This is a genomic window from Geomicrobium sediminis, assembly GCF_016908595.1.
GTDB lineage: Bacteria > Bacillota > Bacilli > Bacillales > Marinococcaceae > Geomicrobium_A > Geomicrobium_A sediminis.
The window spans coordinates 1-42,149 of sequence record NZ_JAFBEC010000019.1; the positions used below are offsets into that span (position 1 = coordinate 1).

Sequence of the window (42,149 nt, forward strand, 5' to 3'; positions counted from 1 at the left end):
TTTCCGTTCTTTTCTCTATTATAACAAAGCGTGGTTATGATTCGGCGTCTATAAATAAGAAAAAGCTGTTGAGAAATGACTTTCTCAACAGCCTGGCGACCTACGTTGTAGGTCGTCCTTTTTTACGAAACTTTGACATTTTTTGTAATAAAAGGAGTAAATCCCTTACAAACGCTTTGTTTTTCCAGGCAAATTGTTTGCCTCAGATTGTCATCAATAAAAAAGCCGACAGAAAACACTTAGAATTTCACCACGCCTCTCAACAATTGTAGTATCATTCAGAAAGCGTCTGTCGACTTGTTTTATGATCACTTACTGCATCATTTCGTTTTTCGATGAATTCTACGGCCATCGTACGTAAATACGGTTATTTTCCCAGCACAAACCGTTTCTAAATGAACCGGCCTTCCCCATAAGTGATACATGTACGGAATCGTTTTCTCAAGTTCCTTCACATCAAGCTCAATCCCCTCGAACTGATGCGTAACGTAAAGTTCCCCCGCGCGTAAATAATTCCCATCTGTCACCGTTAAATAAGGAAAACCACCATTGACCCTAGAAGCAACTAATTCATCACGAACGTGTTCCCACGACTTATCGGTAATTTCATATTGATTGCCCTTTTTTCCGAATAGGTAAAGATCTTCTCGTTCCACTAAATCTTTCGTCAAATAATTTCTAAGAAACGATGCATCCGACTCTAATTCTCTCACTTCAAAAATTTTTTCACGGCCACTTCCTTGCTTAATTCCCAATTGTCTCAGTTCGTCATTCGGATTGTCGTACCTTTCCTCAATATCTTCAAAAATCTTTAAACCTAAATAATACGGGTTAATTGTCGTTTTTGATGGTACAACGACACTTGCGTTTAACTTCGCGAATTCAATCGTCTCTGCAAATGATAAGTCCACTTCTCTCATAATTCTCGCATGCCAAAACGAAGCCCAGCCTTCGTTCATAATTTTCGTTTCCATTTGTGGCCAAAAGTAAAGCATCTCTTCTCGCATCATCGTTAAAATATCCCGCTGCCAATCTTCAAGCTCCGTACTATGTTCTTCTATAAACAAAAGTAAATCTTTTTCAGGTTTCTCTGGAAACTTCTTCTTCACTTTTTTCGCAGGCTCTTTCGTTTCGGTTTCCCACAAATCTTCGTACGGTTCGGATTTCTTTTGCATCGGTTTTAAGACTTTCTCTCTCTCTTCACCTTTTGGTAAACGATAAGGGTCGACATGTTCTTGAATGGCAAGAACCGCATCAAGAAATGTTTCCACTTCTTCTTTGCCATGAATTTGCTCATAATGAAAAATTCGCTCAGCGGTCGCGCTCATGCTTTCGACCATATCTTTTCTCGTGTTTATAAATCGACAATTGTTCTTAAAGAAATCGCAATGTGCAAGAACGTGAGCAACAATTAACTCATTTTGAATCAACGAATTATTATTTAACAAAAATGCATAACAAGGATTCGAATTAATCACTAGTTCATAAATCTTGCTTAATCCTAAATCATATTGAACTTTCATTTTATGGAACTGCTTACCGAAACTCCAATGACTAAATCGAGTAGGCATCCCATAAGCACCAAACGTATAAATTATATCGGCCGGGCAAATTTCATATCTCATCGGATAAAAATCTAATCCGAACCCTTCAGCAATCTCTGTGATCTCTGCAATTTTGAATTGAAGTTCACGGTGTTCTTGTACGATCATCCATCTTCCCCCTTAAACTTCTGCTACTTCTATTTATATGTTTTAACTTGGTGTAAATGAATCAACATGTTTTAACATTTCAAGATGTAGGTATAAGTCTGTATAGAGGAGGGGTTTTCCCATGCGTTACCATATTGTTGTTCATGGCGCTGTGCAAGGAGTAGGTTTTAGACAATTCACATTACAAACCGCAAAAAAACACCATCTGAGCGGTTGGGTTCGAAACCGTTCGGATGGTGCTGTAGAAATGAATGTACAAGGCGATCATTCAAGTATGGATTCCTTTCTAGAAGAGATTAGAAAAGGAAATGATTTATCAAACGTAGAAGATGTCATTACGACGAAAAAAGAAAATGAAAACGATGATTCAACGTTTAAGATTGTATATTAGCAGACTTCTTAATTAGAAAATGTCCACGCGCTTCTAATTGTTCAACAGCTTCAAGCACCGGAAGTTTTGGGAGGTGAAAGGTGTCTTGTAGGACGGCCTTCATCTCTTCTAATGATTTTATTGATCTCTCTGTTTTACTTCCTCCGCCTCGCATCGTCAATACAGTATTTTTCAAAGACAGCATACGTTGCTTGTACTCACACCATTTGTCGATGCGAATGCAGCTCATATAAGGACCATTTTCCAGAAACGATTGTTGGATCGGTTGCATTAAATCATCTAACGTATAACGCTGATCACTACGGAATGCCCACTTTTTACTAACTTGCCTGCCTCCAATCGTTCGAACATACGTGAACGTATGTGGCTCTTCACCTTTTCTCAGGTGTACCTTCTCCCCAGCGAAAATCGGTGTTTGTCGCTCAATCCCAAGCGGTAACGGAGCCAGAATCGGCGCCGTTGTACCCACATCTACGTACCACACCTTCTTTGAATCAGCTAATCCTACTAACAACGCTAAATGCTCGTTGCCAGGACGAATATACGACACCACATACCCGAGCTCCCTCAAAAGCCTGGCAAATTGAATGTTCAACGTATAGCACGTCCCACCCATATCATAGTTTTTGCGCCGATTTAAAAACTCTTCAACTGTAATGATTTGGTTTTTTTCGTACTGATCAATTAAGAGCTTACTGACGTTTTCAAATGGAAAAACGAGTCGATGGCGCTTCATTAATTTTTTTAGAAACGGAAGTGACGGCTGCTTTTGCTCAACGTTCAACAACCTTAAATACTCCAAAACCCACATTTTATACACCACCTATAACACAAACAGCTTTACAATCGATTCGTTAGTTCGTTCATTACGTTTTCGGAAACGTCAGCGAGTCTTTCATGAGCACCTTCACTCGTTTCACTGCGAACACCAAAATAAACTTTCAGTTTCGGTTCCGTGCCCGAAGGGCGTACACAAATCCACGTTTCATCAGAGAGGAAATACTTAATAACATTTGATTTAGGCAAATGCAGTGCTACTTTGGAATTCGTCGTCACTTCTACTCTTTCCTGCAACTGATAGTCTTCAATTGTCTTAACTGGAATTCCGTTAATAGCTTCAAACGGCTCTTTTCTTAACGATTGAATCAATTGTTCGATTTGCTTTGCGCCACGCTCGCCTTTTAGTTCCATGCTATTCGTTTGCTCTTTAAAATAACCGAACTGATCATAAATATGGTGCAGTTGATCCAATAACGTTTCTCCATTCGCTTTAGCTAACAATGCAGCTTCACAGATAATCATACCCGCTTGAATGGCATCTTTATCACGAACGAAAGAGCCTAATAAATAACCGTAAGATTCCTCATAACCGAACAAAAACTCGCGATTATCGCTAGAAAACTCTTCAATTTTCTCAGCAATAAATTTAAAACCCGTTAATGTATCAACACAACTTGCACCAAAGTGTTCTGCGATGACACGACCTGATTCCGATGTAACAATCGTTTTTAAAACGTGATCGTTGTTCGTTACGCCAACACCCTCTGATTTCTTTTGAAGCATTTGATGCAATAACAGTAGTCCTGTTTCATTTCCGTTTAATAAACGATATCCTGCAGCTGAGTTCTCATCAGGAACCGCAACTCCGATTCGGTCTGCGTCTGGGTCAGTGGCAATTAAGACGTCTGCTCCCATTTCATTGCCTTTTTTCATCGCCAATGAAAATGCCGCTGGATCTTCTGGATTCGGCAATCTCACCGTTGAAAACTGTGGGTCAGGAAGCTCTTGTTCTGAAACGAGTGTCACATTAGTAAACCCATTTTCAGTAAGCGCTCGTCGTAAAGGCTCTCTCGCTGTTCCGTGTAATGGACTAAAAACGATCGATAGGTCTGCTCCGTGAGCCTTTACTTGTTCCTGATCTTGTACGATAGAGATTAGCGCTTCTTGATACGCATCATCCACATCCTCGGGTACAAACGTAAACTGATGATTGTTTATCGCTTCCGTATAATCCGCAACAGCAATCGTTAATTCATCTTCTACAGCATTTACATAGCTAATGAGTTCATCTGATTGCGCTAAAGGTAGTTGTGCACCTTGCTCGTTATATACTTTCACCCCATTGTATTCAGGGGGGTTGTGGCTCGCAGTAATCATAATACCTGCCACTGCTTTGGTGTGACGTACGGCAAATGACAACATCGGTGTCGGCTTTAACTCTTTAAATACAAGAGCTTTATAGCCATTTTCAATTAACGTAAGAGCACATTGATTAGCAAACTCTTGTGATTGGTGCCTAGAATCGTAAGCAATGACGACTTTACCGCCATGTTGATTATTATTCGTTAAGTAATGAGCAAGTCCTAATGCTGCCTTTCGTACGGTGTAGATGTTCAACCGGTTTGGTCCAACACCTAATTCGCCCCTCATTCCCCCGGTACCAAATGCAAGGTTTCTATAAAAGCAATCACGTAAGACTACCTCATCGCCTTTTTGCAATGATTCAAGGTCTTGACGTAGCGCTTCATCTTGAACGTTTTCTTTCCAATGATCAATACGTTGTTGTATCATGAATCCTCCCCCTTGGGCTAACCAAATATCATGCTAGCGCAATCACTGATTGTATTATACCATCTCATAAGGTAGGTTCGTACTAGTAGGCGTTCTTTGGTAAAATTGGATTAAGGAAGGTGTGATTTTAATGGCAACTGAACGAGCCATTTTTGCAGGTGGTTGTTTTTGGTGTATGGTGCAACCATTTGAAGAACAAGCAGGCATTCAAGCTGTAACATCAGGTTATATAGGTGGAGAGATTTCAGACCCTACATATGAGCAAGTGAAACGAGGGACGAGCGGACACTACGAAGCCGTAGAAATTCTCTTTGATCCGACCCTTTATAAGTACACTCAACTATTGGATTTATTTTGGCCACAAATTGATCCAACCGACCCTGATGGGCAGTTTCACGATCGTGGCAGTCAATACCGTACCGCGATCTTCTACGTGAATGATGAACAAAAAGAGCTTGCAACGAAGTCAAAAATTGAACTCGAATCAAGCGGTCGTTTTAAGCAACCGATCGTCACAGAGATTAAGCCAGCAACGACTTTTTATCCGGCAGAAGCCGAGCATCAGCAGTTTTATAAAACGAATCCTGCATACTACAAAACAGACCGCAAAGCGTCCGGTCGAGATGAATTTATCCGTCATCACTGGGAGTAAAATTGACTTAGTGTCAGCTAAGATAATCGTAGCCCAATTATGAGTAAGTTTAATTCTCAATCTTTTAACTAAAAAAAGATCGGCACATGAAACACGCCGATCTTTTGAGTGTTTATACGTTTTTTGCGTGACTCTCTTCATTACTGAAAAACCACTGCAATGCATTAAAGACATGTTTCTTTTCTTTTAATATGAAGTGCCTGAACCTTGGATCTTTAATGTTTTGGTAGACGTTCATTAGCGTACTGTGACGACTATATGCGTTTACTTCGCCATAACCAAACATGTTCGACTTATCCATAATCTGCTCAATCAGTTTGAGGCATTTTTTGTTATCCGATGTTAAGTTATCGCCATCTGAGAAGTGGAATGGGTAAATATTGTACACTTTCGGATCGTAATGATCTTCTATACGCTGTAAGCAAAGTTCATAAGCGGATGAACAAATCGTTCCCCCACTCTCACCTTTCGTGAAAAAGTGTTCTTCATCAACGACTTTTGCTTCTGTGTGGTGCGCAATGAACTCAATCTCTACACTTTCATATTTCGTACGTAAAAAGCGTGTCATCCAAAAGAAAAAGCTTCTCGCCATATACTTTTCCCATTTCCCCATTGAACCAGACGTATCGAGCATCGCAATGATAATCGCTTTTGATTCGTGTCTTATCTCTTCATTCCACGTTTTAAATCGTAAATCATCTCGATAGATCGGATTGATTCCCGGTCTTCCTTCCATGGCGTTTCGTTTTAATGCGGTTAAAATCGTCCGTCGTTTGTCGATATTTCCAATCAGACCTTTTTTACGTACGTCGTTAAAGATAATGTCTTCTACGACGAGATCCTCATCATCTTTCTTTTGAAGATTCGGTAACTCTAAATGTTGGAACAGTGCTTCTTCTAATTCGGCAATTGAGATTTCTGCTTCATAATAATCTTCACCCGCTGTATCCCCAGGTTTGTTTCCTTTACCAGGACCGTTTGCTTTATCTTTGCCGGGTGCTCTGGCAACGACATCCCCAACCTGACTATCGCCATCCCCTTGCCCTACATGTTGCTTCTTATCATCGTTGTAACGAATTTTGTATTCATCTAAGGAACGAATTGGTACGTGAACGACATCACGCCCATTGGACATCACAATGCTTTCATCTGTAATTAAATCTGGCAAATTTTGATGTATGGCATCTTTTACTTTTTCTTCATGACGTCTTTGATCGAGATAGCCTTTGCGATGGAGGGACCAATTCTCTTCTGATATGACAAAGGGTGGCAGTTGCTTTTCATCCATCTAAAAACCCTCCTAAAGAACAAACAGCTCTCCCCAAGAAACCGAATGTTCAATAATTTTAATCGTCATCGTATTTCGGACACGTCGTACTACTCCCATCGTATGCAGCAGAAAACAAGAATTGTCATTTGATTTGCAAAAGAGTCGTCCAGATTTCAAGCAAACAAAAAAGCCTCTCAGTGATGAGAAGCAGCAGAGTGACAATTGAATAAGCCATTGTAACGACTAATTAATAATTGAAAAGTCGCTTACTGGCCAATAGCGGATGTTCGCTTTTCCTACGATGCTATCGTATTCTACATAACCGATCTGTCTGCTATCAAGACTATTTCTACGGTTATCGCCTAATACGAACAAGTGACCGTCTGGAACGATCTGACTTTCAAGATCTAAATCTTCTAATGTAAAGTTTCTCGTAAATGGACCTCCTGTCGTCTCTGCTATTGACGGTTGTAAGTAATCTTCGAGTAACGGTTCATCGTTTACATAGAGCACGTCATCAATGTAGGCGATTGAATCTCCAGGTAAGCCAATTACTCGTTTAATGTAGTCACTTTCATCGGTAGCATGAAAAACGATTAAGTCAAAACGCTCAGGTTCTGAAATGTGGTAGCCAATCTTATTTATGATTAGGCGCTCTCCACTTTCAATCGTCGGCATCATTGATTCACCGTGTACCATGTAGTTTGCAAAGAAAAACGTCCTTACGATTACGACGATGCAAATGACGATAATAAATGTTTTTACCCAATCCCAAATTTCTTTTGATAGACTTGTCAATGCCGTAACCCCCAAACTGAATATGTTGCGTTTCATTTGAATTGCTCTACGACTTTTTACATATTTTTTTATGTTTTACTTGCTTTTTACGTTATTTTTGTGAAAAATACGTATAGGTATGTAACTTCATCGTACAAGAACTCGTCTATTACTAGGACTCGGAACGAGCAGAGGTGACTTTATGAGTTTTATTTCAACAATCCTTGTGAGTATCATAATGATTGTTTCCCCGTTCCTTTATCATACCACACATTCTTTGGAACCAACTGAAGACGCACCACCGACCATTCAGCTAAACAGAGATGGTGAATATGTTGAATTAGTATGGGGACCACATCCGAATACAGGATATCGAATTGAAATTGTTGATAGCTATGAACAAGATGGTGAGTGGCAAATCATTTACTCATTAACAACACCTGAACGAAATGAACCTGGATTACTTGAAACCACTGCATTTCCAAAAACAACGACAATGGTACCGAGTGAATATCAAGACATTCAATTAATTGAAGAGCGCGATAGCAGTTTTTATCATCATTTCCCTCTTCTTACGGTTTCCGAAACACATTCTTTTGAGTTGCAGTTTAGTGAGCCATTTGATGAAGAAACAATTAGCAATGAGTCCTTATTCGTTACAGATCACGAAGGTAACGTCATTCACAACTTTATTTTCATTTACACACCGACGCAAATCCAAGTAAGACCCCCTTCAGACGGTTACGATCATGGTGGTCTTTATTATCTGTACGTCAATGATTCAATCGAGAATCAAAGTGATCAGTCACTTTCTAAAAGCTATAAACAGCCGTTTTACATTGACGAAGATGTTGAGCAGCGTGATATGCCACCATCTACATGGTTAGAGTACCAAGAAATGGAATTTGATGGTGAACAACCGATTGAAGCTGAGGATGATTCTGATCATTTATTTAGCATTCACCTCAGTGAGAACGAAGATGGCTCCTATATCATTTTGCACAACGACGAACAATCGTCCAGTGAGTCCTTATTGCCTCCTGTAAGCATTCCATCTTCATTTCTACCGCTACATCCAACGCTTCCATTTCCACATCAATACGGCTTAACAAAATCGTAAAATAAACCCAGCAGTGTTTAACTGCTGGGTTCTTTTTGTCTGATTAGCGATTTAATAAGCTTCCAACGTATTTCAACAGTTCATTCGCTGAAGTCGTATTGTAGCCGTGCTCATCCACGAGCCTTGCAATGACTTCATTGATCTTTTTCAGCTGAGATTCATCTGGTGTACTTACCGACGTCGTGATTTTAACGACATCTTTCAGGTCAGCAAATAGTTTCTTTTGAATCGCTTCTCGTAAACGTTCATGAGAGTTGTAATCGAATTTATGACCTTTTCTTGCATACGCAGAGATTCGAATTAAAATCTCTTCTCGGAACGCTTTTTTCGCATTCTCGGAGATGCCAATCTGCTCCTCAATCGAACGCATTAGCTTTTCATCTGCACTTAATTCATCACCTGTAATCGGGTCATACAGCTTCTGGTTGTTGCAAAACGCTTCGACGTTATCCAAGTAGTTGTTCAACATCGTTTTAGCCGACTCTTCGTATGAATACACGAAAGCTTTTTGAACTTCTTGTTTTGCGATTTCATCGTACTCTTTTCTTGCAACAGAAATAAAATCTTGATACCGTTCACGGTCGTCTTTTGAGATTGAAGCATGTTGGCTAAGACCATCTTTTAATGCTCGAAGCACGTCGAGTGCGTTAATTGATTTTGAGTTTTTGCGAATAATTGCCGAAGAGATCCGGTTAATGACATAACGAGGGTCAATTCCTGTCATCCCTTCATCTTGATGTTCTTTACGAAGCTCAATGACGTCTTGTTCTTTAAAGCCTTCAACGACCTGACCATCGTACAATTTCATCTTCTTAACGAGGTCAATTCCTTGATGCTTCGAATCTTTTAAACGGGTTAAAACCGTAAAAATGGCAGCTGTTTTTAACGCATGAGGTGCGATGTGAACATGGGCCATATCACTTTCACGAATCATCTTCTCGTAGATTCTCTCTTCTTCCGTCACTTTCAAGTTATACGGAACGTTCATAACGATAATTCTCGAATGTAATGCTTCATTTTTCTTGTTGTTAATAAACGTACGATACTCCGCTTCGTTCGTATGGGCGACAATGAGCTCATCGGCAGAGATTAACGCAAAACGCCCCGCTTTAAAATTCCCCTCTTGCGTGAGCGACAATAGGTGCCATAAGAACTTCTCGTCACATTTTAACATCTCTTGAAACTCCATAAGCCCACGGTTGGCTTTATTTAGTTCTCCATCAAAACGATACGCACGAGGATCGGACTCTGAACCGTATTCTGCAATAGTTGAGAAGTCAATGCTTCCTGTTAAATCCGCAATGTCTTGTGATTTTGGATCAGAAGGACTAAATGTACCAATTCCAGTACGCTTATCTTCAGAGAAGAAAATCCGTTCTACCATAACATCTTCTACTCGATTACCATATTCTTCCTCTAGCCTCATCGTATTGAGTGGGGACAACGCCCCTTCAATGCGAATGCCATATTCGCTAAAAAAATCTTCTCGCAAATGGTGAGGAATTAAGTGTAACGGGTCTTCTTGCATCGGGCAGCCTTTAATCGCATAGACCGCCCCTTCATCGGAATACGAAAACTGCTCCAACCCGCGTTTTAACATATTCACTAATGTTGATTTACCGCCACTAACAGGTCCCATCAGAAGTAGAATCCGCTTTCTAACATCTAACCTTCTAGCTGCAGAATGAAAATACTCTTCTACGAGACGCTCAATAGAGTCTTCAACACCAAAAATTGAATTGTTAAAGAACTTATACGCTTTCGAGCCATCCTCATTTTCTTCAATGCCATGACTTTTAATCATATTGTACATTCTCGAATGTGCTGTTTGCGCAACTTCTGGTCGCTCTTTAAGGATCTCCAAATATTCCCTGAACGTTCCTTCCCACTTTAACTTTTCATGTTCATGACGGTAGTCCTTCATTTTAGATAGTATATCCACCGAATGGCCTCCCTTTTTCGGATCGTTATATGTTCTGACTCACCCCGACAGCCTGTTTAGGAATAACAACAATGAAAAAGAAGCGCAAACCGCCTTTCGGCTCCGCTCATCCCCATGTGTTTTTTATTCTATGCAGCCACCTAGATGAAGATAACCTTTGGAAAGGAAACAATCCGTCCCTAAAAAAAGACCACCGTCTAAGACGGTGACCTCTTGATTTTACGTATGAAAAACAACGTCAAACGAACGTAAGTTGTTCGCGGTTGTTGGAGGTTTCTCTTGGCTTTGCGATTGTTGCCCACGATGTGCATGCTTAAACGCATCACTGTTTAGCCAGTTTTCATAATCTGACTTTGCTTCCCATTTCGTAAAAACGATAAAGCTTACATCTTCTTTTTCACTTTCTAAGAAAAGGAATTCTAAGCAACCCGGTACATCATTCATACGATCTTTACTCTTCTCAAAACGTGCTTTCACGTGTTCATGTTGATCTTCATTTACATTTAATTCATTCATTACAACGTACATTGCATAACTCCTCCTTTTTAATCACCATTCCTTTTTAGTATAGGGGAATGGCGATTCACTGACAAACATGTACATAAAAACAATTATTCGCTATAATAATACTATCTAGTATGTGTCCAAAGTGATGCTAGGTCTCATCTACTTTGAATCGAATGACTGTTAAGGGAGGCAACTACTTAGATGCGCTTATTTTTACTATTAACTGTCTGCGCGGCGTTCATCACTGCTATTATGACAGCTGGCAAAAACTCAAAACCTCATCAACAATAAGACAACAACAAACCCCTGTGGATCTTCCACAGGGGTTTGTTCATTAGTTAACTGCTGGAAAGCCTCGTTGACGTAGTGCCTCATAAATAATAATCGCTGCAGCATTTGAAAGGTTCAACGAACGAATAAGGTCATTTTGTGGTAAACGAATGCATTGATTAGGATACTCCGTTGCCACCCATTCAGGTAGCCCTTTCGTTTCTTTTCCAAAGACGAAATAAACATCCTCTGAAACATCACTATAATCAAAGTTCGTATACAAATCGCTGCCGGTCGTCTCTACGAAGAATACACGATCATTCTTTCTTAAGGCTAAAAACGCTTCTAGAGAATCGTGATACGTAATATTAACACTCGGCCAATAATCACAGCCTGCTCGCTTTAACATTCGGTCTTCTGTCGAAAAACCTAGCGGGTGAATTAAGTGTAGAGCTGTTCCCGTACCTGCACACGTTCGTGCAATATTCCCTGTGTTTGCTGGAATTTCTGGTTCATGTAATACAATATGCAAAGCCATCTTGTTGACTCCTCTTCGATAATGTTCCATCACACAGTATAGCACAAACTTACGTTACGAAAACTGATCATGGATCGCAAAAAACTTATACTTAATGTTCTCTGTCCAGGCTGTAGAATCTTCGTACTTCCAAAACCGATTGCGACTATTCGCGGTTTGAGCATTAACGAGGGGTTGGCGTTCATTATCTTTTCGAACGACAATTGCATTATGATCCCATCTTCCACTGCCATCAAAGTCATAACAAATAATGTCACCAGGTCGTAACTCTTCTGCCCGTTCAACTTCTTTAGCCGTTAAGCCTTTTGTTGAGCCACTTAAATACCACCGTAATGAATGAGCAACCGCCCACGAGTAACTCCAGTTTTCTCCTCTCCACCACCACCCTTGGTCACGAACCGGGACCCCATGCATCGGCGCTCCACCCGCATGTAAACATTGGGAGATGAAATTCGTGCAGTTGTCTGTAAACTCAGGATAATCAGGGTTATAGTCATTCCACCAACGTTCAGCGTATTGTACAGCTTTTAGGCGGTTGTAAGTACCGGTACGATTAAGAGTTTGGCGTTTATGTGCGCTTCGTCCTTGCTTTCTAACATCAACTGTGATATTTCGTTGTTTTTCTTGATCGCTCATTATTTTGTTATGCTTTAGAGTGATTTGTCGGATTTCATTCATTTCTTCTAAATAAAAATCCTCACCGAAACGAAACAATTTACTCACGTTTAATGAATAATCAATGTGAGAATCGGGACCTGTCGTAATAATTTTATAAGGAGTGGCATCAACATGTACTTTCACGAGCTTTGCTTTGCGCGTTTGTTTTTTGATTCGTTGCGTTACTTTTTTTTCTTCTGGAGTCAGTAGTTTCACATCAACTCCTTTTGCTTTCCACTCTGCCAACTGCTGAAAATGCGCCGCAAGTCGCTTTTTTACTAACTTATTCATCCTGACCGCTCCTTCCTCGTTACTTGTAATGTATGCGAACAATTTGCAGTTCAAGATAAAAAAACCTCCGAAAAGTCCGTTGCCCTAATTGAACATCTCACTCGGTTCATCAGGCAACGACCTTAACGGAAGTTTCACGTTAATGCTTCTTCAATTTCTTTGATTACGTCTTCATCTTCTTCTTTTTGTAAAGCTTGTTGCATCGCAAGTTCATTATCGTCGCCACCAATTTCACCAAGTGCCCATGCTGCAGTACCACGAATGACCGGTCTTGCGTCATCGGTTAGTAATTGCCTTAGCGTCTCACTCGCTGATTCTTCTTTAAAATGGCCAAGTGCTAAAATGGCGTTACGCTGAATTGGTTTCTTCCCTCTCCATGAACCGGCCATTTCCCCATACTTCTCTTTAAATTGTCGATTGGAAAGCGATAATAAAGGTAACAACTCTGGTTTAACTTTCTCAGGGTCTGGTTCAAACTCCGGTTGATACTCCTCACCTTTGCCTTTGTTAATTGGACAAACGACTTGGCACGTATCACAACCGTATAAGCGATTACCGATTTTCTTACGATATTGTTTTGGAATGAAGTCCTTTTTCTGCGTTAAAAATGCAATGCATTTTTGTGCATCAAGTTGTCCACCTTGAATGAGCGCACCTGTAGGACAGCTTTCTACACATTTGTTGCACGTTCCACAACCTTCTTCAATTGGTGTGTCAGGCTCAAACGGAATCGTCGTAATCATTTCCCCGAGATAAACGTATGAACCATATTCAGGCGTGATAATCATACAATTCTTTCCACTAAATCCTATACCCGCTCGTTCTGCTACAGCTCGGTCAGATAACGCTCCGGTATCGACCATCGACGCGGTTTTCGCATCAGGTACCTTGCTTTCAATGAATTCTTGTAGTTTTTGCAAACGATCATTGAGAACATGATGATAATCAGCACCCCAAGAAGCACGACAGAATAACCCTCTGCGCTTTCCTTTAACGCCTTTGGGTGGGTTTTTCAACTTGGATGGGTAACTTAGTGCAATGGCTATAATTGATTTCGCATAAGGCAGCAACCGTTCAGGTTCAGTTCGTAAATCAATGTCGGATTCTTCAAACCCAGACGCATAGCCTAGTCGTTGCTGTTCCCTTAAGCGTTCTTTTAATGTTAAGAAAGGATCCGCACTAGCAAAACCGATTTTATCAATTCCGATCGTTTTGCTATATGCGATAATCTCTTGTTTTAATTCCTCATTCATTTCGAGCGTTCCTTTCAATTATGCTAAAATGAACGTGAGAGGGAGGTTACGATGAACTTTCATTTATCTGAACAACTCATTCAACACGTTCCATCGTTTAAAGTCGGTCTCATTCAATATAAGAATATTGTCGTTAGTAACATTCCTGATCAACTTGCGAGTCGAATTGAACTTCATCGTCACACCGTTGAGTTGGACTTGTTAGATCAACCTGTTACATATTATGAAGGCGTTCGAGAGTGGAGGCAAGTGTTTAAAGCGATTGGTGTCGATCCTGGGAAATATCGACCGTCACACGAAGCTCTATTTCGAAGAATTAAAGCGAAAAAGCCGCTTCCTGAAATTTCCTCAGCGGTAAGTCTAAACAACTTTTTCTCTTTGCAATATGAACTTCCACTCGGGCTTTATGACATGGAAAATATTCATGGAGATGTTACGGTTACCCTCGGTACATCTAATGAATCGTTTGAAGGGCTAAATGACAGAGTAAATTCTGCAGAACGTAAGCTCATCACAAAAGATACAAACGGTCCATTCGGTAGCCCCGTTGTCGATAGTGTCCGAACGGCTATAAATCATGAAACGACAAACGGACTACACGTGTTATACATTCCCCCGAGCAAAAGCGAAGATGAAGCGATTACGTTTACGAAGCATATCGGTGACTTGTTTACACAAGTTCATGGTGGACAAGTTAAAACGGCTGTTCTACATCGTGAACAACCGCTAGCACAATTCATTTAGTTTCGGTTCGAATAACCAAGTTCCTTAAAAATCGAAAAGACACCATAACCAATGCCTAGTACACCGACTAAAATTGCTACAACAAAGATCGTTAAATTCAAAGCTCACACCCCTTTGACTTTATTATTTGATAAGAAAGGATTTTTTACACGCAATGTCTTTAAAAACATTTGAGAACATCACGATGGGAATTATGATCGTATTGCTCATCCTTGCGATGACCGGTGCGGTGACAGGAACAATCATTTACGTTTTAATCGGAGTGGCCATTGTCATTATAATGATCAACCTCGTCTGGAGAGTAAAAGATTACAAAAAACGCCGGGCGAAGTTAGTGAAAGAATTAGAAGAAGAAGAAGCAAGTCGACAAAAAAGAAACAGCCCTGATTCCAACTAACATGGATCCGGGCTGTTATCCCTATATAATGCTTTACACGATAAAATTTAATATTGATATAAAATAAGGCTTGTCAAATGCGTTAAAAGCGTGCTATTATATAACTTGTCAGAACGAACAAATCAATACATAATCATGGCGATGTGGCGGAATTGGCAGACGCGCGCGACTCAAAATCGCGTTTCTTCGGAAGTGTGGGTTCGACTCCCACCATCGCCACCAAAATACGTTGATTTGTCGGTAGTTTGAGCGTTAAATCACTCGGAAAATCATACGGAATAGTCGCATGTTACATAGACGACTAAATCTTTGCAAAACACCTCGTTAAATACTAACGAAGAGGTGTTATTTTTTATGTCTCCAAAAAGACGTAGCAATCAAATATCTATTCCCCAAAAGCAACGCTTCTCCCCTACTGACTTTGGTCCGAAATCATTAGACGAAGCTATCCACCTTTTCTTGCGTGAGTGCAAAATACGAAATTTGCGTCAAGATACCCTCATTTATTACAAAAAGGAGCTCGACTTCTCTGCCAAGCTATTGCGCAATAATGACGCTCCTGAAGACCCTAACAAAATTACTGCAAGCGATATTAACGATTCAATCATCTTATTTATGATGGATCAGAAGTTAAAAGAAACTACAATCAACACTCGACTGCGTGCTGTCCGTACATTGTTCAATTTCTTAGACAGAAAAGGATTTCTTGAAAACAATCCAATGAAAGAAGTTAAATTACTTCGCAATACAAAAAGGATCGTCGAGACCTTTACCCGCGATCAAATTCGCACCCTATTTGCGCAACCCGACCAAGAAACTTTTACTGGTATGCGTGACTACACTTTAATGATGCTTTTTCTTGAAACTGGTGTGCGTTTAAACGAGATGGCAAATATCAAAGTTGATGATATTAAATGGCAAGATGGTGTTATTTATATTCGTCATCCAAAAACCCAATCTCATCGTTCCGTCCCTATTCAATTAATCATGAAAAAACAACTGTCTAAGTACGTGCAGCTTAGAGGCCAACTAAATCATGACTTTTTATTCGTAAATATAGATAACGAGCCTATGTTGAGACAGAATATGCAACAATCTGTACGCAAATATGGGCGTATGGCTTGTATCCTAAATGTTCGGTGTTCCCCACATACTTTTCGCCATACCTTTGCAAAGATGTGTGTTCAGAATGGCGCAGATGTGTTTACGCTTCAAACGATACTAGGACATTCGACAATGGACATGGTGCGTCACTATGTAAATCTATATTCAAATGATCTAACAGAGCGTCATCGTAAGTTTTCGCCTATTCAAGACATCTATTGAACAATAAAAAAGTGCCCGAACGCAATTAAGCGCCGAACACTGTCTCTGGTAAATTCAGTGTATTTCAAAAAGCGGCGATTGTCAAATTGGATACGTATATCTTTTTGACAGAACGTGCGTTCGGTTATCGAGGAGGAACCGGACAATGAACGCTTTAAGCAACGCTGACCTAGCCGCTATCGGTCGCTATCTAATTTCCGTAGCCTAGACGAACTAAACGCTACAACGACGTCACTCTTACGCCAACATGCCGCAGAGCTTACGCCATCTACGGTCGAAATATTCAAGCTAATTGCGCGTTATTCCGTGAAGGTGCTGGGCGTCTCCTTTCTTAAATACAGCTCGATCTCTGACGCACTAGGCGTATCCACTTCGACGGTCAAGCGCGCCATTAAACAGCTAAAGGAGCGTGGTCTGATCGCTGTTCACCGTACCTTGCGCAAGGTTGGTAAGTTACGCGGTGGCTTCGGACATAGCGTTTTCGTCATTCTGTCCCCTGCCCCATCGCGTGAACCATCGGAAATGAACCATCGTCAAGAAGTCGCAAAGTCAGCACGGACAAGCAATACGCCTGCGCCAGTGACGACCGAAGCTATGTCTTTTAAGCTACCGCCAAGCAAAAGTAATAAAGAATCGATAGGACACGCTAAATTAGATGCTACATTTGCGCACGTTCCGGCTACCTTCGCTACCGTGTGCCGTCCGTTCTTTGACGCTGACATGACGCAACAGTTATATCGCCGTGTACGCCTTGCCTACGAAAAGCATCAGCTAGATTACGGCATTGACGCTTATTTGCCGGAAGTAATAACGACCGTGAAGCGCTGTATTTACGTATGGAAGCGCGGTCGGTTACGTAAAGGCTTCGCTGGCTACTGTTATGCTGCGCTAATGCGTACGTTTCAGGATGCGTTCAATGACGAGCTGGCTGCGTTGTATGTAAAAATGTAAAGTCAGGCAGTTAAGTATGAAGAAACCCGGATATTTTGCGCCAATGCTTTCCGAAACTGAAACGGTGAATGTCTGCATTTATATATGTAGGAAGCCGTCTTTTGTAGCGCTGTGTTTCCGTTTGAGTACCATAGTACACTCCGCAATATTATAGTAAATAGTCGGATATTCTTTCGCAAAAGTGTACTAATAGTGTCCGATTGCCCAATTGTTATTTTGATTAAAAACGTAGGCAACGACTCGGTTTCAGCGTTTATATGACTGTGCAAAATCGGACATTTAGTTGCGAAGCCGTTCATGAGGCGGACAGCCGGAAAACATCGACCCGACTCGCATCACCTACCGATCGCTAAAATGATGGCGCAATTATATATGTAGGAAGGCGTCTATATTGGCATAGGATGGTCGGTAGTAGTCGGTAGTAGGTGCGACTATGGGCTGCACTATACTACACCGTGGGCGTTACGTAGTGTGACATATGGTGCGTCCGTGTGTGACCGTTATCGTGCGTATAGCTGCGTGTTATCCTGCGACAACCTGCTGGCGCGCGACCCTTCCGAACACTTTGGACGGCTATGTATGTACGGTAAATTAGACGTTCGTTTATGCAGTATTTTATACAGGTGCGTAGAATTTCCAATTAATTACCACGTTGATACGGCGCGCGTTTCACGATGCATATTTCATTGCGCTGACCGTCCGATAGTTGTACGCGGTTGAACGCTAGTGTATCAACAGTTACGCTGTCGGTTAAATGTATCGCTAGTTAGAAACGTTACATTTTAGTTGTATAAATATTGTATTAATATACATCGTTGATTACGTCGGTATGGGGACGTGGAAGGGAGGGGCCGCCCCCCCAAGCCCCCCACCTTATATATCGTCCGGCTGGCGCTCTCACATTGCGCACAATATTTTTTCACTTTACTTTATTGTACTAAAGTAAAATTGACGCTTGCATAATTTTTCGTATTCATATACACTAACGATCAAATAAACGTAATGTTCGATTAATAACAATACATTTAGGAGGCGTTAGTATGACGACAGGTGTAGGCGCTATTTCCGTGAAAGCTGACCGCGACAAGATGAAGCAGGCATTAACCGGGCGAAACAAAGCGATGTTCATTATCGGTGTATCAGTCGGACTCCGTATTTCCGATTTACTACAGCTACGTATCGGTGATTTGCGCAACAAAGATAACGTGACCATCACGGAACAAAAGACCGGCAAGCAGCGCACAATTACGCTCAGTCAAACGGTAAAAGACGAAGTTGCTAAGATGGAAGGTGCGGACGACGAATTTATGTTCAAATCTCAAAAAGGCGCTAACCAGCCGATCAGTCGCGTGCAGGCATATCGCATTCTGAATGATGCAGCACAAAAAGCCGGCATTGCTGCGAAAATTGGACGCATTGGCACACATACTTTGCGCAAAACTTTCGGCGCAATAGCCTATAAGAACGGCACAGACATTACGGAACTTATGTACATTTTCGGTCATAGCACGCCACGTATGACGTTGAATTATATCGGCATCACTAGCGAAAAGGTGGCGGACGTATACAAGGCGATCGAAGTTTAAAAAATTTTCGGCAGAAATTTAGAAACGGAGGTCTTATTATGACGATACAGAAGTTACATCCGACTAAGCGCAAGGTGACCGGCATTGAGCTGGCATGGCGCGTCCCTGTCGGCATCCTCGGCGGTATTGGTCTGATTATTGCGATAACGTTGATATTCTCGCTGGTGGGCGCTATATTCGGCTTTATGGTGCTAATACCGGCGGGCATGTTATTGATGCTTGCGCTAATGGTGCCGGCGGACGTAAATTGCCCACATTGCGCGAGTAAGAATACGATTAATGATTTCCAACACACGAAGAATTTTAAATGTACGTCGTGCGAACAATTGACGATCGTTAGCTGGAAAAAGCCCAAGGCGTAAATGCCCGGGCTTCTTTTTTATGTATTACGCCTCGATGTTAAACAACTTATTCATATCCTCAATTTCTAATACGTCTACAATACTTTCTAACACATCTAAAGGTATTCTCTTAATTTCATTTTTGCACATAGCACTTACAGTTGCTTCTCTAATATCTGCCTTTTTAGCAAATTCCTTTTGATTCATACCTTTTTCCTCAATCAATCTCTTTAAATTATTAGTAACTCGCGCCATTACGCCACCTCTTTCGATTTTTATATATCATAGCAAAATAATTACGTAAAAAGTAATTGACAATTACGCTAAACGTAATTTATACTTTAATTACGCTAAACGTAATCGAGGAGGTTTCAAAATGATTAAAGCTAAAACAACGCAAGTAGGTTTCGAATACGTACCGCCAGTCTCGCAATTAGGAATCGGCTTTTACCGTGTCACGGTTATCGCTACAGGCGAAAGGCTACATATAGCTGCGCCAAACTGGACGAACTATGTCGTCGCTGCTGGTTATGTAGATCGTCGCGCAATTATGGGTGGTTGCGAATTAGATTTAAACGCTATAAATAAAGGAGTTGTTGCGGTATGACAGTCGCTTATTTACCAATTAAGAAGCCGCAAATTGAGCTTGTTAAGACGAAATGTACCGTTCGTTATGACGACGTTTCTCCGCCTGATTATAGCGTTGATTACGGCGAGGGTATCCTCGTAGACGGTCGTTATTTAGTTAATATTACCGATCAAAAGAGCGGCCCTTGTCTCGATGTCCTGAAATTAAAACACCGTCATTTGTCGCCGGAACGTGTAGAATACGACCTTGATGACGATATTGACGGCTTTAATTGGGTAGCTGATGGCGGCTTACAAGTAACTGCGCAAGAGTTGCTACAAATGAGCGCGGTCGATTTGCTGCTACACATGCGGGAAACGGAGACCGGCGGATGTTGAGCGATATCAATTTAAGGAGGTGGATTACGTAAAGGAACGATTAGTGCGCCAACACTAGGGGTAATATGCCGATCGTAGCGCCAACTGCGAACGGTATTGGGGTGAACGTGAAAATGATGACGGGTAGCAAGCGTCTGCCAGCGCTACACTACCAAAATAGAAATGATCTTAATAGGGTGACGTCTGCCAGCGTTGCTCTACTTTTTTTAATATTAATACAATGGTCGTTAGAAAACAAGAACAAACGTTCGTTTTTATTAAAAATACTTACTCAAGTTTTTTACGCCTAACCTTTTCAAAGCTTGTTTTAACTTCTCTTCGGTGGAAAGTTTTGCGCGATACTCAGCATCCGTCATTAAACTTGAAATCGTCGCCTGACTAACACCGGATTCATCCGAAAGTTTTTGCTGTGTAATTCCCTCGTTTTCCATCATCTTGCCGAAATCAGTCCGCGGTCTCCCTAATCCGAACACTGCGCAATCACTCCTTCTTTAATCATAAAAGTGTCCAAATTAATTTTATGCTACGGCGTTAATACTAAGACGTTAAATTCATTGTCCAACTTTTAATCGGGTGGTGTAAGTAATAGTAAGCGAAGTTGTCCCAATTAATTTGCGGTCAGGGTTTAATAATTTGAGTAGAAGCGTCGAACTTTCGTTTGGCAAATGTCGTAAATAGTAAGGGGTATTTTCTAAAATAGTGTCCAATTTTCGTTTTGGTGGCGTAAGTAATAGTAGAAGTTTCAAAAATTTATTGGAATGTGTCCCAAATCAAATGAAAAAATCGGTATCTATAAGTAGGGGAAGTAAATTTTTCATGAATTTCGCAATTAAAAGTGTCTAACTTTTATTCGGCGAGTGTCTTTAGTAATTAGAGGTTGTCCCATATTCAGGAGCATAGGTAGTTAATAAATTAAGGAGGTGATCGCCAGTTTAGGCGGCCATATATTTTTTGCGCAAGTTGTACGTCACTTCGGACACCAAAACAAATTACGAAAAAGGAGCGATCTTTTATGACAAAAATTAACGAGAAATTTGCGGCTGGATTCGAAAATTTAGTTAGTGAGGCTGCGGTTTTCTTTGACCGCCGCGGAGAACTCAAAAGTAATAATGAACTAAGTCTCATGACAGATGAAGAACTAAGGGATTATTCGGTGAGATTAATTTTTAAGAAGTTTGAAGTTCAACGATACGAGGCGTTAGCTTCACGAAAACGCTCGTTAATCGGTGCAGGTTACGCAGATAAAGCGATTAACATGCCGAGTGAAGGCGCGGGGTTATTCGGCTCTGTGTTTTCGGTTGATTACCTATCTCCGGAGGCTCTTGATGAAATCGAAGGTTCCACATACGTTTACGGAGAAGACGAGGATTATCTGAGAGTTGCTTATGCTTGGGCGAACAATAGAGAACATGCTGAGGAACTATTGTCCGGATATTTAGGTTTTGTTGGCGAAGTTTCGTCTGATGGAACGGTCGAGGTTGACGAATTCTAGAATAATAAATTCAATTAAAAATATTGGAGGCGATCTTTTATGACGAAGAACCACCAGTTAGAAACGGTATCTATTGACGCGCTCACAACCGCACATTACCAAGTATGGTCGGACATGCCTTCGGAAACTTTCGCCAAGTTAAAGGAAGACATCGCGCAACATGGCATTATTTATCCGATCATTGTCGATGAAAATTACGTTATCTTAGACGGTCATCATCGTTACAAAGCCAGCCAAGAAGTTGGACTAACTGAGCTACTCGTTAAATTGTACTTTGACTTAACGGAAGACGAAAAATTAGAAATTGCGCACAAGATGAATACGACCACACGCGAATTGAGCCGAAAAGAAAAAATCGAACGCGCTCGTAAGTTACGTTCTGAGAATCGCTCCTATCGTCAAATCGCGCAATGGCTAGGTGTCGGCAAGAGTACGGTCGAAAGGTGGATAAATGACGAAGGTGTCCCACGCGGGACAAAGACCGCGAAGAGTAGCGATACTAAGCAACAAAGAGAATCGGAAGATCACTTACGACTTATTAGGGAGAATGAACGTTTAAAACGCGAGCTTGACACAGTTACTCGCAGCTATAACGAACAAAAATCAAAACTTCGTAGCCTAGAAGATGAGCGTGAGTTCTACCGAAAATATAGTATGTTTGGAAGTCACGACAAAGGGATTAAAATTTTCGCTCACTTCGTAGGCTTGGACGAGACTGCTAACGTTGAACAAGTTGATAAAGCGTTTCGCAAAGCTAAAGGTCGTGCTCATCCCGACGCAGGCGGAAGTACATGGGCATCTGCTCGTTACAACAGCGGACACGACTTATTCAAACGCATTTATAAAGGAGGCGCTGCCTAATGCTAACCAATCGCGGCTTTCGTTATCTCCGCTTCCGTGAACGCCTCACACAGCGACAATTCGGCGCAAGAATAGGTGTTTCCGTAGCGTTAGTCGACAAGATCGAATGCGGCAAGCGACCGATTAGCGCCCGTACGCATCGCTTAGTGCGGGCAGCGTTCGGCTTAACTGACGCTAAAATTAACGAATTGGAGGAACGCGGCGCATGAAAATTACCGGCAGCCAATCCGTATTTAACAAAAAGGAACGCTACGAGGACGAATATTTCATAAAATTACCGTCAGACATCGCGCATTATATGTATGTACCGGGCATCTCAGCGCGACATACCTTCTTATACGCGATGATCGTTGACTATTACAATCCCGATTATGGCTACGCTTGGCCGTCGCATATAAAGTTAGCTACGGATTTAAACCGATCGACGCAGACCGTTAGCCAAGACTTACGCAAATTAAGAGATGCCGGTTTAATTGCGATTATTACGGTGCCATCGAAAGACTTCAACCGTTATGTGCCATATAAACCGTTGACGCAAGAAGAATTATGGCTCGCTTGTCCGGAAGCCGGCGAGAGATACCGCGCTAAAATCAAGCAGTTGGATGACGAGAAACGGCGTGACCATGAGAAGCTACGACAGCTTAGAGAAGCGTACCCTTAAAAAACTATAGGTACCGTACCCTTAGAAAATCATATTGCGTACCCTTAGTTTTCTATGGGTTAACTATATTTATTTAACTATATTTAACTAGATTTAAGAAACTAGATTTAAAAAGATTGCAGCCATTCGCTTACGCTCATAACTGCTAACGGTTTTGTAAATACCTTACCTTGCGCATAGGTTCAAAAGAATAAGTTCGAAAGAACAAGCGTGCGTGGTAATCTCAGCGCCGCAAGCTGTCCCGGATGGGACGCACTATATTATATTGGAGGCGATCTTATCGCAGTAGCAGCCGAAAAGTTTAAAACGAAACTCGATGAAGCATTCGAATATTGTAACGCAGAATTAGCCGACCACTGGCGTAAGTACGAGCGCCGCCCTTCCGTCGAATGGCTTGACGAGCTTTCTACTCACCTACTACTTGCGGACGAATCAATGCGCCGTGAAGCTATTAAAGCAAAATTTGAAACGTATACGCCTGAACAGTGGGCAGAATTAGAACGCGAACATACGCCAGCACCACCCGAACCTGACGAATTGGAAGACGACGAAGCCGTATGTCATGCATGGAATTGCATTCGTATATTTCGGAAAAAGGGCATTAAGCGTTATTGCAGTAAGAAGTGTGGAATCAATCAAAATAGTGCCGTCCGACGTAAAAAGAAAACGGGTACTTACCTACCGCGCAAGTTGTACATGCCAGTTTGGTCGGATTACGCAAACAAAAGATTTGAGCGAAAGGAAATTCGTTATGCCGTTGATGATGTCTTCGAACGTCGTGCACGCAAACAATACGAAAAAAGAGTCTTAGGTTATAAGAAGACACCGAAATACGAAGTTCATACCGAAAAGGATAACAACCACCATGTCGCTGTGAGGTTCGTTAAGCACCTTAGATTAGTAGAGCCTGTTAAAGAACGCACGATCAGACCGGAAGTAATGAAAAGATATTTGCGCATGAAGTACTCAAACGAGAAAAAACCGCAGTAATTTTGCATATATGCGAGAACGATTCAGAATGTTCAGTATATAAGTGTGTTGCTTCACATCGTTTTTAAAATCTATTAAGTAAGTTATTATGACTTACTTTTAAAGGAGGTGAACCTTATGCTGACAGCCACTCAAGTTAAGATGGTACGCGAGTTTTATTCATTAACCCAAAAGCAACTAGCTAAAGAAATCGGTGTATCAGACACATTGATCGTCTTAGTAGAAAAAGGCGACCGTAAATTGACTCGTCGTCTTGCAGAAAAGATCGTGGATTTCCTAAAACTAACGGAACAAAAAATTACAGCGATTGAAAAGTGCTTTATTTACGTAGAAGATCAGCGCCAACAAATACTAGCCTATTAAGGAGGTGACTTAGATTAATAAGAGAGAAACTGACCGTCTGCAACGTAAGCTACACCGGCATGCCAAGTCTAGTTGCGCAAATCATACCGGACAAGACGGATGCCTAGCGACAGCACACGGAAAATGCGTACTTTCTTTCGCGGCTGACCGCCCCACTGCTAACGTGTGCCCGTATTACATGCGCGCTGTCGGACCGAGCGATCCGCCGTTATTTGACGAGTATCTGCAACATTTCCCGGCTGACTATCCGTTGAAACCGGCTACCAAAAGTTCTAACACAGTTAATTGCGCCGTCTGTAAAAAGCGATTTATTCGCGCCAGCAACCGGCAGAAATACTGTTCATCGTGCAAAGAACACGTCATACGCACGCAAAAGAATGAAAGTGACGTTAGACGTCGAGCAATTGCCGAACGTTAGACGTATTGAAACTACTGATATATAAAGCTTTTACGATGCCAATTTCAAGGGGTGCGGTAGATTCATCCTAAAGTGCGATTTTTGCATGTCTAACATTCGGAAATGAGGAGGCTTCTTAATGGCGCAAACATACGGAATTAACCGCACCGAAAATACTTACGCACAAAATCAGCATGTCGGTAAACGAGTAATTACATATTGGCAAGACGGTTCACATACATATCCGGCTGCCTCCCCTACTCGACCGCCCACGCGCGGAGAACACTGGGCGGTCGTCGAACATAGCGTAAAGGCGGAGCCGCAGCCCGGCACATTTAGCGTAACAACACGCGTATACGACGCTGTGACGCCGGACGAGCTGCACACTACCTTTACGCAGGAATATAAAACTACGAAAGAGCAAGCGTCGCAGCGCGCCAATGCTGACGTTACAGGCGCTTTATATGCGAAGGGGTGGGCGCGTGTGATCGAAAGGAGTGACGTAGATTGGTAAACGGTTGTGTTGTGAAATATGACATTCAAATCATGCCGAGTGGTTGTATCGCTAACGCCGTCATTATGGACGCTGAGACTGGTGAAATAATTCACCGTATTTCGAGAGACTGGGACAGTTTTCCGATAAGTTTCGCTAAAAAATATATTATCGACGAAGCATCCTTAATTGCGCAAGAACATGGTTACGAAGTACAGAAGGCGGTGCAAAAATGACATTGAAAAGTTGCCGGCTAATCGAAAATACGGAGAAGATAGTCGGACGTACGACCGTTGAAATCGCTATCTATGACGACAACACTGGTGATTTGCGCAAAAGATTGGTCCGGGTAAGCGAAGGACTCCCCCGCCGGTTGGCTCGGCAAAATGCAATAGAGGAAGCGTTGCGCGAAGCTGAACAATTAGGCTATGAGCATGTATCGAACAGAAAACTATATTAAAGAAAAGGATGATTATTTTATGACTATTGAGCAAAGCAAGGCATTCTTAAAATCTATTCAATCAACAAATCAAGGTGGTCTATATAAGGCACCCACTCCGAAAATTGAAAAAGCAGTCGAGGCTTATCAAAAAACACGTGAAATCAAAGACACAAGTATGGGAAAAACGAGAATTCTTCTTGATATGTACAAAGAATCCGAGGGTAAAATTAACGCAAATGGTGATTTAAGTGAAGAAGGTAGACGTAAGAAAATTAGTGAGCTAAAACAAGAACTTTCAGGCCAATTCCTCAAGCAAGCTCGAAAAGATAAAAAAGAAGTTATGGCGAAACATGCTGAAATTCATGATCTATCACGTCAAATTCTAGTTCAAAAACCTTCCAAACCGGATGACACTACCCTAGAACTACACAATCAAAAACTAGAAAAAATAAAAAGAGACGCAAAGTTCAGTAGTGCTCAAGCTGTAATTCAACGTTTAAAAGAGTTTTCAAGAGACATTACTGACCCTTACCTTGCGCAAGACGCACTCGAGCAAGCCGATGCTGTCGTGTCGTCAATTAACCTTGATCCAGCAAATAGAGTCGAGGTAGGTAAAATCTATCATGGCCTAGAGAGCATTTCGCATACAGAAGACAAACAAAAAGCAGAAGAATTACTCCAGTTTATCGGTAGTCCGGGCAACAATCCTAGAATGTACGGCTCGATTGAGGAAAATGCTTTAACACAACAATTTGGACATGGGCTTGTAGCAGAGCTTAATAAACCAGTTTCACACGAAGGAGATCAATAAAATGACAAAGTTAAATAAGACAGTTTCAGAAGCAATTAAAAATTTAAAGGCGGAAAAAAGCAGAATACAAGAATCTATTGCTACCCAACAAGCAAAGGTAGACCACACCAGCGCTGAACTTTCCGAAGCTAAGGCAGAGCTTCCGCTTCTAATGGACGCTACTGTCGCAGACCCTAGCGCTGCCAACGAGCAGGCCGAAATAGAATGTCGACAGCGTATTGAACAGCTTGAATTTGCGCTTACTGGTACGCAGGAACGGCTGGAATTAGCCCGAAACAGCTACGGCAAAAAGCTCACGCCTTTATCTACAGAGGCGGTTGCTTCCGCCAAAAAACAAGCCGACGATTATTTCGATAAAGAAATTGATAAGAAAATGGATAATATCGCAAAAGCAAAAACAGCTTACTTACAATCGCTTGCGGATTACAAACTACTACAAAAAGAGTGTCAGTCTATTAAGCGCGAGGCGTGCGAAGAAATGGAAATGAAGCCAGCAGATGCATCAGAAAAATCTTATGATGTAAAAGCTCTTCGTCATCAAGTTAATTGGAGTCACCTTGGTGGCGCGACTTCCGACGGATGTAAATATACAGTATCGGAGCACGAAATGAACGACGCATTAAAGTACGGAACTTTTAAGCAGAACGGCCAACGAGTATAAAACTACATACGCACACTAGGCGCCCTTTCACGGGGCGTCTTTTTTGCGGATAAGGAGGCGAACATACATGCGTAATTTTAAAATTGGAGGTCTTAGTCAGCTACAAAGCGCGCTCAAGCAATCGCCCGAAGCCGCACATCGTGGCGCAGTTAAAGGCCTGCATCAGTCTATGACGATGTGGCAACGCGGATCACGCGAAAGAGCGCCGGTCGATACAGCTGTCTTGCGCCGCAACATATTAACGGAAGTTGACACGGTTGACCTAAAAGGAACGATCAGCTCAAACGCTTACCGGCGCGGTTTCAACTACGCGTACTACCAGCACGAAGTCAACGGCAAGCAATACTTAACGGACGAAATTGAGGCGTCAAAAGAGCGCTACAAAGCGACAATCGAGCGCAATGTAGCGGATGAACTTAAAAAGGCAGGGTGGCAATGATGAAGGAAATTAACGAACTAGCGACGTTTATAGAAGAAACGCAGGCGGTGATGCAAGAGTTTGCGCTAAGGAAGATGCAAGAAAAGACGCCGTATGTCACGCGTCCAATGGTGCGCAGAATTACAGCATATCAAAAGTTAGCTGCAAAAATGCAGGCGCATCCTGACGCAGAAAGACGCAAAATGGGCGCACTTATGACGAAGATTATCGAGCAGTTTCGCTTATTGTACCGTGCTGAAACAGACGCGGATTTAGAAGCGATTCGCACGGTGCTGCCCGGACTAACGTATAAACTTGGCGACGTGATACAACGAATGGCAGGCGTCCAACAATGCTAGACTTAACCGCGTCCTTACAATTACAAGACAATTTCTCAAAAGACATGCAGAAAATCATCGGTACTATGGACGACTTTACGAGTATGACAGATGAAATAACTTCTGCTGCGGATAGCGTGCAAAGAGTAACTGGCGACATGATCGATAATAGCGTGAGCAAAGACTTCAGCGACGCATCTAAATCGCTTAATGACTTCGCAGGTGCCAGTGATAACGTTACAGGATCGGCGGGCGGAATCGCTGGTATGATCGACACTGCGCGGGATAGTGTTAATAAGTTAAGCGACGCCATCCGTAACATACCGAAAATTAACGATCAGATCGGCTCTTTCGGAATGGAGGCTACGAAATCCTTTGCGCCAGTTACCGGCTTCTTCGGTGCGGCTCTCGGAGGCGGGTTGAACCGTATGTCCCAAATGGAGGATGCTCAACGGATGATCGAGCAAATGGTTGGCGGTGGCGCTGCGTTCGATCGCGTAATGAAAGGCGTTACCGACTTAGCCGATGACACCTCTTACTTGTACTCGGAAGTCGCCAGTATGATCGGTGGTTCACTTGGGCGTGAGATGTCCGAGGCTGATGCGCAAATGTTAGCTAACGTGTCGATGGAACTCGGTGCCTTTAAAGGCGATAAGCAAATTGGACTGCGCCTCAACGAAATGTTCGGACAAGCGTTTTCGCGAGGTACTATTGACGGTGATTTAACAAATCGACTATCAGAGATCGGAGGTATCCAAGTATGGGACGTGCTCGGTGAGGCGCTCGGTACTAGTGCGGATCAAGCCGCGAAAATGGTCAATGAGGGCGCAATACCGATGGAAGAAGCGTTACGGCACCTTTCCGATGATATAATGGAAAACTTCGAGGGCAGTATGATCAAGTATGCCGAATCCTTGCCGGGACTAATTTCTAATACCTGGGCCGCGCTAGGCTCTCTTGGACAGTCTATGATTGGGGAAGACGGATTTGAGCGTTTAAAGGAAGGTATTCAGGGCGTAATCGATACGTTGTACGAGTTAGCACCTGTATTTGAGCCTATCGGTAATCAGATCATGAACGTCATGGCAGACTTAGCAGACGTCGCGTCTAACGTCGTGAAGTGGGTGTTAGATTTGCCGGGACCTGTAAAGTCAGTATTAGCCTACTTCTCGCTATTTTTAGGCGTAATCGGTCCAATAGCGTTAGGATTCCACGCATTAGTTAAAGCAGGCTTGCTAGTCGGTAAAATGTTTATGATGGTAGGCAAGTCAGTTTTATGGTTTGGCAAAGCATTTTTAGGGTTATCTAAGTTCTTATTACTTAATCCGTTTGGGTTAATACTTACTGGCGTCACTTTACTTGGTGTCGGGATTTATCAGCTCGTAAAGCATTGGGACACTGTAACGGAAAAGATAACTGAATTTTGGGATAAATTACAAAGTACATTATCTGTCTTACGCGAAGGTGAAGGCGCGATAGCCACGTTCGCGGGTGTGATTCAAGAATACCTTAACTATGCCGTTACTCAGGCGGTCACTTTATGGGAGTACTTACAAGACGTCTTTCAAATGGGCGCTGACTTCTTCCGCGCATTATTCAGCGGTGATTTCGCGCAAGCCTTCGAAATACTAGGCGACATATGGGAACGCACAAAAGAGCTCGCTGCCGAGTTATGGGACAACATGCTCGAAGCTGCGCAAGAAATTCTCGATATATTAGTGCCGTGGGTCGAAGAAAAATTCGAAGAAATGAAAGACGCAGTCGTCGAATGGCTCGCTAAATTAGCCGTTGACGGTATCGCTAAATTTATCGAGTTTAAAGACGGCGCAATCGAAAAGGTCGAAGAATTTTGGAACGATTTAGTCGAGTGGTTTAAAGGGCTTCCGGAAATGATCGGCTTTTGGATTGGTTACGCAGTTACTACTGCCGTTACGTTTTTCCAAGAGTTGCCGGGAAGAATCGGTGAAATACTCGATCAGCTACGCGAGTGGGCGACGGATAAATTAACTACATTTGCGGAAAACGTAGCCGAATGGTTTACGAAGACGCGCGACGATGCAACGACTACAATGTCAGAGCTACCCGGCAGAATATACGATTTCTTCTACGACATGGGCGAGCGTGCAGTCGGTAAAATGAAGGAATTTGCATCGGATATGAAGGAATGGTTTAAGCAAGCGTACGACAATTCGATCGAGTGGATACAGCAACTACCGGACAAAATTGCGAGCTTTTTGGAGTCTATACCGGGCAAAGTACGTGGCGCAATCAGTAACATTAAATCCGCGTTTCGTAATTTAGGATCGCAGATGATTGAAGGTATCAAAAGCGGCATTACTACTGCCGTTTCGAAGCTAACTGGCGCCGTAAAATGGGTCTTTGAAACCGCGTCTAACGGTTGGAGCGCCTTAACCGACTTTGGCGGCAACATGGTAAATAACGTGACGCGAGGTTTCGGGCGTGGTTCAGCGGAGGCGACTAGCGCTTATCACGGCGAGGCTTATGTTCCTCGTAACAATGCGCCTTACATGCTCCACAAAGGCGAACGTGTCCTTACCCGTGATGAGAACAAAGCCTATTCGAACGGTATGCAAGGCGCGACTGTTAACTTCCCGAACGCAGTATTCCATGTACGTGAGGATGCGGACATAGATAAAATCGGTAATGCTGTTGCGCAAAAACTTATGAAAGCGAGTAATGGCGGCGTTGGTGCGCACGCCTGATTAATGACGAACTGACGGCACTGGCTAAAAAGGTTAGTGCCGTTATTTATTATCTCGCCTTTCAATAGAAGCTAGTGCTCTTGCCGGTAACTTGTTATACAAAGAATCAATTCTTTTATTTCTAGTAATTAAATCCTCAGTCATATGATTAATTAAGTAGAATAGAAAACTTACAGTCTCTACTTCCTCGTTTAAATTAATTTCCCCAGCGTGGACCCCATTATTACCATTTACTCTTATCAAGTCTAGTCCCTTTTGTATATGTTCCGGAATATTCTGCTCAACCAATGAAGCAATCATTGAATTTAAATTCCCGTTCTTTACCTTATAGTCTTCAAGCTCAGGGATCATAGTCTCAATAGCTAAGCGTAGTAATGCTGCTGTTGCTCTTGGAGAGTGCTTATATACCATTGAAGCTTCTTCATATATTTTTCTAACGTCCTCAGGCATATCCACATGAGGCGCAGGTGCTTCTTGTGTTAATGGATAAATAATTTTCTGACTCTCCCAAATCGTATAATCATTACAATATGTACAAAGTGAAAGATCTAGGTACCAAGTATATTCTTCTGAATTAGTATAACCCCTCTTACCTTCAAATGCCTCGATAGTTGTTATTCCGAATTTATTTATCTTTCTTACCATGTACCATTTTTGAGGGGTTAATCTACCGCACCTCAAACAATTAAAAGAATCTTGTCCATAAGAAGGGACTATATTTTCTACCATTAAATATCACCTCTCTCTATATATAATACTAAAATATACCCACTAAATAAAATAAATGATTCATTATTTAGGAATTTGTAAAAATGCTTGAATTAAATAATTGGAAGTGTCTCTAACGAGGGATGCCGCCTTTTTTTTGTGCCCAAAACGTCCATATGGCGCAATTAGTTTAGTTTGCGCGGAGGGTTGGCGGCTAAGTTGCGATACATACTTGACAATTAGTCGTATTACGTCCATAATCTGCCTAACGAAGTGTTTTAGTCCGTTATACGCAAATTTGTGGTAATTTGGCGTGGTCGTATGTAAAGTTTTACGTCTAAATCACCGTAAAATCAGCGTTTTGTTTTTCGAGAGTAATTTCTACCGACTCAAAATCGCGTTTCTTCGGAAGTGTGGGTTCGACTCCCACCATCGCCACCAATTATTATAGTAACTAAACGATAAGTTCGACTAGTCAGCACTCGTACAGTTCGATCGTTTTTCAAGAAACGAATCGCTAGACGAGTTTTTTTATGTCTAAATAATCGAGATCTAAAGGTAGGAATCAGACGATGACCTTAACATTTTCTTTTGAAATCGATGAACAGAATAACCGCTATATCGCGGTTTATAACAGTGGAGAACTCGTTAGTAAGCTTAGTATGACTCTTATTGGTCCCAATGGAATGTATCGTTCACTAAACCATTTCATTTCTCAACAACGAGCGTTGTTTTTAGAACAAGCAGAAGGAATTCCTCACAAGATCTTTATTGAAGAACCTGTCCAACATGAATTAGATCATGAACAGGAGTAGATGAAAAAAAGCGCGGTTGGTGGCCCAATGCCCCTCCGCGCTTTTTCTCAATCTGCTTCATATTCTGCTAATCGAATGGCAATGTCGTTTTCAACCGCTGTTGGCGAACTTCCGATATAATTATTCATAATAATCGAGAAGATCCACTCTTCACCATCAGCGTCCGTCACATAGCCAGACAACGATGATTTACTCGTAAGACTCCCTGTTTTTGCTGCCACGTTGCTTGCCGCTGCTGTATCAGCCATTCGTGTACGAAGTGTTCCCCCTACATAATGATCACTTTCTGCTGCAACCGGTAATGAGCCGTAAAAGATGTCAAACCACTCTTCATCTTGAGCATGTAAAAGAAATTGTGTCATTTCTTCTGTTGGAATCGCATTTAAGTGTGACATTCCCGATCCGTCTCGCAGTTGAACGACGTTCGTATTCACACCTGCTGAATCTAAATACTCTTCGACAACGTCCAAACCTTTATCCCAACTTCCCTCTCCATAGACTTCTTGACCGAGCGCCTTTGTTAAATGCTCAGAGTGACTGTTTTGACTAAATTTCATATACGGAATCATCAGTTCTTCAAGAGTCATCGATTCGTGAATAAATAACGCTTCTGCATCTTCTGGGGTTTCACCTAAGACAACATCGCCATTGACTCGAACTCGGGCATCTTTAAGACCTTCTGCAAACAGGTCAACCGCTAGGTTGGTTGGCTCCCAAATTGAAACGTATTGATTAAATGAGTTACCACCTACTGGAATGGTCCCTTCAAAGAAAATATCGTTCGTTCCATGATCTCTTCCCCAACCGGCTAACTGTCGATCTCCGTCTTCTTCAACTGTGATCATCTGATTATCAATTGAATAATAGTCAGATTCTGGAGTTACCTTGATTTCTGCCTCATCACCAGGCTCTTCACCTGGGTGTACTTCAACATAAACCGAGGCAGTATTATAACGATCTAATGCGACGTCTGAAATAAGCGCGGCATCAGGGGCAAAGCTTAAAGCGGACACTTGAGCCCCGACTTGTCCTCGTTGATTCGCCCAAGAGAGGTCTAAAGATAGCCTTGTATCATCAAAGTAAGTATCGTCTGCGATAATGTCTCCTTGGACCATGCGAATACCTTGATTATGTAATTCTTTAGCTAATTGATCAAAGTCAGAAGCGAGTAACGTCGGATCGCCTCCGCCTTTTAAGTAGATATTACCGTGTAGTATGCTGCCGCGTGTATAGCCGTCCGTGTAAACCCCTGTCTCAAATGTAAACTCCGGACCTAAAACGTCTAACGCTGTGGCACCAACAAGAAGCTTTTGACCGGAAGCTGGCGCGAGGCTAATATCGCTATTATAACTAAATAGCTCTTCACCCGTTTCACTATGACGAACATGGACACCCGGCAAAGCACTTTGCAATTGTTCTGTATCCAAAATCTCCAATAAATCATTCCGAAGTTCTATTTTCGCAGACGCCTCTTCTTCCCCTTGCAGTTCCGATGATAGACCTAGTTGCAACGTCCCGCCAACAATTAACGTTAATAATCCTACTTTTGTTATGTGTGAAGTTCTCATACATGACCTCCATTGCAGTTTTTATTAGTATATCATCGTTTTCTGAATAATTAATATTCAATGTCTTTTTCACTACCATTGTCTATAAAAGCAGATCGATTAGTCCTATAAATAAAGTTACGCTTTTCATAATGTTCACGCCTGCTGTTTAGCATCTCATTGTTGGCGTATTGTCTAGTTTACATTTGCTCCATGACTTTGATATAATTCGACCTTAAAAATGAAAAAAACAGCCACAAGACAGATGGCTGTTTCGGTACTTATTCCTGACTCAATGTACTTACTGCTTCAAATAAGACATTCACACCTGCGATACAATCTTTAGGCGAAGTATACTCGTCTTCAGAATGGCTTTTGCCGCGTAAACTCGGAACAAAAATCATCGCAGTAGGCATCATCGACGCAATAAACTGTGCGTCATGTCCAGCTCCACTTACCATTCTTCGATGCGTTGTGCCCAATTGTTTACTCGCTTCTTCAACTACTTTAACGACCGCTGAATCAAACCAGACCGTATCTCGCTGCCACAACCGCTTCGGTTCAATACGATTACGTTCTTTGAAAGAGTGAATGATCTGCTCCACTTTATCAATGATTTCTTCGTCTTGGTGCCTTGCTTCAAGACTAAATACGATGCGGTTCGGTATCACTGTATGGATATTCGGTGATGCTTCAATACGGCCAATTGTATAGACGAGACGTTCATCTAACTGATCCAATCGATTTCTTAGCGATTGGATCGTATCGACTGCAGTAAACAATGCGTCATCCCGCATCGCCATCGGCGTTGTTCCTGCGTGATTGGAATCCCCTAGCACTTCAATCTCATAACAGACCATGCCGACAACACATTCTACCGCACCGATTGTTATTTCTTCTTGCTCTAGAACCGGACCTTGCTCGATGTGCAGTTCTAAAAATGCTTTGCCGTTCGTTAAGCGCTCGTCTGCCTTACCTTCATAACCACTTTCCTTTAACGCTTCCAGAAAGGTAACTCCATTTTGATCACGTTTCTCGTTCATTTCTTCCTGATTGAACTTACCCGATAAGACCCCTGAACTCATCATCGAAGGTTCGAAGCGAGCTCCTTCTTCATTTGTAAAGTTCACGAGAATAATCGGTCGCTTCGGTTGAATCGAATAGTCAATCATCGTACGGATGACCTCAAGCGCAGCGATTACACCGAGCGCTCCATCATACCTACCTCCTTTTTTGACGCTATCTAAATGAGAACCAACATACACGGGATCTGCCTTTGGGTCACTCCCTTCGAATCGTGCATACTGGTTGCCTAAATCATCTTTGGTTACGTGTAGCCCTAACGCCTCGCAACACTCGACCAAATAATTACGCGAACCAACATCTTCATCACTTAATGCTAGACGAGTCACTCCGTTATTGTCGGTTCTGCCAAAATCCGCAAACCTCTCGATTGTTTCTTCAAGCCTTTTGCCGTTAATTGCTATTTTTTGATTTTGCATAGAATGCTCCTTAAGAGATCATCTTTGTCGAAAAGTACTTCCTTGCATTGGCATTTAGAAAATTAACGACTTCTGTTACTTCCCCTAAACGAAACGTCACGAATGCACCATCAAGATTCTCTTCTACGTGCTCAATCGTATAGCCACGATCAAATAGCTCGTCAATTCGACGCTTTTCTTTCACATAATCTTCATGTTCATTCATCACTTTCACTCCTTTTATAAGGAACTATCGTTGCGCGACTTTCGATTCTAACTGATGACCATACTTCGCTCGCTTAATGTACTCTCCTTGGCCTTTGTGACCGACATATTGATCGTTTTCAACAATAACCTGTCCACGTAAGAGAACCGTCTCCGCTTTCCCACTTACTTCTAATCCTTCAAACGCATTATAATCAACCGCTAAATGATGCGTTTTTTGAGACAGCGTTCGCATCACATCCGGATTAAAAATAACAAGATCAGCATCTGCACCGGCTGCAATCGTTCCTTTTTTCGGATGCAATCCGAATAACTTGGCAGCGCGAGTTGATGTTAACTCAACAAACTGATTGAGTGTAATTCGACCTTTACACACTCCTTCTGAATAAAGAATCGACATACGATCTTCAATCGTTGGGCCTCCGTTTGGAATCTTTGTGAAATCGTCTTTCCCTAAATCTTTTTGACCGTTAAAGTCAAATGAACATTGATCCGATCCAAGCGTTTGCAAAGAGCCAGTTCTTAATGCATTCCAGAGCGACTCTTGATGTTTCTTTTCACGAAGCGGTGGTGACCAGACGTATTTTGCGCCTTCAAAATCTGGTTGGTCCATAATGCTTTGGTCGAGCACTAAATATTGAGGACACGTTTCGCCCCATACGTCAGCACCACGTTTTCTAGCTTCTTCAATTTGTTTGACTGCATCTTCACAAGTCACGTGAACGACGTACAGTTGTGAATCGGCTAATGCTGTTAATTGACTAGCTCTACCTGTTGCTTCTCCTTCTGCTTCCGGGGGTCTTGTGAGTGCATGATAGATCGGTGCGGTTTGATCGTTTTGAAGTGCTTTTTTCGTTAAATAATCAATCACATCTCCGTTTTCTGCATGAACCATCACAAGTGAGCCAAGTTCCTTTGCCTTAATTAACGTTTGGAACAAGGTAGCATCGTCTGCTTGGAAGACATTTTTGTATGCCATGAATACTTTAAATGACGTAATTCCTTCTTGCTCAATGACTTGCGGTAGTTCCTTAAGAACATGATCGTTCATCTCACCGATCATTAAATGAAAACTATAATCGATTGCTGCTTTATCTTTGGATTTGTTATGCCATACTTCAATCGCATCCGACAACGGTTTGCTTTTTTCAGTCAAACAAAAATCAATGATTGTCGTCGTCCCACCAAAAGCAGCCGCCACTGTTCCTGTTTCGAAATCATCCTTTGTGACTGTACCGCCAAACGGCATATCAAGGTGAGTATGAGGGTCAATCCCTCCTGGGAAGATATAACGTCCAGAAGCATCGATCACCTCTGCTCCTTCTGTACTTAATCCGAGTCCGACTGCTTCAATCTTGTCATCAACAATTTTTATGTCTGCTTGAAATGTATCAGAAGCTGTGACAACAATTCCGTTTTTTATAATTTTCATATCCGAATTCCTTTCTGGTTATGACGATTTTGAAACAGTTAATGATTGAATCACACGTTCACGCTCATTCCAACTCATCGGCGGACGGTCATTTAGTTTCTCAACCATATTAATTGCACCATCAACAGGACAGACGATCGAGCAAAGATTACAGCCGACGCACTCTTCTTCGCGGACACGTAAAATTGGATTGCCATCTTCGTCATTTAACATATCAATACATTGGTGAGCAGTATCTTCACAAGCAATGTGGCATTTGTTGCAATTGATGCAAACGTCGTTGTTAATCTCAGCAACTATTTGGTGATTTAAATTCAAATCGCCCCAATTTGAATATTTTTTAACCGATTGGCCCGTTAGCTCGCTAACTGAAGATAAGCCTTTTTCATCCAAATAAAGGTTAAGCCCTTCAATCATGTCCTCAACGATGCGAAATCCGTGGTGCATCGCTTGTGTACACACTTGGACACCTGAGGCCCCCATCAGCATAAACTCGACAGCGTCTTGCCAATTTGAAATACCGCCAATACCAGATATGGGTACATTCACATTTTCATTGCGAGCACATTCTGCAACCATATTCAACGCGATTGGTTTGACTGCTGGACCACAATATCCACCATGAGCCCCTTTGCCATCAACATTCGGGATCGTGTTCCACGTATGAATATCAACACCTGCAAGACTATTAATTGTATTGATTAGACTAATTGAATCAGCGCCTCCACGGACTGCGGCTTCTGCTGTCGCCGTAATGTCTGTGATGTTCGGTGTTAACTTCACAATCACTGGTGTAGTTGCTACTTCTTTCACCCAATACGTTTGCTTTTCAACAAGTTCAGGCACTTGTCCTGATGCTGAACCCATCCCACGTTCTGCCATACCGTGCGGACAACCGAAGTTTAACTCTAGACCATCAACACCTACTTGCTCCACACGTTTAACAAGTTCATGCCATCGCTCACGTTTTGGCTCCATCATTAACGAAGCGATTATTGCATGATCTGGAAAGCGTTTCTTCGTTTCATAAATTTCTTTCAAGTTCACTTCTAGAGGGCGATCAGTGATCAGTTCAATGTTATTAAACCCTGCCACTCGTTGCCCGTTGTATGAAACTGCCGCAAATCGTGACGTCGTATTAATAATTGGGTCGCCTAGTGTTTTCCAGACAGCACCTCCCCATCCAGCTTCAAACGCACGCTGTACTTGATAACCTGAGTTTGTCGGAGGTGCACTTGCAAGCCAAAATGGATTCGGTGACGTAATCCCACCTACATTCGTCATTAAATCTGCCATCGTAAACCTCCTCTATGCAAAAGTACGAGCTTGACCTTGTAAGTGTTCATGAATGCGATAGGCAGTTTGTTTCCCTTGCTCTGCTGCCGTTACAACCATCGCCTCACCATGACCTTCTCCAAATGTGACATCACCACACGCGTATACATTTTCTAATGAAGTACTAAATCGCCCTTCTTCCACACGAACAACACCATTAACGTGATCAATACCAATCTCATTTAACAAGTCTATATAACGATTTTGGCCAATTGCTTTAATCACAAAGTCAACTTCAATCGTAAAATTAGACCCTTCAATGGGTTGAACCCGCCTTCTACCGTCTTCACCAGGTTCTTGCAATGCCATTTTCACACATTCAATGCTAGTGACTTTTCCTTGATCGTTTCCATGAATGCGTGTAGGCATCGTTAACCAACGGAACTCTACACCATCTTGTTTTGCAAACTCATATTCAAAGTCATAAGCTGTCATCTCTTCACTCGTACGTCGATACAAAATTTGAACTTGTTCGGCTCCTAGCCTTATAGCACACGTCGCTCCATCAATTGCTGTGTTCCCTGCTCCGATAACAACCCCTCGTTTACCTACTAGCGGTTCAGGAAGATCATCCTTCTTCGTTGATTTTACGAGTTGAATTGCATCATGTACGCCTTCTAACGTTTCGCCATGAAGATGAAGATTTGGAACTTCGCCCATACCAATCGCTAATACGATTGAATCATGCTTGGACTGAATTTCATTAAACGAGACATCCTCACCAACTTTGCAATTCGTCTGAATGTCTACACCAAGCTGTTCGACTTGTTCCACTTCCCAACGAGAAACAGCTTTTGGAAGTCGGAACGAAACGATACCATACGTATCAAGCCCACCAGCTTCTTCATTCGCTTCATAGATGGTTACTTCGTACCCTTGCACTGCTAACTCTCTTGCACAAGATAAACCAGCAGGGCCACCACCGATAATACCTATAGAGCGGTCAATCGGTCTTCCTCGTTTAAACAATACTTTTTCATTGTGTTTCGCCCAGTCAGTCGCATATCGTTGTAATTTGCCAATCATAATAGGTGTTGTTGAATGATTAAGAACACAAGCACCCTCACACAATTCTTCGGTAGGACATACTCTTGCACAGCTTGCTCCTACTGGATTTGCTTCCATAATTGTTCGTGCGGAACCGTACACATTGTCAGATGAGATCTTTTGAATAAACGAGGGTATATCGATGCCTGTCGGACATGCTGTGATGCATGGTGCATCATAACAATACAAACAACGATTGGACTCCTCTACAGCTTCTTGCTTTGATAAAGCTTGTTCCACTTCGTCAAAGTTCTCTTTTAAACGATCCAACACATTCAAACGAAAGCCCTCCTTCATGAATGAAGTAAGATTAAATAACATTATTACTAATATTCCAATTATTTAATCAAAAGAGTATGAGCTCTATTGTATCGAATTTGCGAGCAATATGCACCTGACAGATTGTACAATTTTAAGGGCAAGTTCTATACAAAATGCCAAAAAAAGGTAACCTAGAATAGTTACCTTCTTCTCACTTTATTGACCTGTAGATCCAAATCCGCCACTGCCACGACTTGTACTACTTAAATCGTCTGCCTCAATGAAGTTTGCTTGTGGCACTTCTTGTAACACACCTTGCGCAATGCGATCATGTTTAGCAATGACATAACTTCCTTTGTCATGTAATCCTTCAATTACTTTGCCTGATGTATTATAGACCGAAGAAGCTTCGCTTGAATGAAGATTATCCAATAGAATTCCAACTTCTCCCCGGTAATCTGCATCAATTGTTCCTGGACTATTTGAAATACGTAGTTTCGTTTTTTTTGACAACCCACTTCGTGGTCGTACTTGCATCTCATACCCTTCAGGGATTTCAAAAGCGAGTCCACTACGAACTAATTTCGTCTCACCAGGGCGAATGACAACATCTTCAAGTGCATACAAATCAAACCCTGCAGCTGCTTGTGACTCATAGGTTGGAATTATAGCATCTTCATCAAGTTTCTTTACTCGCACATCAATTCTTTTCACTAGTATAACTCTCCTTTATAAAACAAAAACAGCCACATAAGTTGTGACTGTTTCAAAGTATCGCTTTACGCGTTTGTTTTAAAAATGGTGCCGAGGGCCGGACTTGAACCGGCACGGTTGTTACCAACCGCAGGATTTTAAGTCCTGTGTGTCTGCCAATTCCACCACCCCGGCATTGGTTGAGGCAGAATTTCTCTTTGGAGGCGGCACCCGGATTTGAACCGGGGCGTAAGGGTTTTGCAGACCCCTGCCTTACCACTTGGCTATGCCGCCATAATTTGGAGCGGGAGACGAGATTCGAACTCGCGACCCCCACCTTGGCAAGGTGGTGTTCTACCACTGAACTACTCCCGCATGAGAAATGGCTGGGCCAGCTGGATTCGAACCAGCGCATCACGGAATCAAAATCCGATGCCTTACCGCTTGGCTATGGCCCAATATGGGGCGGCTGATGAGAATCGAACTCACGAGTGCCGGAACCACAATCCGGTGCGTTAACCACTTCGCCACAGCCGCCATATTAATCTCTAAGCTCCAATTTGTTATGGCAGGGGTAGTAGGAATCGAACCCACATCAAAGGTTTTGGAGACCTTCGTTTTACCATTAAACTATACCCCTATTAGTAAATGGTGGAGGGGGACGGATTCGAACCGCCGAACCCTGAGGGAGCGGATTTACAGTCCGCCGCGTTTAGCCACTTCGCTACCCCTCCATCTATGATGGTGCCGACCAGAGGACTTGAACCCCCAACCTACTGATTACAAGTCAGTTGCTCTACCAATTGAGCTAGATCGGCAACAAATGGTGGCTCGAGACGGAATCGAACCGCCGACACGTAGATTTTCAGTCTACTGCTCTACCAACTGAGCTATCGAGCCAAAACACTTTTTGAAATAATGGCGGGCCTGACGGGAATCGAACCCGCGATCTCCTGCGTGACAGGCAGGCATGTTAACCGCTACACCACAGGCCCACATTAGTAAATGTTTTACTTCATAGTAATTATGTATGTATCTTGATGCTTATCTTATTACTCTTCTACGAAGCATCGAGAGTAATTGGTTGCACCCTCTCGGGTACTACAATCTTTTCTCACTACGTTGATTACTCGACGTAGTGTCGAAAATAATTGGTTGCGGGAGGAGGATTTGAACCTCCGACCTCCGGGTTATGAGCCCGACGAGCTACCAGACTGCTCTATCCCGCGATATTGTTGGTGACCCGTGCGGGATTCGAACCCGCGTTACCGCCGTGAAAGGGCGGTGTCTTAACCCCTTGACCAACGGGCCAGCTTAAGATTATTCTTGCATAATGTGTTATGGCGGAGAGCGAGGGATTCGAACCCTCGAGACGGTTAATGCCGCCTACACGATTTCCAATCGTGCTCCTTCGGCCACTCGGACAGCTCTCCAAGTATGGCTCCACAGGCAGGATTCGAACCAGCGACCTACCGGTTAACAGCCGGTTGCTCTACCACTGAGCTACTGTGGAATGTGTCTGTTGGCCTCATGGACAACATTATTTTACTCTAAAACCATCACGAATGCAAGTGTTTTTTTGTAAATAATCTTATGTATGAGAGTGTCGTTCTCTCAAAACTGAATAACGGATTCGCAAGACATTTGACCGGATTTGACCCAGCAACCTTAAAAAGTTTGTGGATAAATCCTC

46 protein-coding genes, 16 tRNA genes and 1 pseudogene are annotated in these 42,149 nt (G+C 42.4%); 29 read left to right on the top strand and 34 right to left on the bottom strand.

The features are described 5' to 3' along the window. A partial coding sequence (locus JOD17_RS19595; protein WP_204699666.1) for a hypothetical protein occupies positions 1 to 272 on the top strand: 272 nt, incomplete at its 5' end. Between the two features lie 48 nt (positions 273 to 320). On the opposite strand, the gene JOD17_RS19600 is transcribed toward JOD17_RS19595, so the two are convergent. Beyond that, a complete protein-coding gene (locus JOD17_RS19600) occupies positions 321 to 1,712 on the bottom strand; it encodes a SpoVR family protein (RefSeq protein ID WP_204699667.1) in 1,392 nt (463 codons plus the stop codon). Positions 1,713 to 1,833: 121 nt separating this feature from the next. On the opposite strand from JOD17_RS19600, the gene JOD17_RS19605 reads away from it, so the two are divergent. After that, positions 1,834 to 2,103, top strand: coding sequence for an acylphosphatase (locus tag JOD17_RS19605; protein WP_204699668.1), 270 nt, complete (start codon positions 1,834 to 1,836; stop codon positions 2,101 to 2,103). Here JOD17_RS19605 and JOD17_RS19610 read toward each other — a convergent pair. Continuing rightward, positions 2,087 to 2,914 (bottom strand): arylamine N-acetyltransferase, encoded by an 828-nt coding sequence (locus JOD17_RS19610; RefSeq protein WP_204699669.1) that lies wholly within the window; start codon positions 2,912 to 2,914, stop codon positions 2,087 to 2,089. The genes JOD17_RS19605 and JOD17_RS19610 overlap by 17 nt on opposite strands. 29 nt (positions 2,915 to 2,943) lie before the next feature. Beyond that, the gene (locus tag JOD17_RS19615) at positions 2,944 to 4,674 is read right to left on the bottom strand and encodes a phospho-sugar mutase (RefSeq protein ID WP_204699670.1); all 1,731 of its coding nucleotides are present in this window, start codon (positions 4,672 to 4,674) and stop codon (positions 2,944 to 2,946) included. A gap of 130 nt (positions 4,675 to 4,804) precedes the next feature. Here JOD17_RS19615 and msrA point away from each other — a divergent pair, with 130 nt between their 5' ends. After that, entirely contained in the window at positions 4,805 to 5,326 is a 522-nt protein-coding gene (gene msrA / locus JOD17_RS19620) for a peptide-methionine (S)-S-oxide reductase MsrA (RefSeq protein WP_204699671.1), read from the top strand. A gap of 112 nt (positions 5,327 to 5,438) precedes the next feature. Here msrA and yhbH read toward each other — a convergent pair whose 3' ends face one another. Then, positions 5,439 to 6,614, bottom strand: coding sequence for a sporulation protein YhbH (gene yhbH / locus JOD17_RS19625; protein ID WP_042421101.1), 1,176 nt, complete (start codon positions 6,612 to 6,614; stop codon positions 5,439 to 5,441). Positions 6,615 to 6,839: 225 nt separating this feature from the next. Next, positions 6,840 to 7,394, bottom strand: coding sequence for a signal peptidase I (lepB, locus tag JOD17_RS19630; protein ID WP_239575757.1), 555 nt, complete (start codon positions 7,392 to 7,394; stop codon positions 6,840 to 6,842). Between the two features lie 181 nt (positions 7,395 to 7,575). On the opposite strand from lepB, the gene JOD17_RS19635 reads away from it, so the two are divergent. Beyond that, positions 7,576 to 8,493 carry a hypothetical protein gene (locus JOD17_RS19635; protein ID WP_204699672.1) on the top strand — a complete coding sequence of 306 codons (918 nt, stop codon included), beginning with the start codon at positions 7,576 to 7,578 and terminating at the stop codon, positions 8,491 to 8,493. Between the two features lie 43 nt (positions 8,494 to 8,536). Here the strand turns inward: JOD17_RS19635 and JOD17_RS19640 are convergent, their stop codons facing one another. The 5 genes from JOD17_RS19640 to queG all read right to left on the bottom strand — a co-directional run bounded on the left by JOD17_RS19640 (position 8,537) and on the right by queG (position 13,951). Continuing rightward, positions 8,537 to 10,435 carry a PrkA family serine protein kinase gene (locus tag JOD17_RS19640; RefSeq protein WP_204699673.1) on the bottom strand — a complete coding sequence of 633 codons (1,899 nt, stop codon included), beginning with the start codon at positions 10,433 to 10,435 and terminating at the stop codon, positions 8,537 to 8,539. A gap of 219 nt (positions 10,436 to 10,654) precedes the next feature. Further along, positions 10,655 to 10,963: an antibiotic biosynthesis monooxygenase family protein gene (locus JOD17_RS19645; protein ID WP_042361221.1), complete on the bottom strand. Its 309-nt coding sequence runs from the start codon at positions 10,961 to 10,963 to the stop codon at positions 10,655 to 10,657. Positions 10,964 to 11,276: 313 nt separating this feature from the next. Next, positions 11,277 to 11,750: a tRNA (uridine(34)/cytosine(34)/5-carboxymethylaminomethyluridine(34)-2'-O)-methyltransferase TrmL gene (gene trmL, locus JOD17_RS19650; RefSeq protein WP_042421087.1), complete on the bottom strand. Its 474-nt coding sequence runs from the start codon at positions 11,748 to 11,750 to the stop codon at positions 11,277 to 11,279. A 54-nt stretch (positions 11,751 to 11,804) separates the two neighbouring features. Further along, positions 11,805 to 12,698, bottom strand: coding sequence for an amidase domain-containing protein (locus JOD17_RS19655; RefSeq protein WP_239575759.1), 894 nt, complete (start codon positions 12,696 to 12,698; stop codon positions 11,805 to 11,807). Positions 12,699 to 12,832: 134 nt separating this feature from the next. Then, entirely contained in the window at positions 12,833 to 13,951 is a 1,119-nt protein-coding gene (gene queG / locus JOD17_RS19660) for a tRNA epoxyqueuosine(34) reductase QueG (protein ID WP_204699674.1), read from the bottom strand. 51 nt (positions 13,952 to 14,002) lie between these two features. On the opposite strand from queG, the gene JOD17_RS19665 reads away from it, so the two are divergent. The 8 genes and pseudogenes from JOD17_RS19665 to JOD17_RS19695 all read left to right on the top strand — a co-directional run bounded on the left by JOD17_RS19665 (position 14,003) and on the right by JOD17_RS19695 (position 19,317). After that, complete coding sequence (locus JOD17_RS19665; protein WP_204699675.1) at positions 14,003 to 14,695, top strand: B3/B4 domain-containing protein; 693 nt, start codon at positions 14,003 to 14,005, stop codon at positions 14,693 to 14,695. Positions 14,696 to 14,849: 154 nt separating this feature from the next. Then, positions 14,850 to 15,092, top strand: coding sequence for a hypothetical protein (locus JOD17_RS19670; protein ID WP_042421078.1), 243 nt, complete (start codon positions 14,850 to 14,852; stop codon positions 15,090 to 15,092). A 137-nt stretch (positions 15,093 to 15,229) separates the two neighbouring features. Continuing rightward, positions 15,230 to 15,314, top strand: a tRNA-Leu gene (locus JOD17_RS19675). Positions 15,315 to 15,446: 132 nt separating this feature from the next. Next, positions 15,447 to 16,418, top strand: a complete 972-nt coding sequence (locus JOD17_RS19680; protein ID WP_204699676.1) for a tyrosine-type recombinase/integrase — start codon at positions 15,447 to 15,449, stop codon at positions 16,416 to 16,418. A gap of 267 nt (positions 16,419 to 16,685) precedes the next feature. Next, positions 16,686 to 16,826, top strand: a pseudogene (locus tag JOD17_RS21880) (helix-turn-helix domain-containing protein); the annotation flags it as partial. A 312-nt stretch (positions 16,827 to 17,138) separates the two neighbouring features. Then, positions 17,139 to 17,369, top strand: a complete 231-nt coding sequence (locus JOD17_RS21435) for a hypothetical protein (protein ID WP_239575760.1) — start codon at positions 17,139 to 17,141, stop codon at positions 17,367 to 17,369. Between the two features lie 1,040 nt (positions 17,370 to 18,409). Then, positions 18,410 to 18,955 (top strand): tyrosine-type recombinase/integrase, encoded by a 546-nt coding sequence (locus JOD17_RS19690; RefSeq protein WP_204699677.1) that lies wholly within the window; start codon positions 18,410 to 18,412, stop codon positions 18,953 to 18,955. Positions 18,956 to 18,993: 38 nt separating this feature from the next. Then, on the top strand, positions 18,994 to 19,317 hold the full coding sequence (locus tag JOD17_RS19695) for a hypothetical protein (RefSeq protein ID WP_204699678.1): 324 nt from the start codon (positions 18,994 to 18,996) through the stop codon (positions 19,315 to 19,317). A 24-nt stretch (positions 19,318 to 19,341) separates the two neighbouring features. On the opposite strand, the gene JOD17_RS19700 is transcribed toward JOD17_RS19695, so the two are convergent. After that, positions 19,342 to 19,551: a helix-turn-helix domain-containing protein gene (locus tag JOD17_RS19700; protein ID WP_204699679.1), complete on the bottom strand. Its 210-nt coding sequence runs from the start codon at positions 19,549 to 19,551 to the stop codon at positions 19,342 to 19,344. 121 nt (positions 19,552 to 19,672) lie between these two features. Here JOD17_RS19700 and JOD17_RS19705 point away from each other — a divergent pair, with 121 nt between their 5' ends. Together JOD17_RS19705 and JOD17_RS19710 are read left to right on the top strand one after the other, a co-directional pair. Continuing rightward, positions 19,673 to 19,903: a hypothetical protein gene (locus tag JOD17_RS19705; protein WP_204699680.1), complete on the top strand. Its 231-nt coding sequence runs from the start codon at positions 19,673 to 19,675 to the stop codon at positions 19,901 to 19,903. Continuing rightward, entirely contained in the window at positions 19,900 to 20,262 is a 363-nt protein-coding gene (locus JOD17_RS19710; RefSeq protein ID WP_204699681.1) for a hypothetical protein, read from the top strand. The genes JOD17_RS19705 and JOD17_RS19710 overlap by 4 nt, the downstream gene beginning before the upstream one ends. Before the next feature lie 257 nt (positions 20,263 to 20,519). Here the strand turns inward: JOD17_RS19710 and JOD17_RS19715 are convergent, their stop codons facing one another. Further along, entirely contained in the window at positions 20,520 to 20,735 is a 216-nt protein-coding gene (locus JOD17_RS19715) for a helix-turn-helix domain-containing protein (RefSeq protein WP_338028838.1), read from the bottom strand. Between the two features lie 539 nt (positions 20,736 to 21,274). On the opposite strand from JOD17_RS19715, the gene JOD17_RS19720 reads away from it, so the two are divergent. The 13 genes from JOD17_RS19720 (at position 21,275) to JOD17_RS19780 (ending at position 30,912) form a co-directional block, all read left to right on the top strand. Next, the gene (locus JOD17_RS19720; RefSeq protein ID WP_204699682.1) at positions 21,275 to 21,754 is read left to right on the top strand and encodes a hypothetical protein; all 480 of its coding nucleotides are present in this window, start codon (positions 21,275 to 21,277) and stop codon (positions 21,752 to 21,754) included. A 39-nt stretch (positions 21,755 to 21,793) separates the two neighbouring features. Further along, a complete protein-coding gene (locus tag JOD17_RS19725; RefSeq protein WP_204699683.1) occupies positions 21,794 to 22,615 on the top strand; it encodes a ParB/RepB/Spo0J family partition protein in 822 nt (273 codons plus the stop codon). Then, entirely contained in the window at positions 22,615 to 22,824 is a 210-nt protein-coding gene (locus tag JOD17_RS21885) for a helix-turn-helix domain-containing protein (protein WP_204699684.1), read from the top strand. The genes JOD17_RS19725 and JOD17_RS21885 overlap by 1 nt, the downstream gene beginning before the upstream one ends. Beyond that, positions 22,821 to 23,276: a helix-turn-helix domain-containing protein gene (locus JOD17_RS19735; protein ID WP_204699685.1), complete on the top strand. Its 456-nt coding sequence runs from the start codon at positions 22,821 to 22,823 to the stop codon at positions 23,274 to 23,276. Before JOD17_RS21885 ends, JOD17_RS19735 begins: the two co-directional genes overlap by 4 nt. 210 nt (positions 23,277 to 23,486) lie before the next feature. Next, entirely contained in the window at positions 23,487 to 24,266 is a 780-nt protein-coding gene (locus JOD17_RS19740) for a hypothetical protein (RefSeq protein ID WP_204699686.1), read from the top strand. A 117-nt stretch (positions 24,267 to 24,383) separates the two neighbouring features. After that, the gene (locus tag JOD17_RS19745) at positions 24,384 to 24,629 is read left to right on the top strand and encodes a helix-turn-helix transcriptional regulator (RefSeq protein ID WP_204699687.1); all 246 of its coding nucleotides are present in this window, start codon (positions 24,384 to 24,386) and stop codon (positions 24,627 to 24,629) included. A gap of 536 nt (positions 24,630 to 25,165) precedes the next feature. Next, positions 25,166 to 25,540 carry a hypothetical protein gene (locus tag JOD17_RS19750; RefSeq protein WP_204699688.1) on the top strand — a complete coding sequence of 125 codons (375 nt, stop codon included), beginning with the start codon at positions 25,166 to 25,168 and terminating at the stop codon, positions 25,538 to 25,540. Continuing rightward, positions 25,534 to 25,755 (top strand): hypothetical protein, encoded by a 222-nt coding sequence (locus tag JOD17_RS19755; protein WP_204699689.1) that lies wholly within the window; start codon positions 25,534 to 25,536, stop codon positions 25,753 to 25,755. Before JOD17_RS19750 ends, JOD17_RS19755 begins: the two co-directional genes overlap by 7 nt. Positions 25,756 to 25,998: 243 nt before the next feature. Continuing rightward, positions 25,999 to 26,772: a hypothetical protein gene (locus tag JOD17_RS19760; protein WP_204699690.1), complete on the top strand. Its 774-nt coding sequence runs from the start codon at positions 25,999 to 26,001 to the stop codon at positions 26,770 to 26,772. Position 26,773: 1 nt separating this feature from the next. Continuing rightward, positions 26,774 to 27,433 carry a hypothetical protein gene (locus JOD17_RS19765; protein ID WP_204699691.1) on the top strand — a complete coding sequence of 220 codons (660 nt, stop codon included), beginning with the start codon at positions 26,774 to 26,776 and terminating at the stop codon, positions 27,431 to 27,433. Between the two features lie 67 nt (positions 27,434 to 27,500). Then, a complete protein-coding gene (locus JOD17_RS19770) occupies positions 27,501 to 27,872 on the top strand; it encodes a hypothetical protein (protein ID WP_204699692.1) in 372 nt (123 codons plus the stop codon). Then, positions 27,872 to 28,210 carry a hypothetical protein gene (locus JOD17_RS19775; RefSeq protein WP_204699693.1) on the top strand — a complete coding sequence of 113 codons (339 nt, stop codon included), beginning with the start codon at positions 27,872 to 27,874 and terminating at the stop codon, positions 28,208 to 28,210. Before JOD17_RS19770 ends, JOD17_RS19775 begins: the two co-directional genes overlap by 1 nt. Next, positions 28,204 to 30,912: a tape measure protein gene (locus JOD17_RS19780; protein ID WP_204699694.1), complete on the top strand. Its 2,709-nt coding sequence runs from the start codon at positions 28,204 to 28,206 to the stop codon at positions 30,910 to 30,912. Before JOD17_RS19775 ends, JOD17_RS19780 begins: the two co-directional genes overlap by 7 nt. 42 nt (positions 30,913 to 30,954) lie before the next feature. Here JOD17_RS19780 and JOD17_RS19785 read toward each other — a convergent pair whose 3' ends face one another. Beyond that, positions 30,955 to 31,641: a DUF4145 domain-containing protein gene (locus tag JOD17_RS19785; RefSeq protein ID WP_204699695.1), complete on the bottom strand. Its 687-nt coding sequence runs from the start codon at positions 31,639 to 31,641 to the stop codon at positions 30,955 to 30,957. A gap of 289 nt (positions 31,642 to 31,930) precedes the next feature. Here JOD17_RS19785 and JOD17_RS19790 point away from each other — a divergent pair. Together JOD17_RS19790 and JOD17_RS19795 are read left to right on the top strand one after the other, a co-directional pair. Next, positions 31,931 to 32,061, top strand: a tRNA-OTHER gene (locus JOD17_RS19790). Between the two features lie 131 nt (positions 32,062 to 32,192). Then, positions 32,193 to 32,435, top strand: a complete 243-nt coding sequence (locus JOD17_RS19795; RefSeq protein WP_204699696.1) for a hypothetical protein — start codon at positions 32,193 to 32,195, stop codon at positions 32,433 to 32,435. Between the two features lie 47 nt (positions 32,436 to 32,482). Here the strand turns inward: JOD17_RS19795 and dacB are convergent, their stop codons facing one another. From dacB to JOD17_RS19900, 21 genes are all read right to left on the bottom strand, one after another. Continuing rightward, positions 32,483 to 34,003 (bottom strand): D-alanyl-D-alanine carboxypeptidase/D-alanyl-D-alanine endopeptidase, encoded by a 1,521-nt coding sequence (gene dacB, locus JOD17_RS19800; RefSeq protein WP_204699697.1) that lies wholly within the window; start codon positions 34,001 to 34,003, stop codon positions 32,483 to 32,485. 260 nt (positions 34,004 to 34,263) lie between these two features. Next, positions 34,264 to 35,484: a Zn-dependent hydrolase gene (locus tag JOD17_RS19805; RefSeq protein WP_204699698.1), complete on the bottom strand. Its 1,221-nt coding sequence runs from the start codon at positions 35,482 to 35,484 to the stop codon at positions 34,264 to 34,266. Between the two features lie 10 nt (positions 35,485 to 35,494). Then, positions 35,495 to 35,689: a hypothetical protein gene (locus JOD17_RS19810; RefSeq protein ID WP_169963628.1), complete on the bottom strand. Its 195-nt coding sequence runs from the start codon at positions 35,687 to 35,689 to the stop codon at positions 35,495 to 35,497. Positions 35,690 to 35,713: 24 nt separating this feature from the next. Beyond that, positions 35,714 to 37,120, bottom strand: a complete 1,407-nt coding sequence (gene hydA, locus JOD17_RS19815; RefSeq protein ID WP_204699699.1) for a dihydropyrimidinase — start codon at positions 37,118 to 37,120, stop codon at positions 35,714 to 35,716. An 18-nt stretch (positions 37,121 to 37,138) separates the two neighbouring features. After that, entirely contained in the window at positions 37,139 to 38,416 is a 1,278-nt protein-coding gene (gene preA, locus JOD17_RS19820) for an NAD-dependent dihydropyrimidine dehydrogenase subunit PreA (RefSeq protein ID WP_204699700.1), read from the bottom strand. Between the two features lie 12 nt (positions 38,417 to 38,428). Continuing rightward, complete coding sequence (locus JOD17_RS19825; RefSeq protein WP_420827953.1) at positions 38,429 to 39,781, bottom strand: NAD(P)-dependent oxidoreductase; 1,353 nt, start codon at positions 39,779 to 39,781, stop codon at positions 38,429 to 38,431. A 198-nt stretch (positions 39,782 to 39,979) separates the two neighbouring features. Further along, the gene (gene dut, locus JOD17_RS19830) at positions 39,980 to 40,468 is read right to left on the bottom strand and encodes a dUTP diphosphatase (RefSeq protein ID WP_204699705.1); all 489 of its coding nucleotides are present in this window, start codon (positions 40,466 to 40,468) and stop codon (positions 39,980 to 39,982) included. Positions 40,469 to 40,562: 94 nt separating this feature from the next. After that, positions 40,563 to 40,651 (bottom strand) — tRNA-Leu (locus JOD17_RS19835). Positions 40,652 to 40,675: 24 nt separating this feature from the next. Next, a tRNA-Cys gene (locus tag JOD17_RS19840) sits at positions 40,676 to 40,750 on the bottom strand. Between the two features lie 6 nt (positions 40,751 to 40,756). Then, positions 40,757 to 40,831, bottom strand: a tRNA-Gly gene (locus JOD17_RS19845). Positions 40,832 to 40,839: 8 nt separating this feature from the next. Continuing rightward, positions 40,840 to 40,914, bottom strand: a tRNA-Gln gene (locus JOD17_RS19850). Positions 40,915 to 40,917: 3 nt separating this feature from the next. After that, positions 40,918 to 40,993, bottom strand: a tRNA-His gene (locus tag JOD17_RS19855). A gap of 29 nt (positions 40,994 to 41,022) precedes the next feature. After that, positions 41,023 to 41,096: transfer RNA gene (locus JOD17_RS19860), tRNA-Trp, on the bottom strand. Positions 41,097 to 41,105: 9 nt separating this feature from the next. Next, positions 41,106 to 41,190: transfer RNA gene (locus JOD17_RS19865), tRNA-Tyr, on the bottom strand. An 8-nt stretch (positions 41,191 to 41,198) separates the two neighbouring features. Beyond that, positions 41,199 to 41,274 (bottom strand) — tRNA-Thr (locus JOD17_RS19870). 6 nt (positions 41,275 to 41,280) lie between these two features. Then, positions 41,281 to 41,356: transfer RNA gene (locus tag JOD17_RS19875), tRNA-Phe, on the bottom strand. 19 nt (positions 41,357 to 41,375) lie between these two features. Continuing rightward, positions 41,376 to 41,451: transfer RNA gene (locus JOD17_RS19880), tRNA-Asp, on the bottom strand. A gap of 157 nt (positions 41,452 to 41,608) precedes the next feature. Beyond that, positions 41,609 to 41,685: transfer RNA gene (locus JOD17_RS19885), tRNA-Met, on the bottom strand. A gap of 7 nt (positions 41,686 to 41,692) precedes the next feature. After that, positions 41,693 to 41,767: transfer RNA gene (locus JOD17_RS19890), tRNA-Glu, on the bottom strand. 30 nt (positions 41,768 to 41,797) lie between these two features. Then, a tRNA-Ser gene (locus JOD17_RS19895) sits at positions 41,798 to 41,889 on the bottom strand. Between the two features lie 5 nt (positions 41,890 to 41,894). Then, a tRNA-Asn gene (locus JOD17_RS19900) sits at positions 41,895 to 41,969 on the bottom strand. Between the last annotated feature and the right edge of the window lie 180 nt (positions 41,970 to 42,149).

Bases quoted from the DNA above. Each gene is read 5' to 3' on its own strand.
- preA (WP_204699700.1), bottom strand. From the start codon at position 38,416: ATGGCAGATTTAATGACGAATGTAGGTGGGATTACGTCACCGAATCCA.
- JOD17_RS19695 (WP_204699678.1), top strand. From the start codon at position 18,994: ATGACGATACAGAAGTTACATCCGACTAAGCGCAAGGTGACCGGCATT.
- JOD17_RS19810 (WP_169963628.1), bottom strand. From the start codon at position 35,689: ATGAATGAACATGAAGATTATGTGAAAGAAAAGCGTCGAATTGACGAG.
- JOD17_RS19725 (WP_204699683.1), top strand. From the start codon at position 21,794: ATGACGAAGAACCACCAGTTAGAAACGGTATCTATTGACGCGCTCACA.
- JOD17_RS19795 (WP_204699696.1), top strand. From the start codon at position 32,193: ATGACCTTAACATTTTCTTTTGAAATCGATGAACAGAATAACCGCTAT.
- JOD17_RS19780 (WP_204699694.1), top strand. From the start codon at position 28,204: ATGCTAGACTTAACCGCGTCCTTACAATTACAAGACAATTTCTCAAAA.
- JOD17_RS19655 (WP_239575759.1), bottom strand. From the start codon at position 12,698: ATGAATAAGTTAGTAAAAAAGCGACTTGCGGCGCATTTTCAGCAGTTG.
- JOD17_RS19680 (WP_204699676.1), top strand. From the start codon at position 15,447: ATGTCTCCAAAAAGACGTAGCAATCAAATATCTATTCCCCAAAAGCAA.
- JOD17_RS21435 (WP_239575760.1), top strand. From the start codon at position 17,139: ATGACGCAACAGTTATATCGCCGTGTACGCCTTGCCTACGAAAAGCAT.
- JOD17_RS21885 (WP_204699684.1), top strand. From the start codon at position 22,615: ATGCTAACCAATCGCGGCTTTCGTTATCTCCGCTTCCGTGAACGCCTC.
- JOD17_RS19745 (WP_204699687.1), top strand. From the start codon at position 24,384: ATGCTGACAGCCACTCAAGTTAAGATGGTACGCGAGTTTTATTCATTA.
- JOD17_RS19605 (WP_204699668.1), top strand. From the start codon at position 1,834: ATGCGTTACCATATTGTTGTTCATGGCGCTGTGCAAGGAGTAGGTTTT.
- JOD17_RS19735 (WP_204699685.1), top strand. From the start codon at position 22,821: ATGAAAATTACCGGCAGCCAATCCGTATTTAACAAAAAGGAACGCTAC.
- JOD17_RS19610 (WP_204699669.1), bottom strand. From the start codon at position 2,914: ATGTGGGTTTTGGAGTATTTAAGGTTGTTGAACGTTGAGCAAAAGCAG.
- JOD17_RS19720 (WP_204699682.1), top strand. From the start codon at position 21,275: ATGACAAAAATTAACGAGAAATTTGCGGCTGGATTCGAAAATTTAGTT.
- hydA (WP_204699699.1), bottom strand. From the start codon at position 37,120: ATGAAAATTATAAAAAACGGAATTGTTGTCACAGCTTCTGATACATTT.
- JOD17_RS19600 (WP_204699667.1), bottom strand. From the start codon at position 1,712: ATGATCGTACAAGAACACCGTGAACTTCAATTCAAAATTGCAGAGATC.
- JOD17_RS19775 (WP_204699693.1), top strand. From the start codon at position 27,872: ATGAAGGAAATTAACGAACTAGCGACGTTTATAGAAGAAACGCAGGCG.
- JOD17_RS19670 (WP_042421078.1), top strand. From the start codon at position 14,850: ATGTCTTTAAAAACATTTGAGAACATCACGATGGGAATTATGATCGTA.
- JOD17_RS19690 (WP_204699677.1), top strand. From the start codon at position 18,410: ATGACGACAGGTGTAGGCGCTATTTCCGTGAAAGCTGACCGCGACAAG.
- JOD17_RS19710 (WP_204699681.1), top strand. From the start codon at position 19,900: ATGACAGTCGCTTATTTACCAATTAAGAAGCCGCAAATTGAGCTTGTT.
- queG (WP_204699674.1), bottom strand. From the start codon at position 13,951: ATGAATGAGGAATTAAAACAAGAGATTATCGCATATAGCAAAACGATC.
- JOD17_RS19785 (WP_204699695.1), bottom strand. From the start codon at position 31,641: ATGGTAGAAAATATAGTCCCTTCTTATGGACAAGATTCTTTTAATTGT.
- JOD17_RS19635 (WP_204699672.1), top strand. From the start codon at position 7,576: ATGAGTTTTATTTCAACAATCCTTGTGAGTATCATAATGATTGTTTCC.
- JOD17_RS19615 (WP_204699670.1), bottom strand. From the start codon at position 4,674: ATGATACAACAACGTATTGATCATTGGAAAGAAAACGTTCAAGATGAA.
- JOD17_RS19750 (WP_204699688.1), top strand. From the start codon at position 25,166: ATGGCGCAAACATACGGAATTAACCGCACCGAAAATACTTACGCACAA.
- dacB (WP_204699697.1), bottom strand. From the start codon at position 34,003: ATGAGAACTTCACACATAACAAAAGTAGGATTATTAACGTTAATTGTT.
- msrA (WP_204699671.1), top strand. From the start codon at position 4,805: ATGGCAACTGAACGAGCCATTTTTGCAGGTGGTTGTTTTTGGTGTATG.
- JOD17_RS19760 (WP_204699690.1), top strand. From the start codon at position 25,999: ATGACTATTGAGCAAAGCAAGGCATTCTTAAAATCTATTCAATCAACA.
- JOD17_RS19705 (WP_204699680.1), top strand. From the start codon at position 19,673: ATGATTAAAGCTAAAACAACGCAAGTAGGTTTCGAATACGTACCGCCA.
- yhbH (WP_042421101.1), bottom strand. From the start codon at position 6,614: ATGGATGAAAAGCAACTGCCACCCTTTGTCATATCAGAAGAGAATTGG.
- trmL (WP_042421087.1), bottom strand. From the start codon at position 11,750: ATGGCTTTGCATATTGTATTACATGAACCAGAAATTCCAGCAAACACA.
- JOD17_RS19805 (WP_204699698.1), bottom strand. From the start codon at position 35,484: ATGCAAAATCAAAAAATAGCAATTAACGGCAAAAGGCTTGAAGAAACA.
- JOD17_RS19770 (WP_204699692.1), top strand. From the start codon at position 27,501: ATGCGTAATTTTAAAATTGGAGGTCTTAGTCAGCTACAAAGCGCGCTC.
- JOD17_RS19665 (WP_204699675.1), top strand. From the start codon at position 14,003: ATGAACTTTCATTTATCTGAACAACTCATTCAACACGTTCCATCGTTT.
- JOD17_RS19700 (WP_204699679.1), bottom strand. From the start codon at position 19,551: ATGGCGCGAGTTACTAATAATTTAAAGAGATTGATTGAGGAAAAAGGT.
- JOD17_RS19645 (WP_042361221.1), bottom strand. From the start codon at position 10,963: ATGTACGTTGTAATGAATGAATTAAATGTAAATGAAGATCAACATGAA.
- JOD17_RS19765 (WP_204699691.1), top strand. From the start codon at position 26,774: ATGACAAAGTTAAATAAGACAGTTTCAGAAGCAATTAAAAATTTAAAG.